Origin of the sequence: Anaerobacillus sp. CMMVII (assembly GCF_025377685.1) — a bacterium.
In the GTDB taxonomy this organism is placed as follows: domain Bacteria; phylum Bacillota; class Bacilli; order Bacillales; family Anaerobacillaceae; genus Anaerobacillus.
The window spans coordinates 230687-288357 of sequence record NZ_JACEHK010000002.1 but is presented as its reverse complement, the minus strand read 5'-3'; the positions used below and the strand labels follow the sequence as shown (position 1 = coordinate 288357).

53 protein-coding genes and 5 pseudogenes (2 of these 58 running past the window's edge) are annotated in these 57671 nt (G+C 36.2%); 14 read left to right on the top strand and 44 right to left on the bottom strand.

From position 1 onward, the window contains the following. The 3 genes from H1D32_RS05515 to fdhD form a co-directional block, all read right to left on the bottom strand. A protein-coding gene (locus H1D32_RS05515) for a 4Fe-4S dicluster domain-containing protein (protein WP_261177207.1) crosses the window boundary here: on the bottom strand, window positions 1–370 show its beginning. It extends 449 nt beyond the left edge of the window; only the first 370 of its 819 coding nucleotides appear in the window; the start codon lies at window positions 368–370; its stop codon lies beyond the left edge, outside the window. Continuing rightward, the gene (gene fdnG, locus H1D32_RS05510; RefSeq protein WP_261177205.1) at window positions 370–3375 is read right to left on the bottom strand and encodes a formate dehydrogenase-N subunit alpha; all 3006 of its coding nucleotides are present in this window, start codon (window positions 3373–3375) and stop codon (window positions 370–372) included. The genes H1D32_RS05515 and fdnG overlap by 1 nt, the downstream gene beginning before the upstream one ends. A 92-nt stretch (window positions 3376–3467) precedes the next feature. After that, a complete protein-coding gene (fdhD, locus tag H1D32_RS05505; RefSeq protein ID WP_314733351.1) occupies window positions 3468–4229 on the bottom strand; it encodes a formate dehydrogenase accessory sulfurtransferase FdhD in 762 nt (253 codons plus the stop codon). A 623-nt stretch (window positions 4230–4852) separates the two neighbouring features. Here fdhD and H1D32_RS05500 point away from each other — a divergent pair. Continuing rightward, the gene (locus H1D32_RS05500) at window positions 4853–5725 is read left to right on the top strand and encodes a polysaccharide deacetylase family protein (RefSeq protein ID WP_261177204.1); all 873 of its coding nucleotides are present in this window, start codon (window positions 4853–4855) and stop codon (window positions 5723–5725) included. Window positions 5726–6338: 613 nt separating this feature from the next. Here H1D32_RS05500 and H1D32_RS05495 read toward each other — a convergent pair. From H1D32_RS05495 to H1D32_RS05465, 7 genes are all read right to left on the bottom strand, one after another. Then, window positions 6339–6944 carry a DedA family protein gene (locus H1D32_RS05495; RefSeq protein ID WP_261177203.1) on the bottom strand — a complete coding sequence of 202 codons (606 nt, stop codon included), beginning with the start codon at window positions 6942–6944 and terminating at the stop codon, window positions 6339–6341. A gap of 238 nt (window positions 6945–7182) precedes the next feature. After that, the gene (locus H1D32_RS05490) at window positions 7183–7755 is read right to left on the bottom strand and encodes a YdcF family protein (protein WP_261177202.1); all 573 of its coding nucleotides are present in this window, start codon (window positions 7753–7755) and stop codon (window positions 7183–7185) included. Window positions 7756–7996: 241 nt separating this feature from the next. Beyond that, the gene (locus tag H1D32_RS05485; RefSeq protein WP_261177201.1) at window positions 7997–8704 is read right to left on the bottom strand and encodes a hypothetical protein; all 708 of its coding nucleotides are present in this window, start codon (window positions 8702–8704) and stop codon (window positions 7997–7999) included. Then, window positions 8701–9450, bottom strand: a complete 750-nt coding sequence (locus H1D32_RS05480) for a hypothetical protein (protein ID WP_261177200.1) — start codon at window positions 9448–9450, stop codon at window positions 8701–8703. The genes H1D32_RS05485 and H1D32_RS05480 overlap by 4 nt, the downstream gene beginning before the upstream one ends. Next, window positions 9428–10333: an ABC transporter ATP-binding protein gene (locus H1D32_RS05475; RefSeq protein WP_314733350.1), complete on the bottom strand. Its 906-nt coding sequence runs from the start codon at window positions 10331–10333 to the stop codon at window positions 9428–9430. The genes H1D32_RS05480 and H1D32_RS05475 overlap by 23 nt, the downstream gene beginning before the upstream one ends. Further along, window positions 10330–10710 carry a GntR family transcriptional regulator gene (locus tag H1D32_RS05470; RefSeq protein WP_261177199.1) on the bottom strand — a complete coding sequence of 127 codons (381 nt, stop codon included), beginning with the start codon at window positions 10708–10710 and terminating at the stop codon, window positions 10330–10332. Before H1D32_RS05470 ends, H1D32_RS05475 begins: the two co-directional genes overlap by 4 nt. A 383-nt stretch (window positions 10711–11093) precedes the next feature. After that, window positions 11094–11633, bottom strand: a complete 540-nt coding sequence (locus H1D32_RS05465; RefSeq protein ID WP_314733369.1) for a CBO0543 family protein — start codon at window positions 11631–11633, stop codon at window positions 11094–11096. A gap of 620 nt (window positions 11634–12253) precedes the next feature. Here H1D32_RS05465 and H1D32_RS05460 point away from each other — a divergent pair. Further along, on the top strand, window positions 12254–13357 hold the full coding sequence (locus tag H1D32_RS05460; RefSeq protein WP_261177197.1) for an alanine racemase: 1104 nt from the start codon (window positions 12254–12256) through the stop codon (window positions 13355–13357). A gap of 102 nt (window positions 13358–13459) precedes the next feature. On the opposite strand, the gene trhA is transcribed toward H1D32_RS05460, so the two are convergent. Beyond that, window positions 13460–14095, bottom strand: coding sequence for a PAQR family membrane homeostasis protein TrhA (gene trhA / locus H1D32_RS05455; protein WP_261177196.1), 636 nt, complete (start codon window positions 14093–14095; stop codon window positions 13460–13462). Window positions 14096–14299: 204 nt separating this feature from the next. Between trhA and H1D32_RS05450 the strand changes: the two genes are divergently transcribed. After that, the gene (locus H1D32_RS05450) at window positions 14300–14701 is read left to right on the top strand and encodes a hypothetical protein (protein ID WP_261177195.1); all 402 of its coding nucleotides are present in this window, start codon (window positions 14300–14302) and stop codon (window positions 14699–14701) included. A gap of 230 nt (window positions 14702–14931) precedes the next feature. Here H1D32_RS05450 and H1D32_RS05445 read toward each other — a convergent pair whose 3' ends face one another. From H1D32_RS05445 to H1D32_RS05420, 6 genes and pseudogenes are all read right to left on the bottom strand, one after another. Beyond that, window positions 14932–16140, bottom strand: coding sequence for an ATP-binding protein (locus H1D32_RS05445; RefSeq protein WP_261177194.1), 1209 nt, complete (start codon window positions 16138–16140; stop codon window positions 14932–14934). 125 nt (window positions 16141–16265) lie between these two features. Beyond that, window positions 16266–17237: a sensor histidine kinase gene (locus H1D32_RS05440; protein WP_261177193.1), complete on the bottom strand. Its 972-nt coding sequence runs from the start codon at window positions 17235–17237 to the stop codon at window positions 16266–16268. An 810-nt stretch (window positions 17238–18047) separates the two neighbouring features. After that, window positions 18048–18248 carry a cold-shock protein gene (locus tag H1D32_RS05435; protein WP_261177192.1) on the bottom strand — a complete coding sequence of 67 codons (201 nt, stop codon included), beginning with the start codon at window positions 18246–18248 and terminating at the stop codon, window positions 18048–18050. 330 nt (window positions 18249–18578) lie between these two features. Further along, window positions 18579–20403, bottom strand: a pseudogene (gene pepF, locus H1D32_RS05430) (oligoendopeptidase F). A gap of 267 nt (window positions 20404–20670) precedes the next feature. Beyond that, the gene (locus H1D32_RS05425; RefSeq protein ID WP_261177191.1) at window positions 20671–21129 is read right to left on the bottom strand and encodes a VOC family protein; all 459 of its coding nucleotides are present in this window, start codon (window positions 21127–21129) and stop codon (window positions 20671–20673) included. Between the two features lie 319 nt (window positions 21130–21448). Then, the gene (locus H1D32_RS05420; RefSeq protein WP_314733349.1) at window positions 21449–21961 is read right to left on the bottom strand and encodes an LOG family protein; all 513 of its coding nucleotides are present in this window, start codon (window positions 21959–21961) and stop codon (window positions 21449–21451) included. Window positions 21962–22212: 251 nt separating this feature from the next. Here H1D32_RS05420 and H1D32_RS05415 point away from each other — a divergent pair, with 251 nt between their 5' ends. Further along, a complete protein-coding gene (locus tag H1D32_RS05415; protein WP_261177190.1) occupies window positions 22213–22359 on the top strand; it encodes a hypothetical protein in 147 nt (48 codons plus the stop codon). A 59-nt stretch (window positions 22360–22418) separates the two neighbouring features. Here H1D32_RS05415 and H1D32_RS05410 read toward each other — a convergent pair. The 5 genes and pseudogenes from H1D32_RS05410 to H1D32_RS05390 form a co-directional block, all read right to left on the bottom strand. Further along, a pseudogene (locus H1D32_RS05410) lies at window positions 22419–22549 on the bottom strand (DUF4023 domain-containing protein). 84 nt (window positions 22550–22633) lie between these two features. Continuing rightward, window positions 22634–23580 (bottom strand): annotated as a pseudogene (locus H1D32_RS05405) (DMT family transporter). Window positions 23581–23865: 285 nt separating this feature from the next. Beyond that, the gene (locus H1D32_RS05400) at window positions 23866–25767 is read right to left on the bottom strand and encodes a multidrug ABC transporter permease (protein WP_261177189.1); all 1902 of its coding nucleotides are present in this window, start codon (window positions 25765–25767) and stop codon (window positions 23866–23868) included. Then, window positions 25742–26641: an ABC transporter ATP-binding protein gene (locus H1D32_RS05395; protein WP_261177188.1), complete on the bottom strand. Its 900-nt coding sequence runs from the start codon at window positions 26639–26641 to the stop codon at window positions 25742–25744. Before H1D32_RS05395 ends, H1D32_RS05400 begins: the two co-directional genes overlap by 26 nt. Then, complete coding sequence (locus tag H1D32_RS05390) at window positions 26625–27023, bottom strand: GntR family transcriptional regulator (RefSeq protein ID WP_261177187.1); 399 nt, start codon at window positions 27021–27023, stop codon at window positions 26625–26627. The genes H1D32_RS05395 and H1D32_RS05390 overlap by 17 nt, the downstream gene beginning before the upstream one ends. Window positions 27024–27331: 308 nt before the next feature. Between H1D32_RS05390 and H1D32_RS05385 the strand changes: the two genes are divergently transcribed. After that, the gene (locus tag H1D32_RS05385; RefSeq protein ID WP_261177186.1) at window positions 27332–27754 is read left to right on the top strand and encodes a ferritin-like domain-containing protein; all 423 of its coding nucleotides are present in this window, start codon (window positions 27332–27334) and stop codon (window positions 27752–27754) included. Window positions 27755–27954: 200 nt separating this feature from the next. Here H1D32_RS05385 and H1D32_RS05380 read toward each other — a convergent pair whose 3' ends face one another. The 3 genes from H1D32_RS05380 to H1D32_RS05370 all read right to left on the bottom strand — a co-directional run bounded on the left by H1D32_RS05380 (window position 27955) and on the right by H1D32_RS05370 (window position 30117). Further along, a complete protein-coding gene (locus tag H1D32_RS05380) occupies window positions 27955–28173 on the bottom strand; it encodes a P-loop NTPase family protein (protein ID WP_261177185.1) in 219 nt (72 codons plus the stop codon). A gap of 429 nt (window positions 28174–28602) precedes the next feature. Beyond that, window positions 28603–29064 carry a hypothetical protein gene (locus H1D32_RS05375; protein WP_261177184.1) on the bottom strand — a complete coding sequence of 154 codons (462 nt, stop codon included), beginning with the start codon at window positions 29062–29064 and terminating at the stop codon, window positions 28603–28605. Window positions 29065–29076: 12 nt separating this feature from the next. Next, window positions 29077–30117, bottom strand: coding sequence for a DUF3231 family protein (locus tag H1D32_RS05370; RefSeq protein WP_261177182.1), 1041 nt, complete (start codon window positions 30115–30117; stop codon window positions 29077–29079). 305 nt (window positions 30118–30422) lie between these two features. Between H1D32_RS05370 and H1D32_RS05365 the strand changes: the two genes are divergently transcribed. Both H1D32_RS05365 and H1D32_RS05360 read left to right on the top strand, forming a co-directional pair. Then, window positions 30423–31247, top strand: coding sequence for an alpha/beta hydrolase family protein (locus H1D32_RS05365; RefSeq protein ID WP_261177180.1), 825 nt, complete (start codon window positions 30423–30425; stop codon window positions 31245–31247). A gap of 73 nt (window positions 31248–31320) precedes the next feature. After that, entirely contained in the window at window positions 31321–32145 is an 825-nt protein-coding gene (locus H1D32_RS05360) for a hypothetical protein (protein WP_261177177.1), read from the top strand. Window positions 32146–32344: 199 nt separating this feature from the next. On the opposite strand, the gene H1D32_RS05355 is transcribed toward H1D32_RS05360, so the two are convergent. The 3 genes from H1D32_RS05355 to H1D32_RS05345 all read right to left on the bottom strand — a co-directional run bounded on the left by H1D32_RS05355 (window position 32345) and on the right by H1D32_RS05345 (window position 35882). Beyond that, entirely contained in the window at window positions 32345–33703 is a 1359-nt protein-coding gene (locus H1D32_RS05355) for an aldehyde dehydrogenase (RefSeq protein WP_261177176.1), read from the bottom strand. A gap of 12 nt (window positions 33704–33715) precedes the next feature. Next, entirely contained in the window at window positions 33716–34810 is a 1095-nt protein-coding gene (locus H1D32_RS05350) for an SDR family oxidoreductase (RefSeq protein ID WP_261177175.1), read from the bottom strand. A 208-nt stretch (window positions 34811–35018) separates the two neighbouring features. Beyond that, entirely contained in the window at window positions 35019–35882 is an 864-nt protein-coding gene (locus H1D32_RS05345; protein ID WP_261177174.1) for a site-2 protease family protein, read from the bottom strand. A 158-nt stretch (window positions 35883–36040) separates the two neighbouring features. Between H1D32_RS05345 and H1D32_RS05340 the strand changes: the two genes are divergently transcribed. Beyond that, complete coding sequence (locus tag H1D32_RS05340) at window positions 36041–36145, top strand: YjcZ family sporulation protein (protein WP_261177173.1); 105 nt, start codon at window positions 36041–36043, stop codon at window positions 36143–36145. 130 nt (window positions 36146–36275) lie between these two features. Here H1D32_RS05340 and H1D32_RS05335 read toward each other — a convergent pair whose 3' ends face one another. Next, entirely contained in the window at window positions 36276–36581 is a 306-nt protein-coding gene (locus tag H1D32_RS05335; RefSeq protein WP_261177172.1) for a hypothetical protein, read from the bottom strand. 227 nt (window positions 36582–36808) lie between these two features. On the opposite strand from H1D32_RS05335, the gene H1D32_RS05330 reads away from it, so the two are divergent. Further along, a complete protein-coding gene (locus H1D32_RS05330; RefSeq protein ID WP_314733367.1) occupies window positions 36809–37126 on the top strand; it encodes a YppG family protein in 318 nt (105 codons plus the stop codon). Between the two features lie 1022 nt (window positions 37127–38148). Here the strand turns inward: H1D32_RS05330 and H1D32_RS05325 are convergent. Beyond that, complete coding sequence (locus tag H1D32_RS05325) at window positions 38149–38865, bottom strand: polyphosphate kinase 2 family protein (RefSeq protein WP_261177171.1); 717 nt, start codon at window positions 38863–38865, stop codon at window positions 38149–38151. A 138-nt stretch (window positions 38866–39003) separates the two neighbouring features. On the opposite strand from H1D32_RS05325, the gene H1D32_RS05320 reads away from it, so the two are divergent. Beyond that, window positions 39004–39849, top strand: a complete 846-nt coding sequence (locus tag H1D32_RS05320; protein WP_261177170.1) for a vanadium-dependent haloperoxidase — start codon at window positions 39004–39006, stop codon at window positions 39847–39849. 233 nt (window positions 39850–40082) lie between these two features. On the opposite strand, the gene H1D32_RS05315 is transcribed toward H1D32_RS05320, so the two are convergent. The 5 genes from H1D32_RS05315 to H1D32_RS05295 all read right to left on the bottom strand — a co-directional run bounded on the left by H1D32_RS05315 (window position 40083) and on the right by H1D32_RS05295 (window position 42425). Then, window positions 40083–40649 carry a glycerophosphodiester phosphodiesterase gene (locus H1D32_RS05315; protein WP_261177169.1) on the bottom strand — a complete coding sequence of 189 codons (567 nt, stop codon included), beginning with the start codon at window positions 40647–40649 and terminating at the stop codon, window positions 40083–40085. A gap of 142 nt (window positions 40650–40791) precedes the next feature. Next, a complete protein-coding gene (locus H1D32_RS05310; protein ID WP_261177168.1) occupies window positions 40792–40893 on the bottom strand; it encodes a YjcZ family sporulation protein in 102 nt (33 codons plus the stop codon). 309 nt (window positions 40894–41202) lie between these two features. Then, window positions 41203–41415 (bottom strand): hypothetical protein, encoded by a 213-nt coding sequence (locus H1D32_RS05305; RefSeq protein ID WP_261177167.1) that lies wholly within the window; start codon window positions 41413–41415, stop codon window positions 41203–41205. A 105-nt stretch (window positions 41416–41520) separates the two neighbouring features. After that, window positions 41521–41733, bottom strand: coding sequence for a hypothetical protein (locus H1D32_RS05300; RefSeq protein WP_261177166.1), 213 nt, complete (start codon window positions 41731–41733; stop codon window positions 41521–41523). 122 nt (window positions 41734–41855) lie between these two features. Further along, complete coding sequence (locus tag H1D32_RS05295) at window positions 41856–42425, bottom strand: P-loop NTPase family protein (RefSeq protein ID WP_261177165.1); 570 nt, start codon at window positions 42423–42425, stop codon at window positions 41856–41858. Between the two features lie 252 nt (window positions 42426–42677). Here H1D32_RS05295 and H1D32_RS05290 point away from each other — a divergent pair, with 252 nt between their 5' ends. Then, entirely contained in the window at window positions 42678–43658 is a 981-nt protein-coding gene (locus H1D32_RS05290) for a Gfo/Idh/MocA family protein (RefSeq protein WP_261177164.1), read from the top strand. 688 nt (window positions 43659–44346) lie between these two features. Here the strand turns inward: H1D32_RS05290 and H1D32_RS05285 are convergent. After that, window positions 44347–45111: a Cof-type HAD-IIB family hydrolase gene (locus H1D32_RS05285; protein ID WP_261177163.1), complete on the bottom strand. Its 765-nt coding sequence runs from the start codon at window positions 45109–45111 to the stop codon at window positions 44347–44349. Between the two features lie 124 nt (window positions 45112–45235). On the opposite strand from H1D32_RS05285, the pseudogene H1D32_RS05280 reads away from it, so the two are divergent. Next, window positions 45236–46758: pseudogene (locus H1D32_RS05280) on the top strand (FAD-dependent oxidoreductase). A 450-nt stretch (window positions 46759–47208) separates the two neighbouring features. On the opposite strand, the gene H1D32_RS05275 reads toward H1D32_RS05280, so the two are convergent. Beyond that, the gene (locus H1D32_RS05275; protein WP_261177162.1) at window positions 47209–48417 is read right to left on the bottom strand and encodes a cell wall-binding repeat-containing protein; all 1209 of its coding nucleotides are present in this window, start codon (window positions 48415–48417) and stop codon (window positions 47209–47211) included. A 340-nt stretch (window positions 48418–48757) separates the two neighbouring features. Here H1D32_RS05275 and H1D32_RS05270 point away from each other — a divergent pair, with 340 nt between their 5' ends. Further along, the gene (locus H1D32_RS05270) at window positions 48758–50116 is read left to right on the top strand and encodes a sodium-dependent transporter (RefSeq protein ID WP_261177161.1); all 1359 of its coding nucleotides are present in this window, start codon (window positions 48758–48760) and stop codon (window positions 50114–50116) included. 121 nt (window positions 50117–50237) lie between these two features. Here the strand turns inward: H1D32_RS05270 and H1D32_RS05265 are convergent, their stop codons facing one another. From H1D32_RS05265 to gnd, 7 genes and pseudogenes are all read right to left on the bottom strand, one after another. After that, the gene (locus H1D32_RS05265) at window positions 50238–51233 is read right to left on the bottom strand and encodes a C-terminal binding protein (RefSeq protein ID WP_261177160.1); all 996 of its coding nucleotides are present in this window, start codon (window positions 51231–51233) and stop codon (window positions 50238–50240) included. 11 nt (window positions 51234–51244) lie between these two features. Beyond that, window positions 51245–52141 carry an AEC family transporter gene (locus H1D32_RS05260; RefSeq protein ID WP_261177159.1) on the bottom strand — a complete coding sequence of 299 codons (897 nt, stop codon included), beginning with the start codon at window positions 52139–52141 and terminating at the stop codon, window positions 51245–51247. A 158-nt stretch (window positions 52142–52299) separates the two neighbouring features. After that, complete coding sequence (locus H1D32_RS05255) at window positions 52300–52560, bottom strand: HPr family phosphocarrier protein (RefSeq protein ID WP_261177158.1); 261 nt, start codon at window positions 52558–52560, stop codon at window positions 52300–52302. A gap of 30 nt (window positions 52561–52590) precedes the next feature. Beyond that, window positions 52591–53858 (bottom strand): annotated as a pseudogene (locus H1D32_RS05250) (TRAP transporter large permease). Window positions 53859–53869: 11 nt separating this feature from the next. Further along, window positions 53870–54394, bottom strand: a complete 525-nt coding sequence (locus H1D32_RS05245; protein ID WP_261177157.1) for a TRAP transporter small permease — start codon at window positions 54392–54394, stop codon at window positions 53870–53872. A gap of 195 nt (window positions 54395–54589) precedes the next feature. Then, the gene (locus H1D32_RS05240) at window positions 54590–55645 is read right to left on the bottom strand and encodes a TRAP transporter substrate-binding protein (protein WP_261177156.1); all 1056 of its coding nucleotides are present in this window, start codon (window positions 55643–55645) and stop codon (window positions 54590–54592) included. Between the two features lie 99 nt (window positions 55646–55744). Then, complete coding sequence (gene gnd / locus H1D32_RS05235; RefSeq protein ID WP_261177155.1) at window positions 55745–56641, bottom strand: phosphogluconate dehydrogenase (NAD(+)-dependent, decarboxylating); 897 nt, start codon at window positions 56639–56641, stop codon at window positions 55745–55747. Window positions 56642–56890: 249 nt separating this feature from the next. On the opposite strand from gnd, the gene H1D32_RS05230 reads away from it, so the two are divergent. Beyond that, window positions 56891–57671: the 5' portion of a MurR/RpiR family transcriptional regulator gene (locus H1D32_RS05230; RefSeq protein ID WP_261177154.1), read on the top strand. Its footprint extends 68 nt past the window's final position; the window shows 781 of its 849 coding nt (coding positions 1–781); the start codon lies at window positions 56891–56893; its stop codon lies off the right edge, out of view.

Below are 57671 nucleotides of genomic sequence, written 5' to 3'. Positions count from 1 at the left end.
GAACAATTCCAAATGGACAGTTTTGAACACAATATCCACAACCCACACACTTGTCATAATTCGTATTAACTGTACCAAACTCAGTGTAGTGCATTGCGTCTTCAGGACAAACTTTCACACAAGCTGCATCTGTACAATGCATACAAGCTTGGTGCCGGAATAACCATTCAAATCTACCATCTTCAGCTTCATGCTCTGTAAACGTTAAAACGTTCCATGTGTTGGCTCCACACTTATCATGAGATTGATAGCTTCCTTTAAATTCTTCTGGCTCAACACCAAGGTCATTCCAGTTTTTACACATAACCATACAAGCACGACACCCGTCACAACGAGTAACATCTACTAATTTTGAATATTTAGTCGTCATTAGTTAGCCCTCCTAACATTACCAAGGAATGCTTTATATTCAGGGATCATTGTGTTTGCATCCCCAATATGTGGTGTTAATGTATTAGCAATTGCACCTTGAGCGATTCCCATATACCCAAAATGCCAAGGCATTCCGATATGATGAACTTTTTCTCCGCGGATCGTATATGGTTTGAAGCGTTTTGTTACCATTGCATATGCCTCAATTTCACCACGAGCAGAACTAATGATAACTTTATCTTTATTATTAATGCCTTTTTCTTGAGCTAAGTCTTCACTCATTTCTACGAACATGTGACCTGAAATTTCAGATAACCATTCAAGGTTACGTGTCATAGAACCTGATTGCCAATGCTCAGTTAAGCGATAAGTTGTAACAACAATTGGGAAATCGGCTCTGTCACCTTTTTCGTTATGCTCACCTGTCCAAATCTTAACCGCTGGGTTTAAATCAACACTTGAGAATGCATTTGGAACTGGGCTCTCAAATGGCTCATAATGTTCTGGGAATGGACCATCGTTCATTGGTGCAAAGAAACCACCAAGACCTGTTCCTTGCATAATGAAAGCATCTGTTCCTCTGTGTCCAGCTAATCCTGCCTCACCTGGTACAGCTTCTGCGTTAGGTGCCTTTGTTGGCGGGAAGTCAGGCACATCATAATGACCAGCCCACGTTTCACCATTCCAACGGATACCTTCGCGGAAGTCCCAAGGTTGACCTGCTGGGTTACAACCTGCACGGTTATAAAGAACACGGCGGTTTAAAGGCCAAGAGAAAGACCAGTTCAAGTAGTTTTCCATACCCGTATCATTGTTGTCACGGTCTTTGGCGCGATTGCGATCTGTATAGAAACCAGTGTAGATCCAGTTACCAGCAGAAGTTGTTCCATCTGCTTGTAATAAACCAAAGCTCGCCAACGTTTCACCAGTTGTTAGATCATAACCATTAATTTCTTTGTTTACTAGATCGTTATCTGGATAGTCACCCTCACCGAAGTTCCAAGAAAGTGCCGCTTGAATTTTACCCTTCGTAGAGTTATCACCTTTATAAAGTTCTTTCACTCTTTGTGCGATATTATGAACGATCCAAACATCTGATTTTGATTCTGCTTTTGGCTCAATAGCTTTCCAACGGAATTGCATCCAGCGACCTGAGTTAGATACAGATCCTTCTTTTTCATAAGGTCCACAAGCAGGTAACATGAATACCTCAGTGTTAATTTTAGCTGGGTCATTATTAGCTTCCTTCTTCCAGAATGCCCCAGTCTCAGTTTCCCAAAGATCAATTGCTACCATCCAATCAAGGTTGGCTAATGCTTTCTTTTCTTTCGTTGTATTCGGACCACCTACGACTGGGTTTTGTCCCCAGATAAATAACCCTTTAATGTCGCCATCATACATTGCCTCGAATAGAGAAATGTGAGAGCTATCTCTTCCACGCTTTGGAAGATAATCATATAAGAAATCATTGTCTTGAGTTGCTTTATCACCATACATTGCTTTTAAGAAACTTACTAAGAATTTTGGACGATTGTTCCAGAAACCACCATGCGGTGTTTCTGACACATTATAGCTTTCGAGATCTTTATTCTTCTCAAGTGCCATTGGTGTTGGTAAATACCCCGGTAAGATATGGAATAATAAGCCAAAGTCTGTAGATCCTTGAACGTTACACTCCCCACGTAGTGCGTTTACGCCACCACCAGAGCGTCCTAGGTTACCTAATAATAATTGAAGCATTCCGTATGAGCGAACATTTTGTGAACCTACTGTATGCTGAGTTGTCCCCATTGCATACATGATTGTTCCAACTTTATCTTCAGCGCCTGTAGAACAGAAAGTTTCTGCAACTTTTAAGTAATCATCTTTTGACGTTCCTGTAACTGAACATACTGTATCAACATCATATCTTGAGTAATGTTTTTTCATTAATTGGAATACTGAACGAGGGTGCTTTAGTGTGTTATCACGTTTGAAGTCACCGTTCTCTTCTTTTTCAAAGCTCCAAGTACTTCTGTCTGTATAGCTTCGTTTTTCTTCATCGTATCCTGAGAAAATTCCATCGTTAAATTCAAAGTCTTCGTTAACGATTAATGAAGCGTTTGTATAATTAAGAACATACTCCTTATGGAATAAGTTATTTTCTAATGTATAGTTAATTAATCCACCGATAAAAGCAATGTCTGTTCCCGAACGCATAGCTGCATACATGTCAGCCATTTGAGACGTACGAGTATAACGTGGATCAACAGAAATTAACTTTCCACCGCGTTCTTTTGACTTCTGAACATATTTCATACTTATCGGATGATTTTCTGCTGGGTTTGCTCCTATTACAAGAATGCTATCAGCGAACTGAATATCGATCCAGTGATTTGTCATTGCGCCACGACCAACTGTAGGTGCCAGACCGGCAACCGTAGAGCTGTGTCATATACGGGCCTGATGTTCAATAAAGGTTGAACCTAGACCTCTCATGAATTTCTGAATTAAATAACATTCTTCGTTTTCAAGAGCCGCTCCACCTAATGAAGCAATTCCCTCATTACGGTTTACTGTAATTCCATCTACTTTTTCAACAAAGTGCTCATCACGAGTTTTCTTAACGTTTTCAGCAATTCTTTCTAAAGTCCAATCCCATTCTTTAACTTCCCATTTGTCACTACCAGGAGCACGATATAAAGGTTTTTCTAATCGTCTATTAGAAGTGTATAATTGACGAATTGATGTTCCTTTACTACATAATGATCCACGGTTGATTGGATGATCAGGGTCCCCTTCAGTGAAAACTACATCATTTTTCTCTTCATTTACATGAACTAAAATACCACAACCTACTGAACAGTAAGGACAAATCGTTGGTGTAGTTGTTGTGCGTGCGATTTTTAGTTCTTTAGCTTGTGCAGAAGCTTCTTTTGGACTGAAGCCTAACTCAACGACTGCAAGTGTTGCCGCTGTTGCACCAGACATTTTCAAAAACTGTCTACGTGATAAATCAAACATCGTATCTTCCTCCCCCTAAGTAATTATGTTGAAAATTCAACATTCCCCTAAAAAAGTTCATCAAGTTAACTAAGATTTTTACTTTCTTTCTTTTAAGACTGCTCCCCAGCAACCTTCGTAACATCGTTTAGGACTTTGCCTTGAGATGTGTAGACGGTAGCCATTTTTCCCCTCATGTAGCCAACAATCTCAATTTGCAAAAAGTTTGCAAGTTGAACCGCTTGTTTAGTTGCAGCTGTTCGTGTGCCTATTAAGCCTACGCCAAAGCGCGCGGCTTTGGATAGCATTTCATAGGAGACCCTTCCAGTTGTCAATAATATTAAACTTTTCGGATCTAACCCTTCTCGTACAGCATACCCAAGCACCTTGTCGACTGCATTGTGACGACCAATGTCTTCGCGTACAGTGATATTTCCATCTTTATCAACGATACAAGCACCATGCATTCCACCTGTTTCTAAATAAAGTGGTGAATTTAATGCAAATTCATGCCGCTTCTTTAATAGGTAAGAAAGCGTTACGGTTCTATTTGTTGATATTTTTGGAAACTTTTTCACATCAGTCATCGAAAAGAAGGTTACACCTTTTCCACAACCTGCCGTGAAATGTTTTTGTTTTTGCGAAAACTCTTCAGCATTAAACTCATTATCCATATCAACAAGTACTCTGCCTTGGTCTTCATCTATAGTTATCCTTTTCAGGTCACCGGGCCCATTAATAATACCTTCTGAATAAAGATAACCGACTGCCCAATCTTCAAGATCAGCCTTTGTTAATTGGTATGTTGCTAATTCATAGCCATTTAAACAAAGTGTAATCGGAAACTCATCCGGACAATATTTTCGAGTCATCATTATCCCCCCTAGTTAAAAAGCTACAGGCTAAAACATTTCCCCTGCGTTCCATTCGCTCAGTGAATACGGTTTCATTTGTTACCGCTTTCTACCAAACTACTTAATTACATCCCCATTTTTAAAAGAATTCAAAAAATATTCACAAAGATGTCAATAAATTACTTTTTAGCAAAAACAATAGCTTGCTTAAATTCTGAGTCTACTAGACAGAAACTTTATTTAAAATCACATACTTTTAAAATAGCCCTTATCTTTGACTGATTGTAGAATACCACTTTAGTAGGATGCATTTCTGTGACTTAAATCACTCATGTGAATACTTTGTTACAAAAACACTACTAGAAACCTATCGTTTATTTTTTTAGTAAAGAAAATCTAAACGACTAAAAATAGTTTCATTTCAGTATTTTTAAGGGTTTACTATGCTCATACGTGAACTTTCACAAGCGATACCTCACATATAAAACTATTTTAAAATAGTTTTATATCTATTTCGTTCACAAATTTTCCTTATTCCGTTCACAGTTCCTTTATTGAATCTTTTCAAAAAAAATAATTGTATTTTTTTGCTCAATGCTCAAGAATAGTAATTATTAGAGATTTTCTACGGAAAGGAAAAACATATGCGCTACGTTACATTAATTTTGATGACGGCAATATTATTCATTCTTATTTTTACCTCACTCTCTTCACCATTGAAAATATACATGGAACATAGTATGAAGATAGAAACGGTCAATCGAAATGAGCTATCCGGTATATCTCGATTTACTAAGCAACACTCTGACCTAAAGAAGAAAGTAGATTCGCTTACAAAATCTAAATTCGCTGAACCAACCGAATGGGGAGAAGCTGTAACTGGGGTTATTCATAAAATGACAACTGAAGAAAAAGTGGTCGCACTAACGTTTGATGCTTGTGGTGGAGAATGGGGAAGTGGGTATGATGAGGCATTAATAGATTATTTAATCTCTGAGGATATTCATGCAACATTATTTATTAATAGTCGCTGGATAGATACTAACCTAGAGCAGTTTCTTTATTTAGCTTCTTTAGATCAATTTCAAATTGAAAACCATGGTACTGAACATCGGCCTTTATCGGTAAACGGAGGGATAGCCTGGGGGATTAAAGGGACTGCAAGTGTTGAAGAAGTCATTTCAGAAGTCATGACTAACTACGAAAAAATATTGAGTTTAACTGGACATGCCCCACGTTATTTTCGTTCAGGTACCGCTTATTATGATGAGGTGTCCGTCGCAATTGTTGAGGAGATGGGGATGAAAGTCATTAACTATGATATCTTAGGTGATGCTGGTGCCACCTTCTCAGCATCTCAAGTAAGAGACTCCTTGTTAAGATCCCAACCTGGTTCAATTGCCTTACTTCACATGAATCAGCCCTCAAAGGGAACAGCTGAAGGTGTAAAAATGGCCGTACCATTACTAAAGGAACAAGGATTTAGGTTTGTAACTCTTAATGAAGGCTTCCAGTAAGAAAAGCGCAAGCGCCCTGGGAAAAAGTGTATTGCTTTTTCCTTGGTTAGCCCAGACAAAAGCTACTGACCTCATTCACAACTTGTGTTACTTCTAGAGCTACTACATGTAGATTTGCCTCGAGGACCTACTGGACCACAGAGGCAGCGTTTAATGTACAGGTGTTATTTGACCTCGAGGGGCCTAACAGCTGCTCCTGCACCACTGCGTTTGCTCCTGTGATTACTCGTCGCACGAAAAACCTTTGCTGTTGCAAGGCAGCTAAGAAGCAATTCAAGCAGTAGCCTCGCTGGAGCTAGACATCTAGTACTAAAAAACTAAAAGGTATAATTCCATTTTAAATAACGGAATTATACCTTTTTATTAGGCTCTTTTCTAAAACATTCTTGCTTTTTAACCTGAATTAATTGGAAAGATTCATTAGATGAAGATATCACCCAATAAATTGAGAAAGAAAAGAGCACTACTTACTAAATAAGTTGTGAAGTCTTAGTATTTTTACGAAAGCAACAAACTTTGCGAAAACAGCCTTTTATAATTAGATGCTTTGGCTTTTGTAAGACCTTTTGTTTCCTATGCTATTCTTTTTTTGACCTCAGTTATTAAGCTTCTCCTAGCTATGCAAAGATTCCTCGACACGCTTTTTTTTCTTTTTCAGAGCATTTATGACTATTGAACCTATACTGACTGAAAAAACGATTACAATTGTAACATAAATTGCCTGGTCTTCATTCGTCCCAGTAACCATTCCTAATAGAAAAAAAAGACTAAACCAAATAAAGGCAGTAGAATAGGAAAGCAATGCAAAACGAAGATAAGAGAGGCGCATCATTCCATATAAAAATGGAACAAAAATTCGAACACCTGGTATAAAATAACTAACAATTAACGAATACACATGGTACTTCTTAATTAAATGGAGCGCTTTTCGAAGGGAGGTTTTTGTTCCCTTCTTTTTCGAAAGGTGGTTTACTAATGTTTTTCCGAACACCCTTCCTAACAAATAGCTCGTTGACAAGCTAGCGACAATGCCTAAATAACCTACAAGAAAAACTTTGTTTCCTTGAAGCATATTTGTAGTCGATAAATAGCCAATCGTCGTAACAATCGCTTCATTTGGAACCGGAATACCTAGCATCCCAAGCCAGAGCCAAAGGAAAATACCGAGATAGCCAAGTTCTTTTAACACGATTAACAGTACATCTAGTTCCATTTTCATCTCCTACTTCCTCTTAAAGAAAAAAGTTTTCATTTGATAATGACTTCTAGAGTGAAACTGTATTATTGGTTTTCGAAAAATTCAGTAAAAGAGTATCAATTTTATTTTATATGGTGGATGGGCTTTCAGTAAATGAAATTATCTAATTTTTTAAAAAAATTCTGGAATCCGTGTTGTACTATTTCCACCGTTTCTGCTTTCGTACCTTAATAAAGCAAAACTAAAACTTCGAATGAAACTAACGATCAAAAACCCAAGTTTTTAAAACTGCCGCGTATTCACGAACCCAGAGCTTCCCCCTAACAATGAGCGGTGTTTCAGCACCTAAAGGATATGGTATAAAGCCTTGACGCCTGGCAATTACCATTGAGCGATACAAGTGAAAATCATTAGTGACAACGATAATTTCTTTAATATCTTCACCGATAACTTCACGACTAAACTTAAAATTTTCAAAGGTTGTTGTTGATAAGTCCTCAAGAATAATTCGTTTCTCATCGATTCCATGATCGATAAAATATCTGGCCATTGCTTTAGCCTCTGTTATCCACTCACCTTCACCCTGACCACCTGAAACAATGACTTTTGCTTGCTCATTTCTTTCTAGATATTGGAGTGCTTCACGCACACGATAGTAGAGTGATAAACTCATAACATCGCCATTTAATTTCGCACCAAGGACAATTACATAGTCCACTCCCTCTGGTGGTTCTTGTTTTGCAGCATTTGCCATTAAACTATGGACGATGGCAACATAAATGACAGCTAAAACTATAATAATGACCATTGCTACAAAAATAATTTTTTTCATATTTAATCCTTTCTCACTTTTAATACCCTTATATTAACATTTATATAGTGGAATAAAATAGAAGCAATTACACGAAAAGTAATCGCTTCTAACATGTTTTTAATTTTTTCTCACTTTCCTTATTGAGATTAATATCCAAATTTGTAATACGAAGAAGATTGGTATACCAAAGTAAAGTAAATATAAAATCCAATTCAAGGCTTCGTGTTCGGATAGTAAATTCATGTTACACTATCCCCATTTACCGTCTTCTAAATTGTAGATTGACATCTTCATATGCTCTCACTTTAACACCTTCTGGAACCTGTAAAAATAGCATATTTGCACTCCAACCACTATCATGGTTAGGAATCATCTTTTCTTGAGTGAACTGTGTTATCGTAAATTCCTTGTGGAATTTAGCTATTCTAACCTGCGTTTCTAGAGGAAGTTTAATTGTTAAGGTGTTTTGTTGCAGTCCAATCGTCGGTGCTGGAATTCTATTTGTATAGTCCAATTTTTCAATGATATGCGGCGTAATATACCTGGTAATCTTGATTTCATTATTTAGAGAGCTATCTTCCTCAACTACGACCCACGGACTTGAGTAATAATAATCAGTTAAAAGAGCTTCAATATTTAATTCTTTATGTTCATAAGAAAAGCTCCATTCATCAATAGACTTTACACCTTCTATTTCTGCAAAATTACCATTATTGACAGCCTGATAAAATTTTTCCGTTATTTGTTGGGCTTCTTTTGATGTCATCTGACTTGTCTCAAAGGGAATTGTATATGTGAAAACAACCGAGATAAATAAGATTGATCCATACCCTGCCAATAGCCACATGATCACATTACCATTTAGAAAATTTGCTTTTTGAATGGTTGCTTTGATGACGCCAGAGGCCATCCCTGCCATTACTAAGATAATTAAGATTGGTAACAAGGACACTGCGATTGTACTCATCTTCGAACCTCCAGCTTATTTGACATTAAAATTGAGGTGTAAAACAGGGCGCCACTAGCAGCAACCACTTTTAATGCTAAAATGAATATTGATGTTTCAGTAGCAAAAAAATTAATTAATTCTCTGACAGGACCTTGACCATCCATTCTTGCTTCAAGAAATAGCGAACCAACAAATAATAATGGCAACAACACAAGATTAAATTTACTTAGTTGAACTAGTGTCGAAGCGAAATAGCCTAACGCTCCAAATAGAGTTACGTAAAGTAACGCTGCAATAATCCCCGTCAAAAGTTGGGCTAGTGGAACGGAATACGTATGGCCTAGAATCCCATCGCCCTTTACAAAGTAGATGATTGTCTTTAACAGTGATCCGCCCAGCATGGCTGTTATCCCACCTGTAACCGTTGCAGTAACCAAAAAGGCGATACTTGATAAATTACTTGTTAGACGGTTGGTTACAAATGAGAAATCTCCATCTCGTACCAGTTTTGAATTCATAGACACCCCACTAATAAATGCCCAAAGCATAGTAAAAGCAATAATGACATTCCCAGTATAATAGGTGACAATTACCATAACACCGTCTGCTCCTGAGCCCATTGAACCACTACCCATAAATGAAAATAACAGTGCGATCAATTGTGTTAGAAGTAATGATGTAAAAATGCCATAGTGAGCTCGTAATTTATAGAAATACTGTTTCTTAGTAATTTCTGTGACATTAGTTTCTGTCAAAAACATCATCAATCCCCCCTTTTGTCTTACTCGTTAGGTAAACGCAAACATCCTCTGCAGAAACACTACTTATCTCTATACCATTAAGTCTAGCTTTTTCAAGTTCTTCATGCTCAAAATTATTATTTAAAACAACATAAGCATTATCGGTTCCAACTGTAGTTTTATAAATAATATCTTTCCCTTTTGTCCATTGTTCAACTACCCCTGCTCGACCACTAAAACCAATGGCAAGACTTTTCAATTCATCAACAGAAATATGAAGATACTTTTCTCCATTTTTGATCAATAGAATGTCCTCAATTAAATCTTCAATCTCATTTAAATGATGACTAGATAACAAGATTGTCCTTGGATGTTCAAGATAGTCTTTTAACAATGCTCGGTAAAAATCCTTTCTGACTGATGCATCCATTCCTGTTGTTGGTTCATCAAAGATCGTTAGTGGGCAACGGGCAGCGATACCAATTATTGAATGAAACGTACTTTTCATTCCCTTGGAGAGATTTTGTTGAAACTGATTTGGGTCTAATGAAAAATAATCAAATAGACGTTTTGCTAAGTCCATATCCCAATGCTCATAAAAGTGGCTCGCAGAATACAAGATATCCATCAAGCATAAGGACTGAGGAACTGTCATATTGTCATCAATAAAAATTAAATTTTGAGAGACTTTTAAACTATTGAACGGAGATTCAGAAAAGACTCTAACTTCCCCTGCTGATGGTTGAGAAAAACCAGCGATAAGCTTTAGCAATGTCGTCTTCCCAGCTCCATTTCGGCCAATTAACCCTGTAATCTTATTCTCACCAATCGAAAAAGAAATGTTATTTAATGCATGAAAGTTTTTATACGACTTCGTTACATTTTTACACATAATGACACTCATCATCTTTCCTCCTTAGCTTTGTTAGCTGTTTTGATCATCTCGATTAATTCTGCTTCACTGACACCCAGGCGACCTGCTTCTACCACTATTTCGAATACTAATTTGCTTAGCGTTTGACTTTTTCGTTTTGTTAAGATTTTTTCATGTGCATCACTAGTTACGAACATCCCTAACCCTCGCTTCTTATAAACGATATTGTCGTCCGCTAATATATTCAACCCTTTAGCAGCAGTTGCTGGATTAATATTGAACATCTCAGCTAGCTGATACTGCGAATAAACCTTATCATCAGTCGTAATATTACCTGCCAGTATTTCAGTCTCTATCCACTCAGCAATCTGGACATAAATAGGCTTCGAACCATTCGTATTTAAAATCACGGTGCACCTCCTTTTTATCGGGGGTCTGACCCCCATTGTATTAACGCTTTACTGTGATGGGGGTCAGCCCCCCAACGAAGTTCTCACTAAACCAGTACATTACTGTTGTAATGTACTATACATCATTTTAAACAACTATTCAAGTGTTTTCCACAAAATTGGTAACTAATCCATAAAAAAAGAACATCATAACTGATGCTCTATTCTATAAAAGGATGCTTTTAAATTATTATACGAATAGTCTTTCCTAATTTTTTATACTTCAAGGCTTCGGACATCTTAGCAAATTCTTATCCAAAATAAACTAGACCCCAATTCTTTAGGTTGCCTGGCAACGTTTTTAAGCGACGAGTACTAGTAAGTAAATCCAATTCGAAAAAGACCTACAAAAAAGAAATTTTCTTCTTTTTCTTGTTTAGCATTAGTAATACCGGCCCTTTCAATAGTTCTCTTCTCAGTGGTACTTGGAAAATTTTTAACGCTACTACTGTTGTTAAAACTGAAAGAAAGAGAATTAGCCCTTTGCGTTCTTTAAAGAAATAACTATATATAAACATCTTAATGTACAATAAGAACGACCACCCAAAATTCCATCCTCGTCGAAAAAATAACACTTGCTTCTTGACTGCTATTACTTCAAACAACATTGCTAAACCAATCCACCATATGTTATATTGCAATTGATTTTTGAGATCTCTAGGATATTTCGATAGATATAAAAGAATAACTAAAGGTGACGCAAGAAAAATATGGATCATCCTTAAGGCTCTAACACTTAAGAATTTCGATTTAAAATCCCACAACAAATAATGCTTACACAAATAATAATAAAGGGCGTTAAATGTAGAGACATACAGCATAGATGGGAACCATTTCCTCAGTTCCGTATAGGTCTTATACTTAATATTTAAAATAAGTAACAATAAGACAACAAGGGAGTTCAATTACATACCTTCTTTCACTAAGCTACAATAACTATTTCTTCACAAACATTTCAGTGTCATATAAGCGAATTAACTATATGATTTGTAAAAAACTGTAAGTTATACAATGTTTATTTTTACGACCATTTTAGACACAAAAAACAGCTTGGATTTGTCGCCCAAGCTATTTATACACTATTTGTTTGATAAGATGTTTTTCGATAGTTTTTGTGTCATCAGGGTGGAATAGATGCACGGAATTTTGAACCAAAATTAACTGCATTCTTTTGTGTTCGTAGTTATTGTATAGTCTACTCCTCTGGAGGAAACACCTGGTAATGGCATAGAAGGACCACCATGTAAAATAGTAGTACCGAATTTTTGCGGTCTTCCCCCTGTATTAAAATGAACTGATCTATCCCACCAATCCTAAGTTTTTCAACTATACTAATGCCAAATTTAGGAATTTCAAAATCAGGTTTTCACGAAAAAACCCATCTCCCACGTCTCTTCTATTGTTAAAAAAGTTCTAGTTATCTCTGCAAGAAACATTGCTTATCTCTCGTCGCTTCACCTATGATAGATTTATAATTGTATCAAACAAAATCGAGGTGAATAACATGACTATTAATTCCATAAATACGCTAGATACTCCTTCTTTACTCCTAGACATGGCTGTTCTTGAAAAAAACTTAGATGAGATAAGCCAGATCGCAAAATACAATCAAATTAATTGGCGCCCTCATATAAAAACACATAAATCAATTAAAATTACGAAGATGCAGTTGGAAAGAGGTGCATGTGGAATTACTGTGGCAAAGCTTGAAGAAGCTGAGATGATGGCGAAAGCAGGGGTTAGAGATATCCTCATTGCGTATCCGTTATCTAGCCCACAAAAACTAGAACGTCTGATTTCTTTAGCAAAACAAGCCGAAATTACCATTGCCATCGATTCTATTGCCCAAGCAAAACTAGTAAATCAAGCATTTAGTAATACTAGCCCGCTAACTGTTTGGATCAAAGTCAACTCTGGACTTAACCGCTGTGGAGTTGAAGTTGAGGAAGTAAAGGAGCTTGCAACAGAAATGAAACAACTACCTAATCTTCATTTGAATGGTATCTTTACTCATGCAGGTCATTCTTATGCGGCTACATCGCTTGAGCAAATTAAAGATATTGCACATAGTGAAGCAAAGGTAGTATTAGAAAGTGCTAAAATTTGTGAACAAGCAGGTTTCACCATATTACATCGTAGTATCGGTTCAACTCCAACCTTTAAATATGGAGCAGAAATTAACGGAATTACTGAAATTCGCCCAGGTAATGCTGCTTTTTATGATATGTGCCAAGTCGGTTTAGGAGTCGCAACTCCATCCCAATGCGCTTTAACAATCCTCGCCTCTATTGTCAGTGTAAAAAAAGACCGTCTCATTCTTGATACAGGAAGTAAAGCACTTTCCCTTGATCAAGGTGCACATGGAAATAAAAATGTCATTGGTTTCGGCAAAGTTCTCAATCATCCTGAAATTACAATTGCAAGACTATCAGAAGAACATGCAATTGCTACGGTAAGCGAAGAAACAACCCTTTCACTTACAGACAAAGTACAAATCATCCCTAACCATGCTTGCGTAGTCGCCAATCTTTTTGATGAATACCATCTTCACCGGAATGGTACGATCATAGACACCTGGTCCGTAGATGCTCGTGGAAAAATGAAGTAATCTATCCTTCTCACATACAATTTTTTAAACAGAAAAAGCCAGTTCGTCAAAGTGACGATCTGGCTCATTCTTATTTTTCTCATTTAAGTTCTTTTCCCATTTCTAGACAAAGAGCAAAATTGCGAAAAAATGCACAACTGTTCCTGCTAATACAAACAAATGCCAGACCATATGATGAAATGGAAACCATCTAAACATGTAAAATAACGCACCTATTGTATATAGCAAGCCTCCGATTACTAAGAGGATGACTCCTAGGTCATCGAGATTGGTGACCAAAGGTTTCCAGGCGAAAACGATTAGCCAGCCCATCACAATGTAAAGGATCGTCGAGGTGTACATAAATCGTTTTACGAAAAACACCTTAAACAATATGCCAATCCCAGCAACTGACCATAAAACTGCAAGTAAATATAGGCCAAGCTTTCCACCAATAACATTTACTAAAATCGGGGTATACGAACCGGCAATGAACAAGTAGATCGATGAGTGATCAAAGATCTCAAATAGGTTTTTTACTTTTCCTTCAGGAAAGGCATGGAGTAGCGTTGAAGAAACATACAAAAGTAGCATTGTTACTCCATACACTGTGTAACTAATAATGGAGGCAGCTGAACCTTCTAACGAAGCAAAAACAATTAACAAGGTTAATGCCGATATACTAAAGACAATACCTATACCATGAGAAATGGCGTTGGCTATTTCTTCTCCTTTGCTATACGTATGTGTAGTTGCCATTTTTTTAACTCCTTTAAATAAATTCTATTACCTATCTTATTGTAACATTAGCCTAGCGGTGAAAAAAATGATAAATATCATTATTTTTTTCAATTATTACAATCAGTTTTAAAAATCTAATAAGGCAAATGCATATAATTTGATTCTCCTGACCTATACTGATACTGTAATACCATCTGTAAAAATCCTAGGAGGCAAACTTTTATGTCATTAATGATCCACCAACTTATATCGATATTATTTCTTGCAGTCGTACCCTTACCAATTATTGCATTTCTTAAAAGCCGTAACGGACAACCCTTAGAATCAGCTCCAATTTGGAAAGGGTTAGTCATGTTAGCAAATCTCGCCCTTTTTGTAACACTGATTACAGGATTTATCCTATTTCCAGAATTCACATCAATTCGAGTATGGGTGTCAGTTGCTCTCATTTTGGCACTAGGTGCATTTTTGGGTATTTTTTCTAAACGCTTAAAACTTTACCGACTTGAAAAAAATGATGAGGTTAAACGTAATCATTTAGATAAGATCGCTAAAATTGGATTTATCTATATTGCAACCTTAATTGGAACATTTATCTTAATGTTTAATTGGTATAATCTTTAGGATAAAATCCTATGAAAGTTCACTTTCACGAACACTTGTTGTAATTATTATTGAACAATTTGTTAGATGAAAGAAAGCATACTTTCGAATTAGATTCTTTAATAATCATGAAGAGGCTGTCCCAAAAAAAGTGTCAGACACCGCTAGGTACCGAATATAGACATATAATATATCCGCACGTCTATATTTAGTAGGATCCGCGTGGTGTCAGACACTTTTGGGACAACCTCTTATTTTACATTAGGGAAAACTAGCACAAATTCCGTTCCGGTGCCACGTCTACTTTTTACTTTTACCTTTCCACCCATCTCCCTAATAAGGTTATAGGCAACCATCGTCCCTAGACCTGTTCCGGTTTTTTTAGTCGTTAGAAAAGGAGTACCTATTTTTTGTATTTGCTCTTGTGACATCCCAATCCCAGTATCTTTTATTGAGATTACAATATCTTTATTGATGTTACTAGTTCCAATTTCTAATATACCACCATTAGGCATCGCTTCAATCCCATTTTTTACAATATTAATTAAACTTTGGCGGAACTTTTGTCTATCTCCTATAACAAATCCACCACTTATATTCGAAATGAGAATTTCCACCCCTTGCATTAAAGCGTACGGTGTCATTACTTGAACTAAGTAAGCTATTTCTGTTGCGATGGTTAGGTTTTCTGGCTTATTCTCATCACTTGGCTTTGCATACGTTAAGTAGTCAGTAATGATGGTTTGCGCCCGATCTAATTCTTGTAGAGATAAGTCTAAGTATTCCTTCCGTTTTTGATCATCGATTGAATCATCTTTTAGTAACTGTAAAAATCCTCTTGTTACAGTTAATGGATTACGTACTTCATGAGAAACACTTGCGGCTAATTGACTGACAACACGTAATTTCTCAGCACCACTAATCTCTTTTTTAAATCGTAACATCTGCAAAATGTATTCAATAATGTAAAGAACTAAGACAAAGGTTAAGACGGTTACAAGGATATGGTTAACTAAACTAGTTAACATCAGTTCTTTTTCCTGCAGATCATTAGTATGTATCATCCAATAAATAATAACGTTTAGTCCCCAGATTACGAAGATAAATCCAAGTGAAACAACAATCTTTTTTGAAAACTTACTTTGATGAAAGATTGAACTAAAATAATATACAAAAGCTAAAGTAATTAGTGCTTGTATAAAAGTTACATAAAAACCGAGATTATAACCAATAAAAAATCGTGTCAGTACTAATCCAATAAATAAGGTTAAGGCAACTTTTCTTCCCCCGTATAGACCGCCTAGTAAAAAGGGTATAATCCTTAAATCATAGATTGTCCCATTCGCATCGTAATATGGAAACACCATACAGAGGATCATTGCAACCAGCGATAATAAACTAATAAAAAGCTCTCGGTATTTTTTTTCCATTGAGGGATTTAGTAGAAAGATATAATACATAAAAATACAAACCAAAATAATAAGCACATTTAATAATAGATTTATCATGGATCACCTAAATGTTTGATTTTTCAAATAATTATATCATATTTTTACAGAATCTAGATATTTTTTTATTTGTTTCGTCACTTTTTATCTTTATGCTGCCTAGCTTGTGGAAAAAACAACTTAAAAATTGTTCCCTTTCCTTCAATACTTTCTATTTCAATGCTACCTCCCATAATTCTCACAATATTATTAACAACCATTAAGCCAAGACCTGTTCCGTGTTCTTTCGTTGTTTGAAAAGCGGTACCTAATGATTCGATTTGTTTTTTTGACATCCCTACCCCTGTGTCATGAATGGAGATCACTATTTCATCTGTCGTTAAGAATAGTTGAATGGTCAGAACCCCACCATTTACCATGGCTTCGATCCCGTTTTTTACAATATTAATCAGGCATTGTCTTAATTTCTGACAGTCACCACTAATGAAGCACTCATTCTTAGCTATTGTAACTATTTCGACCCCCTGCAATAAGGCAAGTGGTTTCATTACTTTAGCAATATACTCTATTTCTAAATTTAGATTATGAGTTTGTCCTTCAACTATAGACGATGGCTTAGCAAGATTAAGGTAATCTGTAATAATTTCCTGTGCCCGATCAAGCTCCTGTAATGACAATTGTAGGAATTCAGCTTTTTTATTAGCATCTAACTTAGGATCATGAAGTAGTTGAATAAACCCTCTTGTTACAGTCAACGGATTTTTCACTTCATGTGAAACGCTGGCTGCTAGTTCGCTTACAACACGTAGTTTATCAGACTCAAAATACTCTTCCTTTATTATTGTACTTTCTCTAATAAACTCAATAATGAAAACAATCAACCCAACTGATATTGCTTCTACTAGACCAAACATGAAAAACAACCCAAAGTTTTCCAAGATATCCGTCATTACACTAATATTAAAGATAATCGTTATTCCTGAGAAGAAAATTGGAGCAACCATTAATAATATAACTTTCTTTAGCTTTGATTGCTGATGATAATATGGCAGAAGCAGAAATAAAATTGTTAATAGCATGATTGAACTAATGATTAAGCTACTGACCATATGTTCGCTTCCAGAATAAATGTTTAAAATGGTTATCCAACTGAATAATGAAGCAGCAACTTTTCGTCCTCCATACATCGATCCAAGTAGAAATGGTATGTACTTCCATTCAAAAATCCAACCAAAGAAAATTGGTGTTTGAAACTGTTTACAGATTATTATTGCTAAAAATGCAAAAAGTCCAATGAATAATTTGCGATGTGCTCTTTCTATCTTTCGTTCATGAAGAAAAAGAATATAGATAAAAATCAAAAGTAATAAAATAGTAGATTTAATAAAAGAAGCTGCAAAAATTTCATCTCCTATTCTAATCTAAAAGTCCACTAACGGTAGGTTTGTCCACCTTGAAACTCTACCACCAATTTATTCCATATTTTATTTGAACGCTTTTTTTCTAAAAAAGTTACAATAAAATATGAAAAAAATAAATATTTTTCAGAGAGGTTAGAAACCTCATGATTTATTAAGGATATTTTCGTAAACTTGTCCTATTAGGTCGTCTTTTGAGAATAAATAAGCTTTTTGGGACAAATTTATTTGTCCCAATGGCTTATTTATTCTCAAAAGCTTCACGCAAATCGTGAAGAACCAAGCATTCGCTTGGTTACGACCTAAAAGCTAATAGCAACAATCTTTAAAATAGGGAATAATGACAACAAATAATAAGGTCGCTCGGGCATCTCTTCTATCAGTTGAAGTTTTTTAACGTAGAATTACGGGTAAAGCCACAATGGTTACGAAACGCTTAATCATTATACGCCTTAAAAAATAAAACAGACTCTAATGCTAGAGTCTGTTCTGGTTCATATTTTATGCTTTACGAACGTTAGTCGCTTGTGGACCACGTTGACCATTTTCGATGTCAAAAGTCACTTCTTGACCTTCATCTAATGATTTGTAACCTTCGCCTTGAATAGCTGAGAAGTGAACGAATACGTCATCTCCACCTTCTCGCTCAATGAACCCGAAGCCTTTCTCACTGTTGAACCATTTTACTTTACCATGTTCCATTCTTGTTTCCTCCTAGCATGTAACAAATACATGAAATTGCAAATTATCTTGCTCTGTTATTATATCCAGTTATCATTTTTTTTAAACTTAGCTTTAAATTTATTTTCGTTTTTTTAAAAGTTCTTTTCTAAAACATTGTTACTTTCTAACCTAAAATAATCGGAAAAATTCATTAGATGAAGATATCATTCAATAAATTGAGTTAGAAAAGATCACTACTTACTAAATAAGTAGTGAAATCTTAGTATTTACTCAAGTAACAAACTTTGGGAAAACAGCCTTTTTAAAAAAGAGACTAACTTATCCAGTTAGCCTCTTCGCTATGCTTAGTTATTCATAACTTTTTTCAAGTTGATCAATGAGTGAGCCTACGTAAGCTACGGCTTTTCGGATTGGATCTGGTGTAGACATATCCACACCTGCATGCTTCATTAAGTCTAAAGGTCTCATTGTTCCACCCGCTTTTAATACCTCAATCCAACGGTCCACGGCAGGCTGTCCTTCTTCTTTAATAAGTTCAGCTACAGCTGTAGAAGCTGTTAGACCTGCAGAATAGGTGTAAGGATAAAGACCCATATAATAATGTGGCTGACGCATCCAAGTCAAAGCTGCTCCTTCGTCGATTTCTACAGTGTCACCCCAGAAGTTCTCTAAAAGCTCCTTTTTTTGCTCACTAAGTGTAACTGCTGTAATTGGTTTTCCAGCTTCGGCTAAGGCATAAACTCTCCGTTGCAATTCTCCTTCAAGCAAATGTGTAACAAAGTTATGGTAATAGGTGCCTAATGATTGTAGTAAGACCCAACGTTTCATGCGTGTATCTTCTGTTGTTTTTAAAAGGTGCTGACTTAATAACAGTTCGTTAATCGTTGATGGTGCCTCAATAAAATACAGCGACGGACGGGTGTTTGTCAGACGTTGATTGCCTCCAGCATAATAAAAATGACCTGCATGACCTAGTTCATGTGTCAGTATAAATGCTCCTCGCATTGTATCTGTCCAAGTAATTAAAATGTATGGATGAACTCCATAAGGGCTAGAACAAAATGCCCCTGTTGCTTTGCCCACATTTTCAGCCAGATCTACCCATCTTTCAGTTAAAGCTTTTTTCATTACGCTGTGATATTCTGGACCCATTACCTCTAAGGACTTCAGAATTGTTGAAGAAGCCTCTTCATATGTTGTCGCAGGATTAAATTCAGGATCAAGGGGTGCTTTTAAATCACAGAACATCATTTTATCTAATCCTAGTACACGTTTCTTTAACTGTGCAAACCTACGCATATGTGGAGCCAATTCATTTGAATAATATCTAATTGGTTATTATACATTTCCAATGTAACTTGATGTGGTTGTAAAAGCATATGAGTAACACTCTCATATTTACGCTGACGCGCTAAAACGGTTTGCTTTTTAATTTCTGTTGAATATGTAGCCGCAAAGGTATTCTTATACTGATTTAACGTTTTCGTGAATGCTTCGTAAGAGTTCCTACGCACAGCGGTATTTGCTGATAATTCATAACGATCTTCAAACAGAGCAAACGTTAGTGGTAATTCATTTCCCTGTTCATCATTAAATGAAGCAAAATCCATATCAGACGATTTGCTTATCTCGTAAGTCATATAAGGTGAAGACAAGACTTGACCTAAAGCAGCTAGTGTTTCTTCTGTTTCTGGACTTAATTGGTGAGGCTTTTTTCGAGTAACTCTTCAAGGCTCTTCCGGAAATCAGCTAAACCTGCTTCTTCCTCTAAGTATCGTTCAATTGTTCCATTTGGCAAGGTTAAGATTTCTGAGTCAACAAATGTCAGAGCCGCATCAACAGTTGCTAACATTGCTCCTGTACGAGCCGCATTTCCCTGATGCTCTGAATTTGTTCCATCTTCCGTCTGCCGTAATCTTGCGTATGTAGCAACTCGAATCACTCTTTGATAAAGGCTTTCTTGAGCATGTAAGCAGTCAACTAAAACGCTTGCTCGGTCTTTAAGCTTTCCTTTAAACTGAGTAACTGTAGGTAAATCAGCTTGAACTGCTGCAAGCTCTTTTTCCCACGCCTCCTTTGACTCAAAGAGGTCTTCAAGGTTCCATGTTAATTCAACTGGAACTTCACTTCGTAATGTTTTTTCGCCATAGCTAAGTACTCCTCTACTATATATATTTCGCAACTCTAATTATTAATTATAGCTTAAAATGGATATAATGACAAAATATTAAAAAAATTAATAATTTCAACTCCTTAAAATACTCTATGATAAACGGATGCTTATAGCCTGTTTGAATCGTTTATAAGAAATAAACGAGCTATAGAGATAATGGAATTTGTCTCTATAGCTCGTTTTTATAAAGCATCCGAAAATTCTAGCAACAGCAGAGGCTACTCCACAGATAGAAAAAAGTGTTTTAAGTAATCCCTAACTTACTATTTACCTCTTTTTATTTGCCTCCTGCCAGGCACTCAAGTGAACAGCTCCTAACTCAGGGATCGGTTCACCTTCTAAAACTGTTATATATTCCAATGAGTTCCCATCTTTGTCCTCAAAATAATAACTTGCAGCTGGCATCCAAGCGTGAACGATTGGTTCACTAGTGTCTAAACCAAAACTTGGTACAAGATGTATCCCTTTGTCTGATAAAAAATTTGGTACATTCATAAATTGGGCATAAGGTAGATGCAAGGCGAAATGTGATTGTTTAAATTGATCTGAAGTAACCTGCCATACTCCTAGCATTTGTTCTTTTTTCTTGCTCTCACCTAACCAAAAAAAAGCTACGCGATCTGAAATTACATAAGCTAAAACAAGATCAATACTTTGGTAAAACTTTATCGCTTCCTCTAGATCTGTCGTTTGAACATGTGCTTCATATAAACATGCATTTTTCATGAATGGATCCCACCTTCACCTCGTTATTTTTGTTTTTCAAAGGATCGCAACGTAAAATGAAAATAGCTATATATTATTTTTACCACTTATATTTTAAATTTTCAAATAATTAATTTTAACAAATTACACTACTCACTTTTCTATTAATTCCTTGTTTGATCGTATTAAATGAGGCGGGGGGACAAATTCATTTGTCCCCCCGCCTCATTTAGTTTACAAACTTCAGGTTATACCGTGAAGAGCTAAGCTTTACTATAGTCATAATGCAATTGCACTAGAAAATAAAATAGTTTTTGTTGAGAAAGTAATACATTGCTTCCTAATCCCAGTTATGTATGTATGTTGGTTTAAAATTTTGTAGCTTCTGAACTATTTTATCTGGGTCGCTTTCCATGAGAATTAGTTGTCGGTATTCCTCTCGGACAAAGCCTTGCTCAATCATGTGATCAAATAAACTTAGAAGTGGCGTGTAATAGTTATTAACGTTCAATAGACTGCACGGTTTTTGGTGATAACCGATTTGGGCCCATGTTAGTACCTCAAACCACTCTTCTAATGTTCCTGACCCTCCAGGCATTGCAATAAAACCATCTGCAAGCTCTGCCATCATCGCTTTTCGTTCATGCATCGTTTCAACTATATGAAGTTCAGTTAAACTTCCGTGAGCAATTTCTACTCTCATTAGTTTTTTCGGAATAATTCCAATTGCTTTTCCGCCATTTTCAATAACAGCATCAGCAATAGCACCCATACAACCAACCTGAGCTCCACCGTATATTAGTTCAATCCCTTCACTAGCTAGTGTCTTACCTAATTTTCTGGATGCTTCCATATAAACCGGATCAAACCTGTACTAGAACCACAAAAAACAGCAATACGTTTCATAAAATTCCCCTTTTCTTCATTCGGTATTTCTAATACATTATAAGCCTTTTATAAATTGATTAAAATTAACGGCTTATCATTCTTTATTTTCACTATTAACGATAGTTGATTTAGCTAAGGTAATTTTGAAATACACTCCTATTTTAAATATTTTTAGTCGACTTGTAGCATAATAAAAGAAAAAAAGTGGTGATTATTATGTTCAACTATGGATTAAAACGATTGTTAATTAGTAGCACTATACTATCTGCTTCCTTGAGCTTTATTATTATTGCCATGACCATTGTCCACCATATGAAAATGCAAGAATCGCTTAACGACATTAAACATAATGGATTTATTTAACCCAATTAAGAGTAAACTTTCCATAATAAAAGATCGCCAAAGCGGCGATCTTTTCATTTTTAATGTTGTCCGTTATTAGGAAGTTTTTTACTTGGATACCCATTTCCTTGACGTTTCTTATTTTTTTCTGCTTTTCCTGTTTTTCGTGTAGCTTTTCCACAAATTCATGTGTGCTATCGATGTTCACCATTCGTTTGTGTCCTCCTTGGTTATTAAAGTTACTTCCTAATTACTTTAACCAGTAAGCTTTAAACCATGCATAGCAAAAGTATGACTAACTAACTTGCTTTGTCCGATAAGGCGTTTCCACCTTTTTTCGATTAACAATAATAATTCCTGTTGTTACAAACATTAAACCAATGATTACAAAGAAATGAATAACCTCATTTAACAAAAATGATGATAGGAATACCCCAAAGACAGGTATTAAGAATAAGTACATAGAAACTTGACCAACGTGGTTATATTTCATTATGTTATTCCAAATCACAAAGCCCAGTGATGATAAAAAAGCTAGATATAGCAATAAACCTAATGAGTATGGAGTAAATTGGAAAGGTAGCCACCCTGCGAATAGTACACCTACGAAAAGAAGCCCTAATGAGCCTAATAACATTTGATATGCGGTTAAATAAAGAACAGGCATTTTAGCCGAACCATTTCGGGCCAAGATATTTCCATAAGCACAAGAAATCATTGCAACTGTTAAACATAATTCTCCAAGTCCAAACTGGAATTCAAATGTTCCTCTTGTGATATTCACAAGGATGACACCAGTAAATCCAACGAAAAGACCTACGGTTTTACGGATCGAAATTTTATCGTTTTGATACATAAAATGCGCCAGGATAATTTGAAAAAATGAAATTGTACCGGCAATGATCGCTCCTTGAATACCTGTGCTATAACTTAGACCAATATAAAATAATACGTATTGAAAAAATGTTTGAAAAAAACCAATGTTTAACAAAGGTCTTATCGAACCTTTTTGATATCGTACCTTCTTTCTGTTGAAACTAATCATAACTAAAAACAGCAACAATGCTGCCAGAAAAAAGCGATACCCTGCAAAAAGTACCTGCTGAGCAATTTCCCCCTGTTGAATTGCAATGCTTCATAGCTAAGTTTAATGACCGGAAAGGCACTCCCCCATAATGCTGTACAAATAACTGCTGCTAGAATAATACCGTACTTGTTCGTAAAAAATCTTTCTATTGTCAACTTTAGTCAGTTCCTTTACTGAAAAATTATACTCAATGTACATTAATAAATTACATCATTCCATTATTGTCGTTACTAAGATTGATATAGCTCGGTTAATTCTATTATGAAATCTACTCACATACTACCATATTTTTTTAGTATTAATCGTCAAAAATACCTGGCCCCTCAAGGCAGCAGGTATTTTTTCTTACTGAAACTTTTCTTTGAGGAATTCTGGAGCATGAATGAGACGAATTGATTCAAAAAAAGGTTCATGATTATTTTTACCCGTATAATAAGCTACTACGAATTCACCACTGTCATCCCATGCCGAACCTTTAAGACAGCTTCAATTTCATTAGCACGATCAATACGAATTGCATCTGTTCTATTTGCAAACTCGTTAAAATCGACACTATAATTGTATTCATATAGATACTCTCTATCCTTCTTAATAACAACAGCAAATTCAACCTCTTCTGCTGTTAGGCGAGCTTGTTTCAATAAGTCCCGATCTATTAACCAAGCTTCAACTTCTTCATGGATTTTCTTCCAATCTGAGTAGAGCCACTGATTGCCCTTCATTAAATACTCAATTGTCCCCCAGGTACCATTGTTAAGTCGTAAATCCTCATTCGAAGTTTCTTTTAATTCTTTTTGAAATGTCTGATGGAAGCTTTCTATATCCTCACGCTTGAAGATTGTCAATTGTTTCATTCCCCGGTTAGGAGTGATGGTTATTTTATTAATCAAATTCGAGTCGGTAATTCGTAAGGCGACATTCGCATTCCATTTGTGCTCATGAGACTCTAGAACTTTACTATAGTACTCATTCGGTTCTGAATAGAACGTTTCTGGCACCCGGTACTGCCTTACAAGCTTTTTACCATTTTCAAGTTCATAAACAAAATAGGCACGACGATAAAATCCTGATGAATAATCAAACCGCCCTTGACTTTCTACAATCTGCTTATGAAGGTTCAAGATGTTTTCAATATTCTCTGCTTCCTTGTAATAATATTGTTCCTGGTATTGCTGATTAACCTCTTCAAAAGAATGTCGATCTTCAAGCATATAAATACTATCTGCCATATAGACACGCTCAATGTTATCAGCATTTGGAATACGATTTTCATAACCTGTTACATCTAGTTTAATTAGTAGCGCCAGAATGATCATAAACGCTGTAAAAATACTATAACCTCGCCATTTTGTTAGTACTCGCCATGACTTTTCTAAGATCATTAGAGCAACAAAATAGCCAATAATTGATGTTACGATATAACCGAAAATTCTCCATCCCATTGTTCCTTGTGTTTCTCCAAAATACATACCACCCAAAAGCATGGAACATACTGTCACACCATATAAAAACACAGGTTGCAATGGCCGAAATGCAATTGCATGTGTGGCTGACTCAACTTTTCTTCTACTATAAGCAAAAAGTGCAATCATGTAGAAGACAATTGTCACGAGTATGAACGCCACAACCTCAGACATCGTTAAAGATGTATTTCCTAGTTCAGCAGCTTTTATATATGGAACTATATTGGACATTTGATTACTTAGATAGTAATCTGTAGCAAATCCGTGCAAGAAGTACTTAACATTCATAAAAAATAGGACAGTCATCCCTGCTGGCATAATAAACAGAATATAGGTTAAGGAGCCTTGAAGCACCGAACTCCCTGTAAACATCCCCACAAAAACAGCAGCCATAAATACAAAAAGACTTAGCAGGATTGTTTGTCCAGCCCACTGTCCAATAACTGTTAAGTTTAGTAAAGTTGGAGCCTCTACAAAACTACTTAAAATAAGTAAGCTAAATCCAGTAATCAATACAGGAACAACTAGCATTATGATTCCAATTAGCAAATTTTGATGGAAAAGTGCACTCCGTTTTATCGGTAAACTATGAATATAGTCCGAAGATAATTTCACCTGCATGTAACGAAATAAGAAAATTGCAAGCAATACTGGAACAATAAAAATCATAAAAATTTGAAAAGGATCAGAAAATCTAAATAGGTTCTCCGAAACAAAGGCATAATGGAGCTTGTATTCTTTCTGATTGCTAGAAATCATCAAAATTTGTAAGGGTAATGCGAACCATAAACACAAAACGTAGGCGATGCCTATCCAACCAACATTGCGGACACTTTGCGTAAAAATTCCGCGATTAAACAAGTACGTTTTCAATTGCATAGCCAACATCCCTCATTTCATAAATAAAAATTTCCTCTAATGTAAGTGGGAGTATGTCGAATAATACAGGTTTATTTGCAAGTACATGGGACGAGACTTCCTCTTCCCTACCTCTTACTATATACATTCGCACGCTTCCCCGTTCTTCTTTATAAAGTACTTCCATACCTTTTAGAAATGCTACTGGCAGTTCGCCTTTAAAGGCAACTTGGATCTTATGAACATCTGATTTCAAATCATCTAAATCCTTTTCAATCAGCATTTCACCTTCATGTAAAATTCCAATATGGTCACAGAGATCTTCAACTTCTCGTAGGTTATGAGAGGAAATTAAAATCGTCATTTCCCGTTCAGCCACATCTTGTACAAGTAAGTTCTTCACCTTTTGTCTCATTACCGCATCAAGACCATCAAATGGTTCATCCAAAATAAGTATTTCTGGCATTGTTGATAATGATAACCAAAATGCTACTTGGCGCTGCATCCCTTTAGACATACGATGAATTTTTTTATTCATTTGGATTGGAAAAACTTTGCTAAGCTCTATGAAGCGCTCTTCATTCCACTGAGGGTAAATACTCTGGTAAAAAGAAGCCATTTGCCTTACTGTTGATTGTGGGAAAAAGTAGAGTGAGTCAGTTAGCACAATTGTTTTGCCTTTAATCTTTACATTTTCAAATACAGACTGCCCATCGACAAATAACTCACCAGAATCTTGCTTGTAAATTCCACCGATCATTTTTAATAGTGTCGTTTTCCCCGCCCCATTTGAACCAAGCAAACCATAGATCGAACCTTTCTCAATTGTAAGAGTCAAGCCTTTTATTGCTTCTATCCCCTCAAATTCTTTTCTAATCTTATGAACTTGAATCACTACTTTCGCCTCCTTTCACACTTTGTTCAGCCTCAGTAATTAATGTTAAAATCTCATCTTTTCCTATCCCTAAATATAAAGCTTCCGAAATCAGCTTAATTAAGTCTTTTTTCATCTTCTTCACCTTTTCATTATTGGTAGCATCCGCTTGTGGCGAGACAAATTTGCCCTTACCAGGGATCGAATAAATATAGCCTTGATGTTCTAATTCTCGGTACGCCTTTTGTATAGTATTTGGGTTAATTGTTAGGTCAGCAGCTAACGCTCTCACTGATGGGAGCTGCTCATCCTTTTGAAACACTTCATGAATAATAAGCTCCTTCATCTTTTCAACTAGCTGCTCATAAATTGGAACTCTGCTTCGTAGGTCTAATTGAAACATCGTTTTCCTCCTTTCCACTAGGTATGTTTATCTATAAATGATTTGTGTATTATCTGTATTATATTATGTAGTACAGTTTATATTATAACGTTTTTAGGAATTTTAGCAAGACTTTTCATGGATCAATTAGCACTGTTAAAGCTTTAAATTACGCACTTTTAAGATTGTTGCTATTAGCTTTTATGTCCAACCAAGAGAATGCTTGGTTGCGACATAAAAGCAACATAGTTTATATAACAGCCTTAAATAAATAATTTTGGATAGGACATTGGAGGATTACAAAAAATAATTGAAAAGGTGGTGATATAATGAGCGACAGTGTGGTTAAAGAATTGAATGAGTTTTTAAAGGGGCAGTATATGGGAATTCATTCGTATGAACATTACATCCAAAAACTAAAGGATCCCAAAATAAAAAAGGAATTCCAAAAGATTCAACAGGAACACAAACAGCATGCGCTTGTAGTAGCAGAGCGAATTCAAAACCTCGGCGGCACTCCAGTCGACGATGAAGGACCGATGGGATCAATTGTAGGTTATCTAAATCAATTAAATTTACCTGATACAACTGAAGGGTTAATTCATGGAGCTTTAAAAGGAGAAGCCATGGGTATAGAAAAATCAGAGGAAATTGTGAAAGGTGATTTAGATCCGATAAGCAAAGAGATGATTGAGGAAATACTTGATCATGACAGAAAACACACTTATTTGTTAAACAGTTATCTGCATTAGAAGAAGCCGCTTGAATCCAAGCGGCTCTCTTCTTAATTCATCCGTTTTTTTCTTTCTAATAGAGTTTGAAGCTGTTTCACGCCTTATATATTCTTCATCCCCTGGTTCAAAATTGCTCAATTCAGCTAGTACATAAGCGAGTTCGTTTTCTAATAGTAGTTTCTGTTCTATATCTATAATTTTGGGCGTCCGTTCCCTATTCATATATTCTCTGAACCATATTCTAGTCTTTTAATCGTTTCATCTTTAAAAACTAAGAGGCGATCACAACTACGCTCAAGTAAATAACGGTCATCGGTAATTAGGAGCAACGTTCGGTCATATTGCAATAAAGCATTTTCCAACTGTTCTCTGGCGTGTAAATCTAAATGATTTGTTGGCTCATCTAAAATTAATAAATCGTAATTATTTAATAACAACCTGGCAATTACGCAGCGGTGCGCGCTTTTTAAGACATGCGTTAAGATTGTGTTCTTAGCTTGTTGCAGGTTTAAAGGAGATAATTTGGTAGCCTAAAGCTAACTGCATAGTAAATAAGACACATTTCCTACGTTTTTTGAAATGCGTTACTTTAAACAATGTGCAATTTTATGAATAGCTAAGAACTAGTTATGCATTGGCTAACTCCTTACTCTTTTTGGATTTATTTTGTAAAAGTTATAGCAGATCAGGTTAATTTTTACAATTACTATTATTAGAAGTGATAATTAACAAAGTTTATGAATTGGATAACCTCCCTAAAACATAACCTATATGGAGGTGAAGGGGATGCTGAGAATACTACTAGTTTTATATCTGTTAAAAAAAGCAAAGATCGTAAAACAAAAGTTTGTATTTTTCATTAATATTTAACGGAGAATAATCCTTCTAATCACAAAGCCACTTATTAAACCCGGTATTAAAAATAGCATTGGCAAAAATACCGGACCTAATAAAACACCGAATATGGTAATTTTCGTAGAATATATTAGGCCAACAGTAACAAAATACGCACCGAATGCAAACGGAAGATAGAGATATGGCTTAAGATTTTCATTGGAATCACGAAATGCATCCCATAATGAATACATGTAAAAACAAGGGTAAAACATTAACCATTGATAGTTTGTTATTTCGATGGCATTGTGGATATTTCCATTGAAAGATTCTACAATTGCTAAATTAAAGTTACTCATTACATTAATAAGAACTTCAAAAAAAACTAAGACAATCCCTTTCACAATTTTCTTATTAATGAATTGTCCAAAACCTGGGAGAGCAATGCTCCATAGTAAAGTCTCATAGTTTAATTTCTTATTAACCTCTTCCATAAAATACGCTCCTTAATCAGTTTCTACTTTAGGAGCAGTTGAGTTAGACAGCCCTTTTCGGTTTGGACAAGTAGGCGGTTCCTCTAACCATCCATTTTTAATCATAAGTTCCAAACCACCATTTGCGTATTTGGAAATTTTAGCTGTTAATAGGGCAAACGTAGCTGCAAGATCGTGACGCAATATTTTCGATAGTGCAGTCCCGTAATTTTGTATCCCATACGCATTCGAAAAGCCAGTGTGAAATAAAAGAAGTTTATCAGAAAACGGTGGGCTAACTGAGTCAGTAATATCTGCATCTAGCAATTTAGGTGTAGGAATATTCTCAACCATTAAATATTCTCCTAATTTTCGAATTTGTTCATCGGCTACTTCTACTCCTTTTCGAAAATAAGCTTCAAGTTCCTGAGAAGTCGTGACTTGACTATATGCTAACATGAGTGCCTTACCTAAAATATTGTTATTAATATTCGCAAGTAAATATTTCACTTCCAGTGCAGTTAACGGGCGCTTATTTATTGTAAGCATCGCTACAAATGATTCTTTTGTCGCAAATTGAACCTCTTTCGGATAAGGAATTGTTGGAATTTCAACACTAACCCCCTTGTTTAAAAGGAGTTGTAACCCCCTTTCATATGTTTCGACACAGCTATGTAAGTTGCTCTTAAAATACTCAATGACATCTTGACGCGTAGCCATTGACAAAGCCTCACTATACATTGCTAGTCCAGCTTTTGCCATTTGCGTAATATATATAGCCATAAATACATCACTAAGAAGCTTTGGTGCATTACGATGCAGATCCTCTTCACCAAAACCAACAGGAATAGGGATGTTTTCTTTTCGATAAAGCTGTTCAATCGCTATTAGATGTTGCTCTGCAAGTGATTTTACATAAGAGATATATTCTTTGATCTCTTGGTCTTCAACTACTTCATAAAAATGCTCAAATACTACGCAATGCATCGAATCACCAAGATAATTCGCAAACAAATCCCCTTGTTCAGCTGCAGTTAGTCGTTTATGTTGTTGGTGTTCTTTGAGTGAAGCCATTCTTCAACCTCCCACACTTAATATCACAGATATATCATCTACTAACCGTCTGAATTTTATACAATATTTGGAAGTTAAAAGCATTAGCTTTTGACTTCCCTAATAAAAAAAATGTAGTATTTAAAGAAGTGAATTTCCAAATTAGCTTAATCAAGTTATATCAATCTACATGAACTTAAAAGGGAATCATGAATTATGAATGAATTTATAAAAATGCATTTAAAAATGTACCGATCGATTAGTTGTTTACCATTCATTTATAGTCTGTAACAAAATACAACCAATTATTTCTAAGGAGTTAATAAATGATTTACAAAGTATCATATATGGCCGATGGACTAAACGTAAAAGGGTATTTAGGCTTCCCCAATGAAATCCACGTGACAAAACAGGAAATTACAGAACTTTTCAACGATTTACCAGTAGAAGAAGTCGCTTCTTCCATCGTTTCAAACCGTGTATTACTTGGAGAAGGAAAGTGGCCAGCCTTTATTTATTGCCGTGGTGGAATCGGTCGGATTGGCAGGGTGAAACCTAGCTGGGTAGAAGCTTTCGCTAAACAAGGGTACATCGTATTTGCCCCCTGTTACCGTGGACATGAAGGGGGAGAAGGTCGTGACGAATTTGGTGGTGCTGACACGGAGGATGTTCACTCGGCCTTTCGCTTACTCGAATCATTTTCATTTGTCGATAAAAAGAAAATCTCTATCATGGGTTTTTCACGCGGAGCGATTAACGCAACATTAACCTCAATCGTGATGCCTTCTATTCATAGACTTGTCCTTTGGGGCGGAGTATCTTGTTTACGACAAACATACGAGGAACGAATTGATTTAAGAAGAATGCTAAAACGTGTCATCGGTGGTTCTCCCAACAAATTGCCACTTGCTTATCACTTGCGTTCCCCGATCGAATTTGCCAAAGATATCAACTGTCCAGTACTAATCATTCATGGAACTACTGATAGTCAAGTAGATGTTAGTCATGGGGTAAACATGTATGAACAACTAAACCTATACTCCAAAAAGACGACGATTCATCTTTATGAAGGTTACGGGCACCATTTACCTTTTGATGTACATCATGATGCAATAAGAAAAATGTTTTCATGGATTGAAGATAAATATTAATAAAACAGTTATAAGTTTTATGTATAAACAAATACTACCCATATTCTTCTTTTAGGATTGGATTGTGGTTATCATGTTTAAACGAAAAAAAAATCAATATCCGTTTATTGTGTTATCCTTCATTCATATTAGTATGCTAATCTATACTTTATCTAAAGGGAAGGATCGTAAACGACTTGTCAGCTTATTACTGTCAAATATCGGGATGGCTTACCTATTTGAGTACATTGTTTTTAACCTTTTTCAATCGTACATCTACAAACCTAAGTTGTTAAAAAATAAAAATTTCGATAATCTTTTAGGTGCAATATTTTCCCAAGCGATCTTTGTTCCAATAACAGCTCTTTTTATTACCAGTTTCAAACTTGGTTGGAAAGTAAAGCTCTTATTTGGACTTTATTTTACCCTTATAGAAAAGTTCTTTATCTTTTTAGGAATTTTTAATACAAATTGGTGGCGAACAACCTTCACTGCAACCCTTATCCCTTTATATTTTACTCTTAGTGATTTTTGGGACAAACATTTGCAAAAGAAAACCCCGATAGTGCTTTTTATTTCAGTATTTAAAGCACTGGTTGTTCTAAATAGCACTTTTTTATTTATCTTGGCCGTATTTAGAAAGCTAAGATTCGGCTTAGGATTTTTTCACTCTTGGCGTGAGCATTTCATTCTTGCACCGATCTATACAATCATCGTAGCTTTCTTTACCACTTGTATGATTGAAAAACATAACTTCATCAAAATTCTCTCTCTACGTATATTGTTAGATTTTTTCTTAAAAAGATCTCGCATCCTTAAGTCCAATCTGCCAATTATGCTTGAGCTAGTTTTACACATTACCATGCTCTTTGTAGCAAAAGGATTACGAAAGCTAATCTATGGTAATCGGAACGACTAATAAATTATATAATCCAGTTATTAGTGGCATACGTCCTATATGTAACGATAAAAAAACTTTTGGAAAACAACCTTTCGTAAAAGAGCCATAGAAGACAAATGAAATTGTCTCTATGGCTCTTTTACACCTATTGGTAAATGTACTTGAATGCCTGTGATTTCGATAAGGAAAAACAGAGATAAATGTAGCCATCCAGAAATCATTTCAAAAACATTTTAATTTTCTTTAACCCGTCTTTTACATTCGGATACCTAAATGGGATATCAAACTTCGTCGTTTGTTTTAAGACACTTTTTTCATGAGAAAAGGTGTCAAAGCTTCCTTTTCCGTGGTAGGCACCAATACCACTACTTCCGACACCACCAAATGGTAAATATGGTGAAGTGATGTGGTATACCGTATCATTAATACAACCACCACCAAATGAAATGTTGTTAATCACTCTTTGTTGCTTTTCTTGATTTTCAGAAAAAATATAAAGCGCTAATGGATTTGGTTTTTGTTGAATTTGTCGAATGACTTCCTCTATTTCTTCGAATTCAAGAACAGGTAAAATCGGACCAAAGATTTCGTCCTCCATCACGCGATCGTCCCAAGTAATATTTGTGAGAACCGTAGGCTTAATCATTAAAGACTGCTGATTCGTTTCTCCACCTGTATAAATGGTTCCATCAAGTAAAAATTCTTTTAAACGGAGAAAGTGTCTTTCACTCACGATCTTCGTAAATGTATTCTCCTGACCAAACATATCATCAATAGCTTCCTTTAAAAGTGTTAAAAACCGTTCTTTCACATTTATATGTACATATAAATAGTCCGGGGCAATACAAGTCTGTCCCGAATTCATAAATTTCCCCCAAGCAATTCGCTTTGCTGCTATCTTTAAGTTCGCATCCTCTGTTACAATGCATGGACTTTTCCCACCAAGTTCTAACGTAACGGGAGTTAATTTCTTGGCTGCAGCCTCCATAATCACCTTCCCAACCGGAACACTTCCTGTAAAAAAGATGTAATCGAACTGTTCTCGTAATAGAGCCTGACTAGTCTCTATCCCTCCTTCTACTACTGAAATATACTCTTCCGAGAATGTTTCTTTCACTAGCCTAGCAAGAAGTGCCGACGTTTTTGGGGTGAGCTCTGAGGGCTTTAATATAGCACAGTTTCCAGCGGCAATTGCACCGATTAGCGGCGCAACTGCAAGCTGAAACGGATAGTTCCAAGGAGCGACTATCAAAGCAACTCCGTACGGTTCAGGATAAATCATGCTTGTCGAGCCTAGATGTGTCATTGGAGTCTTTACCTTGTGCGGTTTCGTCCATGACCGAAGATGCTTTAGAACAAAACGAATTTCATGTAGGACAAAGCCAATCTCCGTAGCATAAGCATCAAATTCTGTTTTATTTAAATCATCATTTAAGGCTTTCATGAATTCCGCTTCATAGTTACGGATTGCCTGCCGAAGTTTTTCTAAAGCTTTAATGCGGTATGTTACTTCTTTCGTCTTACCAATCTGAAAATATGCTCTTTGCTTCTCAACTAGTGACTGATAGTTCTCCATTGACATGCCCCCTTAGACTATCTTTATCTGTTTATCTTCGTCAGATTTATGTTTTTTGTAGAATTCAACCATAGCCCCAACAGTCTCTCTCAAATCAGGGCAAACAATTCCAGAGTCTTTCAAATCTGCTTGTGCATGGGTACAGTCATACTTTGTCTGGCACTGAAAGTAGTCTAGAGATTCCTTTTCTACCCTTGTCCACTTTCGCAAATAAGGTATTGATAAAAATACTCTAGCTAAAGATAATGGGATAGTCCCAAAAGGATTTTTCCCTAGGTATTCACTCATTAACATTTGATACACTTGCCGCATGCTATACGGATTTGGATCAGTTAAATGATAAGTTTTGCCTATTCCTATATCTTTATGTCCTAAATACACCGTTGCATTAATGACATAGTCAACTGGTACGAAATTCCCTTCAACCTCACCTTCACCAAGATAAGGAATTCTCGGTAACCATTTTAATCGATCGAAAAAATTTAAGACAAAATACGGACCATCGAACTTAAGTGTTTCACCTGTTTTCGAATGCCCCTTCACAATTCCTGGTCTAATAATTGTTGTTGCAACTTGATCAATCACTTGATGAACTAGTTTTTCAGCTTCAAACTTAGTCGATTCATAATGATTTTTAAACTGCTGCTGCATGTCTAAATCCGTCTCTAATATTAAGCCTTCCCGCTTTCCTGATACATACGCTGTACTAAAATAAACATAGCGCTTCACATTTTTTAAAGTAAGGATCCAATCATTGATATTTTTCGTACCTAGAACATTTACGTCGTACGCCAGTTCTTTTGGAACAGCTAAGTCATAAATCGCCGCTAGATGAAAAATATGAGTCACTTCTTCTTGAAGCTTTTGAACCATAGAAAAGGGAAGCTTTAAATTTGGTTTCGTAATGTCACCCGGGATAATTGTAAAATGGTCGGCGCTAAGTTTTGCTTCTGCTACTATTCTATTTACTTCTATTTTTGCTCTGTTCTGAAACTCTGGTAGTACTAGTAAATAGAAATGAGAAATATCGTCTTTTTCGGCTATTATTTTTTTTACAAGCGACGTCGCAAGAAATCCAGGAAAACCAGTAAAAAAGTACGTATTCATACACAACTCACTCCTATTAAAATAGTTATTATGTTTATCATAGCTTATATAGTGGTAAAATCAAGAAATTCACTAAATTCGAGACTAAAAGAAAGTATTTAAACCTAGTCATGCTATATTGTTTAAGGATTTACTGTTAGCAATAGGTTGTCGGTAGTTCCTCTTGATAACGCTAAAAGAGGCTGTCAATTTACAGCCTCTTTTAGCGTTATGCTCGTCTTATTTTATCTAAGCGATTACTAATAAAGATATAAATATTAATGAAAAAGACGACACATAAACTGGTCCAAAGAAAAACTTCTAGATTGTTCATTCCGTAAGCAACACGCAAAGCCTTAACATCTTCAATAAATTGAAACGTATTTGCAGAGAGGATTTGCAACGCAATAATCCCCATTAACAAAATCCAAGAGAAATAATAGATCGGATTTGTCACTCGTTCAATTTTCTCCTTAGCAACTCCGATCTTTAGTAGAACATGTTCTATAGTAGTAACAACAATTCTCCCTCCATCCAATGATGGAATAGGTAAACTATTAAGAATGATTAGCGTAATATTGATGACCGCAACCATCATCCAAAAATCAACATTATTCCCAAGTTCCTGAACGATTTGCATTTGAGACTCTACACTTCCTTGACTACCGAACAAAAGATCGATCCTTAACGATCTGAAAACTTCACCTATATTGGCCACTATGTAAATGAGACCATCTGTAGCGAGTACTAAACCGTTGATAAAGCTCTTCCCATTACTCATACTAGCGAATCCGAAACTTACATTGTATAAGACAAAATTCATGAAAATTCCTGCTGAGAAAAAGATCAACTTCTGATAATAATTGTAACGATTAAAATCACTTTCATTCGGTTGGACGTACCCACCTAATGGGAAAAGCCGAATTGAAAACTTACTCTGACCGATCCCTTTTTTGAACAACGTAGGACCAAAACCGAGCGCTAACTCCTCAACTCTACCACCAAACAAACGAAATGCAGCAAAATGACCAAACTCATGAATGAAAACGGAAACTAAAAGAGCAATACCGAACAAAATTAGTGTATTTTCCATCTCTAACCTCCATTTATTATTGCAAAACTTCTCTAAATTTTATGCCATGCTTGGCCAATACATACCTAGATAACAGCCTATTTTAGAGGCTAGCATTAACCTTTTTATTCTAGATGCATAAGTTAAATTGTACCTAATAATTAAAGGAGGTTTTCTTAATGACTGGATGTGCTACTACAGGAACAGGTTACGCTGGAGGCTTCGCGCTAATCTTAGTATTATTTATCTTACTGGTGATTATCGGAGCTTCTTGGTTATACTAATTTGAAGATGGAGCACGTCAGCAATTGACGTGCTCTTTTTTTTGTAAAGTGAAAACCCTAGGCTTAGCCTAGGGTTTTCACTTTCACAAAAAAATGGAACTGCCTCGTAAATGAGACAGTTCCAAAAATTTTACCAGAAAAACGCAGCTCCTAATGCAAAACCACCGATTGCAGCTAATGCTACTGGAACAAAGTAAGGATTTCTCCCAATTCCATATCCTCCACCATAAGCTCCATAACCACCGTAGGCATACCCCGGTCCACCATAGCCTGGATATCCATAACCGAAGCCTCTTGGACTTCTAGTTACTGAGGGTTCAATCCACACATACTCTCTATCAACTTCTACAATTTTACCGTAGTGTACTTTTCCACTTTTCTCATAGATATGAACAACCTTGCCTTTATATTGGCAACAAAGCTGATAATTACTCATCCAAAAACCTCCCTTTCCTAAATATTCTATTTATGAGGTTGTTTTTTGATTGTACAAATTCTATCTTTTTTTGAAAAAGGCTGATAACTAGAAGAACTATGTTTTTGCTTTTATAGTTATTAACCGTGCCACTTCCTCTTTTTTTCATAGGCTAGAATAGTTGGAAGTAAGTAGTTATTAGTATTGTAGAAAGGGGGAGTGATGTTTTGTTCCCGCAGAGACGAGGTATGAACCAACCAATGTATCAGCAATATCAGATACCACAACAAGGTTACCCCGAAAGAAGAGGGTTTTTGGGAGGACCTAGACAAATGAATTTTCAAGGTCAACACCCTTCTATTCCTCCAAACTATTATAGACAGCAACAACAAGCCTTCTTTCCACAACAACATCCAATTCCAAACCCGCAACAGAAACTATCTATGTTTAGGAATGATCAAGGGCAACTAGACTTTCAAAAAATTGGTGGAGGCGTGCAGACCGTCATGGGATTAGTAAATCAGGTGAGTCCTATGGTGAAAATGGTAAGCGGATTTTTCAAGTAATTTGTTTTCATTATCGCCCTTCTTAAGAAAAATAACTGTGAGCTTTTAGAGACAAAATCATTTGTCTCTTAGCCCACAGTTATTTTCTAACTCTTCATGACAACCGCAGGAGAACTGGTAAGGTACTACTCTCAAATTAAGCGACTGATTAAGAAAAACAAAAGAACAGCTCCTACTTTATCTAGACGCTGTCCAGAAGAAATTATGCGATTTTTTTTGTGTCATCATGGTCGGAAAACTGTTGTTCCAAATAATAAACTTTCGGTAATTGAAGACATGTGAAATAATCTTGAAAAAGTTAAACACCAACAAAGGCGATCATTTGCCAATCCATACCCTTTAACATGCAAACACCTCGCTGAGTTATTCTATTATGCTCTCTTCGCAAATTGTTTTAACTTATAGAAATGGTATCTTGAAACGGAAATTCCTAGAGTAGGAAACTATACGAAAAAGCTTTTACTATAAAGTATGGAAGGGATGGATTGTCTTATGCAAATTTATTTTTTGTTCTATTTTCAGTTCTTTTCTCCTTAATAGTGTTACAATTTTACAAGATAACATCCATGCGTAAACCAACGCACAAACCTATAAGCAACAACTATTTAGAAAGAACTTCACTAAATTCATACAAGTAAGGTTTGAATTAATCCCTATTCTAAGGTAAAAAGTTATCAACTTTCCTTATTATTTTGTTTGTAGAGAATGTTTTGTCTCCCTTTTAAACTGTTGTCTCAAAATCAAAAATCTAAAATGAAATTCACTCAAACACCTATAAATAGGGATTTCCCCTAAACTAAATTACAAAATAAAGCATAAAATAAGTCTCATAGAATATGGTTAATATTTCGTATAAACGCATTTTCAAAACTAACTATATTACTATGAATTAAATTCCGAGTAATTTTATAGTTTTAGTACGTGTTTTTCAACACAATAAATTTGTCAAGGCTAATGAGGAAGAAAACGATTTTTTCTGTTAGTAGTATAAAAATAGAAATCTGATGGTAAGAGTATTAGATTTAAGGAGTAAATATCTCTCGTTCCATTGCTTGAATGACAAAATCAATGATTTGTACTCTTGCAGTCCATTTATCATTTCCTCCAACCAGTTGCCATGGTGCTTTTTTAGTATTTGTTTTCTCAACCATCTCGATCACTGCTTCCTCATACTGATCCCACTTTTCCCGATTTCTCCAATCCTCATCGGTTAACTTCCACTGTTTAAACGGATTTCTTTGCCTTTCTTCAAAACGTTTTAATTGCTCTTCTTTCGTAATATGAATCCAAAACTTTAACAAAAGTTGCCTATCATTGATTAACATTTTTTCAATTGCATTTATCTCATCAAACGCTCGCTGCCATTCATTTGTTTTAGCAAACCCTTCCACCCTCTCGACTAGGACTCGCCCATACCAAGACCGATCGAAGATACACATTTGCCCCCGCCTCGGAAGTACTTTCCAAAATCTATGGAAATAATGATACTGTATTTCCTGGCTATCAGGAGCTGCTATTGAATGTACTGTATACCCCCGTGGATCAAGTTGTTCTGTTAATCTACGAATGACTCCACCTTTTCCAGCAGCATCCCAACCTTCAAAAAGAATGATGGTTGATACTCCTTTTTTATGGAGTATCCTTTGTAATTCCAGTAGTCTAAGTTGTTTCCTTTTTAACGTTTTTTTATAGTGTTTTTTATTTTCAAACATCGGTTCAAAAGAAATTGAATGTAGCATAAACCCCTCCTTATTTAGTAATGTTTCAACAACCTCTTATGATTAATTATAGATAGCATTTTACTTTCTATGAAAAGTTTCATCACCTCTAGGCATAAACCTTCATAAATTATATAAAAAACAAGAGGAGATCTTTAAATGAAAAAGTCTAACAAACACTATAAAACACCGAAGTGGTCAAAACATAATGCTGGTAAAACACCACCTATTGAACCACAAGCAGGCTCTTGGCCACTACATTTCTTTAAACGCAACTGGTCTAATCAGTTCACTAACTTAGATGGAGAGCTCGTTTCCTTTAAAATTCGCAACCCAAAGCTGATTGATTTTGAGAAAGAACTGATAGCCGTACAAAACACTCAGCAAAATTTAACCGATGAACAAAGAGAAATTGCCAAATATTATGGTTTTGGCCCACCAACTAAACAATGGACCCCAGTAATTGATCGTCTAATTGACACATATAATGTAAGTCCCGTTAGAGCAGCAAGAATTCTTGCTGCCACACAAGCGGCAATCAACGATGCCTTACTAATTACTTGGCAATTAAAATATGTTTTTGATATCGCTAGACCTGACCAATTAGACCCTACTCTTGAAACTGTAGTACCAACACCAAACTTTCCTGCTTATCCTTCTGGTCATGCGACGATGAGTGGATGCGCTGAAGTTGTACTAAGCTATTTCTTCCCAGGTGAACGAGTGAGATTAAGAGAAATTGCCGAGCAGGGTGCGATGTCCCGTCTATATGGATGTATTCACTTTCCAATCGATAATAGTGAGGGCTTACGACTTGGACGCCAAATCGGGGACTATATTGTAAAGGAATTGAAAAAAGCCGTAGATGTAACCGAAACCCTTGTTGATACACCATATAAAGAAAATAAAGAGGCAGTTTTACCACCACCTCCTTGGGAACAAGCCATTCCCTATCCACCACCAAACAGCCAGCCAAACATGAGAAATTCGTTTTTCTTTTTTTAAGGTTTTTTTAATTTTTAAGGCTGTAGCCAAGCGTCTTCTTGGCTACAGCCCTAAAAAGTATTGTCAGCTAATTTGTTTGATTTGTGGATGCTATAAAACCCGTTCTGGATAATTGGTACATATCGCAATTTTATCGGACATTTGTTTTACAAAAGAAATTTCTTCTCTAGTGTTTGGAGTCCAGGCAACTAGTTGCCTCCCTTCTCTTAGATGGTGATCGACAAGGCTTTTGGTTAAAAAATAAAAGATAAAGAAATAACATTAGCTCCTGTATATTTTAGCTTTTGACTTAGGGAAGAAGGGACACCTTTGATAATAATTCCTGTTTCTATCGAAGTCTTATCCTTACTAATCTTTCTAATTCCTTCAAGATTAAAAGATGTAATCATCACTTCTCTTGCCATCTGGTTCTTTTCAACAAGTTGGACAACCATAGCCGCTAAGTTCTTGTACATGTCATCATTCGTTTTTAACTCTATGTTCAACTGTTTTTTTCCTTTGCAAAGCTGGAGTACTTCTTCTAAAGTAGGGATCTTCTGACCTAAATATCGGGAGCCAAACCATGACCCTGCGTCTAAAGTTCGCAATTGACTCAAAGTAAAATCTCGCACATAGCCCAATCCATTTGTAGTCCTGTCTACTCTAAAATCATGAATAACGACTGGTACCAGATCTTTCGTAAGTTGGACATCAATCTCTACTGAGTCAATCCAAGGTTCGTCAATAACTAATTGAATTGCAGCTAACGTATTCTCGGGTGCGCGACTTGACCACCCCCGATGGGCCATTATTGGATTCATCTAATTCCCACCCTTCATGCTACCTATGTCCTTCAGTATATTTTGGGTTTCATTTTTTTTTTTTACTTTTTCAAAGTGAAGAAAAACAACCATATCAAAAAAAACAAAAGGATGCCCTAAGCGGACACCCTTTTAAGGTCTTTTAGTAACCGTAGCCTACATAAGAAGCCCCGATAATTACTAAAAGGATAAACAACACAACGATTAACGCAAATCCTGAGCCGAATCCATGAGCATGAGACATGTTCACATACACTCCTTTGTCATTATTGTGGTTTGCACCACTTAGATTACTATATTCACAGCTAAATAAATGTGCTTAGACGTTTTATTCATTTTCTAAAAAGTTTTAGTATTTCTTCTAACTGTGTGAATATCATAATTACCTTAACCAAGCTATACCAATCTAAATGTAGTTACGAATGGGTTTTCCGCAACTACATTTAGAACTTAGTAGCGACAATTGCGAATTATGAAATTCATTAAAATAGCAACATTGAATATAAAAAAAAACTCATCTAGACATGATTGTCTGATGAGTTTTTTTATTTTATTATAGTTCTTCCATAACTTTAATGACAGTTTTGATGTTTTCACCGATTAAATAATCAATTTCACGAGTGATATTTGTCGTTTCAGGATTTACACCTAGATAGCCACGGTAAACCTTACTTTCTGTCACATCAATAAACCCAAACGTTTCACCAAATTCACCTTGATAATCTGTTAGGACCTCAAAATGATCAAGCTTAAATGTATCCTTCATAAGTTTGTGCTCTTCCGGTGTAGAAAGGCTGATTGCATATAATTTAACTCCAGGTAACTTATCAATATTATTATTCAGCTCAACTAGCTGATTAATACAAACTTGTCAGCCAACTCCTGTGAAATAAGCATAGATTGTTTTTTCATTTGGCATGACTGTTACCATGTTACCGTTTGTATCTGGAAGGGCCAGATCAAACTGTGCTTGAACAAATTGTAACTCTTCGTTACTACCATTTTCTTTGTTCTCTTCTTCTGTTCCACAGCCTACTAAGGCAATTACTAAAACAAGAAAAGCCATTGCTAAAGTTTTTCGCATTTCACTGTCTCCTTATTAAGTAGTTAGTAATGGTATATGTAGTTCTCAATCCCTTGAAAATACCCCTATAAGCACTATATCGCTTTTTGCTTTCTTTAACAACAATGTTACTTATTTTGTCATTAAGAATTCTTATTTACATTTTCCTCGCTAAAATTTGTATGTTCATATTTTTCTTTAATTGCCTTTAAAAAAGCTCTTATTTGCTTATTATTTCTTAAAATGAAAACCTGTTTCCCACTGTCTAAAGCCTGAAAAGTCTTAAGCCTATCTTCCATCGTTTTCTTTCTTTCATGATAAGTGGTCGCAATAAATTTAATAAACTTCCAATCTAATTTTTCTGGACATCCATCAGCCATGTCAGGTCTATTTTTACCTAAGTTTGTCAGCCAGCGTTTCACGACTCGATAAAAACATACATACAGAGGGAATTCGATGTAGACCATCGTATCTGCACGCTCTGATCGGACCATAAAGGTACTCCCATAATTCCCTTCGATAATCCACTTATCCTTTGCAATAATTTCTTGTTGCGCTGATCTAAATTCCTCTATTGGACTTTCAACCCAACCGGGGCGCCAATAGAGACAATCTAAGTGATAAACATCAATGCCCAAAGTTGAACTAATCTCTCTTGCTAATGTTGACTTTCCAGCACCAGCTGAAACACCAATGACCATTATTCGCTTCATATCTAGACCTCCTACAAGCTTTTCAGATAACTAGTTTACCTTGTTAAATGGAAAAAGTCTCCAACTTTTTTTAGAATTTTATCATTTATTTCAAAACAGTTAGTCTTATTGATCTCAACAGTTGAATTTTCTTATAATTGTCCAATTCTAGGTTGCCTTATTTTTTATTTGCGCGACGACTCGAAAAAAAGTACTTTACTAGTAAAACAAATCGTAAAAAGATAAAATAAGCTTTAAAAAGGGGTGAAATATATGTCAAACAACGTTATACAAATTGGCATTATTGGTTTAGGAGCGATTGGAGAACGATTGATGCAGCAATTTAACGGTCAGGACGAAATCGTTGTTGCTGGGTTTTGTGATACAAATGAGACTCGCTTAAAGGAGATGGCTGAAACCTATTCAGTCAATAAGATTTTTACAAACTATCAAGAACTCATCGCTGTAAAAGAAATTGATGCAGTTTATGTTGCGGTACCACCAAAATACCACGAGGAAATCGTCCTAGCTGCTGCAAAAGCAGGGAAACATATTTTATGCGAGAAACCTTTAGCTAACTCTGTGGAGGAAGCTGCACATATGCTAGCTGCTGTTGAGCAAACAGATCTTGTACACGCCATGCATTTCCCGTTAAACTATCAAGCAAGTTTGCAACAATTTGAAGCATTAATTAACGAAGGGTACATCGGAGAACTCCGTCGCATTAATTTAAAGATGCACTTTCCTCATTGGCCAAGACTTTGGCAACAAAGCGACTGGGTTGCTAGCCGTGAACAGGGTGGCTATGTTTTAGAGGTTGGCGTTCACTGGATCCAAGCAATACAGCGAATTTTTGGGTCTATTAAAGAGGTACGCTCTCAGTTACAGTTCCCTGATGATCCAACACTTTGCGAAAATGGGATTATTGCTGAAATGAAATTAGAAAGTGGAATTTCCATTCTCATTGATGGTTTAAGCAATATAGGTGGTGAAGAACATCTAGAATTTGCCGCTTACGGGACAGACGGGACCGTCATGCTCCGAAATTGGCGACAATTATTAGGCGCAAAAAGCGGAAATGATTTAGCTGAGCTTCCTATTCATTCTGGAAATGGCAAAAATTTAATGAATGAATTTGTAAAAGCAATTCGCGGTGAAGAAGCCGAAGTTTATAACTTTACTAGCGGTTATAGCGCTCAGTTAGTATTAGAAGCATTACGCCATCCTCAGCACAATGATTGGCAAAAACTTTAGATAGCAACCGTACGAAAAGCTTGGTAAATAACCTAATGGGTTCCGTATCCTATCACAAACATTAAAAATGCAAGTCAAAATGAGTGCAAATTTACACTCAATTTTTATTGGTGTAAAGCCATTTGGGTAGGGATAACATAAAAATTTGTATAGTGAAATGCATTCTAGAATGTAGGGGTACAATGGCTGTTGTACCCCCACAATTTTAGCCTCAAGTTGATATACAATTTACCTTACAAAAAATTTAAAATAACCGTAGATTTTCCGGTTAAGTTGCAGATAGAGTTTGGTTCAGGTGAAATAAGCGGAGATTTTCCGGTTAAGCGAAGCAAAATCAACCATTTTCGCGTTTTTTGAGTAAATAGTCGGAATTATTCCGTCTATTTAAGCTATTTTTAGTGCTATTTTTTAAATATGGGAAATTTCTCCGCTTATTTATGAACCCCTGCTGATTCCCTCATCTGGTTCCGTTCTTTTATGGTTGGGGAAGGAGCAAAAGATTTTTTGGGGATTCAACAGGCAACCAAAAAGGCTCAGAATAGTGAACTGAGCCTCTTTTTTGGTTGCAAAAACAGATACAAAAGACCCTACAAATTGGGCTACATTTTCGATTGCATTTTCGGGTTTTGCGACAGGAAACTGATCCCGTTATATATAACCAAGCTTTTTTTACAGTTAATGAACTCTACTACTTCAATAACCCAACTAACTGGAGTCCATGTAAAATTCCATCCTCATTTACATGTTTTGTCACATGCTTGGCAACTTTCTTCACTTCATCATGAGCATTACCCATTGCAACACTATTCTCAACAAAGGTTAGCATCTCAATATCATTTAGGCCATCACCAAATGCGTAAACAAGACTTTTATCAATGCCTAGATGAGTTATTATCTTTTCAATTCCATTTGCTTTAGACCCTCCGGCCGGTAGAATATCTGTTGAAACTGGATGCCAGCGTACAAATTGAAATTTATTAAAATTATCAATATATGTTTTTTCCATATCATCCCTACAAAATAACAGTGTCTGATAGATTTCTCGGTTCTCCATGTAGGTTTGGTCATGTTCAGGATGTATAAATTTTAAGGTCCCAAAGCTTTCTTCAATAAACGGATCATACTCAGTACTTGCTCGCATATTTTCATGATCCATAAACACTAGACTATGCTCATTTTCCCCTGCAAATTCAAGGAGCGATTTTAACGTTTCTCTGTGTAACGGATTTTTATAAATTACTTCCCCACCAACTACAACATACTGTCCATTAAACGACACATACGTATCAATCCCTAACTCCTCCCGCAAGTCTTCAAACATAAAAGGAGCTCTTCCGGTTGCAATGGCAATTTGATGGCCAGCTTTCTTTAACTCTACAATTGCCTCTTTCGTTGAACTAGGTATCTCCTTGTCTTCATTCAATAAAGTTCCATCTATATCAAAGAAAATCATTATTAATTACCTCACTTTTTAAAGTATTCTTCTATTGTAAAGGTTAGCTCTTCATAATTCCAATCATAATTATTTTCCTTTTTGGAAAAAATAGGTTTGTATCATATGTATTGGAGGAAAACAAATGACAACTATAAAATGGCCTCAATTTCCAGAACCATATTGGCGCAAGGATTTAAAATTACCGAGTTTTAAAAGCTTAGCTGAAGATATCATGACTGATGTCACAATTATCGGTGGAGGAATTACAGGGATTACAGCAGGTTATTTACTATCTTCACAAGGCGTAAAAGTCACTCTTATTGAAGCAGGTTCAATTCTAAATGGAACGACAGGGCATACAACTGCAAAGTTACCGCTCAACACGGAATTATTTATGATGAATTTATCAACCATTTCGGAGAAGAAAAGGCAAAGATGTACTATAGCGCTTCTGACAGCGCCCGTGCCTTCATTAAAAACACAATCGAACAACTGAATATTCAATGTGATTTTGAAGAACACGATGCTTATATCTATACAAATTCTGAAAAGGAATTTAGTAAGCTTGAAAAAGAAGCTAAGGCATATGAAAAACTCCAAATCCGGGGAAACTAGTCGAAAAAATGCCACTTACATCATTACCAATGAAGAAAGCACTTGTTATGGAAGCGCAAGCACAGTTTCACCCACTAAATATCTAGTACCTCTCGTAGAGTCTATTATTAACAATGGTGGACAAATTTTTGAGAATACTACCGCTGTGAATATCGAGGAAGGCGCTAACCCTCTAGTAACTACTCGAGACGGGAAAAAGTTAACAAGTAAACAAGTAATCTGTTGCTCACACTATCCTTTTTACGATGCAGCAGGATTTTATTTTTCAAAAATGTATCAAGAAAGATCTTATGTTGTTGCCGTGAAGAGTCATGAACCATACCCTGGTGGAATGTATCTTAGCGCTGAAACACCAACACGGTCTGTTCGTTCCACGCCTAGTGGAAATGAGACTTTACTACTTCTAGGAGGAGAAGGTCATAAAACAGGACATGGAATTAATACAATGAAACATTATGAAGCCCTTGCCAATTTCGGAAGGGAAGTCTTAGGTCTAACCGATATCCATTCCCGTTGGTCAGCTCAAGATATCTATACACTCGATAAACTGCCTTATATCGGACATTTTACATCTAGTTCCGAAAATATTTATATAGCAACAGGATATCGCAAGTGGGGAATGACTAATGGTACTGCAGCTGGAATGATCCTTTCTGATCTAATTACCCGAGGGACAAATCCTTATGCGGAGCTTTACTCTCCTTCTCGTTTCCATGCCGACCCTGACATTAAAAGGTTCATTGAGCATAATGCAGATGTAGCGTATCAGCTTATTAAAGGCAAAATTGGCATGAACTTTAAACAACTTGAAGAAATTGCTGTAGGAGAAGGTGCTCACGTCAAGTTAACGGTCAAAAATGTGGTGCTTACCGAGATGAAGACGGCCAACTTCACGTGGTTGATGCGACCTGCAAACACTTAGGCTGTGAAGTTGAATGGAATGATGGAGAAAAATCTTGGGATTGTCCATGTCACGGTTCACGCTACTCAATCGACGGTGATATCATTGAAGGACCTACAGAGTTAGCACTAAAAAAAGTCGATTATTAATCGAAAAGCGGAAGGCGCCTGCTTATCGGCGATAGGCAAATGTTCTGTCAGATTAAAAGTGCGCTCTTCACTTTTATATCTGGCAGGTTATTTGACCTCGAGCCGATGGCGCCTGGAGCTAGACATGAAAAGCGGAACCACCCGGTTAGCCCCGACTAGCAAATAACCTTAAAGGAAAAAGTGCGCTCTTTCACTTTTTTCCTTTAAGGTTATTGACCTCGAGGGGCTGGGTGGTGGAGCTAGACAGCGGAAGGCGGAAGGCGCCGGGCGTTACCCTAAATTACCTGAAAAATGTAAAATTAGGTCCTGTAGAAGATGATGACGAGGGCAAATGAATTTGTCATTGCGCACACACTACTCGTGAAAAGCCAAGCAAGCTTGGCTATGTCATAATGCAAACACAGTATAGAAAAACGTCTGTTGAGACTTCCTCAACAGCCGTTTTTCTAATTAATGACCATGACTACCATGTCCACCATGGCCTTCACCATCAGCAGGTACAATTTCTAGCATTTCATCGATAAATCCTTGAACTTTAAACGGAACTAGGTTTTCTCCACCTATTAAATAGGCGTGGTTATATGGACCTTCCGTTGGTTCATTTACAAACGTTGGTTTTAAGTCAGCTAAATAATTATGCATTTCTTCAGAGAATTCCCCATCAGGTAACCAAACCATTGGTGCATGTTTTCCTAGGTGTGCAAAAGGTGCCGCAGTAATCGCTAACTCTGGAAATTCTGTTGATAACATGACTAAACCGTGACCTGGACTAACCACATTCCACCCAAAATTTGTTTCATGATCTCGATATTTTGCAAATTCAATTGAAACTTGCTCCGGGGTTTCACCAGCAATTCGGATAACTTTGCCGTACGCCCCTAGTTGTTCAACTACCGTATTTGAGATAACACTCTCTGGGCCAACTACATAAATAGCAGCTTTCCCATTTCTTTTTTGTAAAGCCATACTTGTCGCTTCCGGAATTTCATCTTCAGTTACATAAAGGATTGGCTCATCCATATGAGTAATCCAGCTTCCTGCAGGAATTGAAAAAAGCTTCCCTTTCTCCTCCATTGAACCGATAATCACACTACTTGGAATATTGTTCGTAAGCTCTCCATATAGATGATCTATTTCAGCAGCAAAAGCCGCTGGCTCTACTTCTGTAATGGATTCAATTTGATACCCATTCAACTTATCAAGCTCACCATCGCTTAATTCACCCATCACCATAATTTGTGTACCATCGACATTTCCTTTTGGTTGCAGTCTTTGGATTTCGGCCATAACCTGAGCTGGAATTTCGCCATTATCGGTAAATAATACTGGACCATCATTTGGATGATGAACCAAATTCAAGCTTGCTAATGCAAGTTGCCAATTTTCAAAAGGAGCAAGAATGATTGTTCCCGGTTGATTAGCACTGTGTGTAGCTGGCCAAATCATTTGTGAAGTCATGACAGAAACTTCAAATGCATCATTACTATTCAATCTTGTGACATTTTTGGTATTAAGATGTAATAAACTTCCAGTCTCTACCTCAGTACCATTATGTACTTCATGTTTAGACGTGTCTTCTTTACTCGAGTCGGTTTCATCATGACCTGCTCCATGGTCAGAACAACCAACAATAACTCCAATTGAAAATATGGTAATCATTAAAATAGTATTTTTTTCATTTCAATTCCCCCTTTACCACTATAACTATAGTGTCAATTTATGAAGAAAGTTTGAAGAAACTGTGGAGAAATTTTGTTTTTCCGTTACCTAATTTATTATTTCCAAAAATACTTTATATACGGCTGTTTTCTCATAAGTTTTTATTGGTCAATTAGAAAGTTATACCTTAAGACTTAACTTCCATATACATGATTGAATTTAAGTCTACCTAACAAAAATTTTTATTATGAAACTAAAAAAAAGATAGAAATATCAGAAAATTATGATATAGTATTACTAATCACTAACACGATTTAACGTTTTAAAGGAGGAAACAAGCATGAATCAATTAGATTCTAATCGCGAACAATGGAATTCACGGATCGGATTTATTTTAGCAGCCATGGGCTCAGCAGTAGGTTTAGGAAACATATGGCGTTTCTCATATGTTACTGGAGAAAATGGTGGCGCAGCGTTTTTAGTTATTTATCTACTTTGTATTTTAGCCATTGGAATTCCTGTAGTCTTAGCCGAATTTACAATTGGAAAGAAAGCACAAAGTGATGTTGTCGGGTCTTTTGAGAAACTAGCTCCTGGGAAGCCATGGATTGTGGCCGGTATTATGGGAGTAGCCTCAGCATTTATCATTTTATCTTTTTATGGTGTCGTAGCAGGTTGGACAGTAAAATACTTCTTTAGTTACCTAACAGGTGGATTCACCGTTCAAGATAGCAGTGAATATGTAGGTATCTTTGTTGGATTTATTTCAAGTCCTTTTCAACCACTATTATGGCAATTTATTTTTATGTCGATGACGATAGGGATTGTTTACCTAGGTGTAAAAAAGGGTATCGAAGCTTCAAACAAAATTTTAATGCCATCATTAGCAATTTTAGTTATTATTCTTGCTGGATATAGTTTATCATTAGGCGGAGCTAGCGAAGCATTTTCGTTTTTATTTACACCAGACTGGAGTGCGCTAAAAGAACCTAAGGTTTATTTAGCGGCACTTGGGCAAGCTTTCTTCTCACTTAGTCTTGGGATGGGGGCATTAATCACGTACGGTGGTTACCTTTCAAAAAAAGAAAAGTTACCAGGGGCTGCGGTTAGTGTCGCAGGGTTAGACACCCTCTTTGCTTTAGTAGCTGGATTAATGATTTTCCCTGCAGTATTCGCGTTCGGTATTAGCCCCGATGAAGGAGCAGGACTTGCATTTATTACGTTGCCTAGCATTTTTGAACAAATGGCTTTCGGTACTTTATTTGGATTATTATTTTTCTTATTATTAGCTGCAGCTGCTCTTTCATCAGCAGTTTCATTACTAGAAGTAGCAGTAGCTTATTTTATTCGTAAGTTTACCTGGTCAAGAAAGAAAGCTTCAATTATTGTTGGATCAATCATCTTCCTGATGGGAGTTCCCTCGTCTTTAGGGCAAGGGATTTGGTCGAATATCAGATTTTTCGATAATGATATTCTCGACAGCATGGACTTTATCGCATCAAACATTCTATTACCACTTGGAGGTTTAATCATCGCCTTATTTATGGGATGGGGTTGGAAAAAATCCGATGCCTTGGAAGCTTCAGACTTTGGAGACTCTGCATTAGGCCATGCTTGGATCTTTACATTACGATTTATCGCTCCGATTGCGATTTTCATTATCTTCTTAGCTTCAACAGGCATTATTAAATTTGAATAGAATAAAAACGCCTAAAGCTTATGATTTCCATAAATTTTAGGCGTTTTTTTTAATTAGGCTGTTTTCTCAAATACCTAGATGTATCAAAGTACTAGTGGTATCTTTTCTAAGGCTAGATTGCTTAATTATTCGCTTGTTCTTTGAGGTCTAGCTGTTCTTTTAATGATTGGTTTACGATATATTTTGGAAAGTAACCACTTAATACATCAGCCACATTTTGTGCTGTCTTACGTTTTAACTCGTCTTGAGCCTCTTCTGAGTACCATGCAATATGTGGATTCAAAATCACATTTTCCATCTTCAGAAGCGGATTATCAGGTTTTATAGGTTCTTCTTCTACAACATCTAGGGCCGCCCCAGCAATCGTGCCTTCTTGTAACGCCTTAATTAACGCTTTTTCGTCAATGACAGGACCTCTTGCTGTATTGATAATAAATGTTTCCCTTTTCATTACTGAAAATTGTTCATCACTAATCATCGCCTTAGTATGTTCATTAAGTGGAGCATGAACAGAAATGAAATCAGCCTCTTTACAAAGCTCATTTAAAGTAACTAACTCTACATTTGCTTGTTTAGCTACTTGTTCAGAAACAAATGGATCAAATGCTATTACTTTTATGCCAAAGCTTTGTGCTTTTTTAGCCAATGATTGTGGGATTTGCCCAAAACCAATTAAACCTAATACTCTTCCCCGTAAACGAAAGATAGGGACTCCGACGTTAAAATCCCATATTCCTTTTTTTACAGCGCTGTTTAACGTTACGACTTTACGAGCTGCACTCATTAACAGTGCAAAGGCATGATCAGAAACCTCATCAATACAATAGTCTGTAACGTTACAAACAACGATCCCCTTTTCGGTTGCTGCATCAATGTCAATCGTGTTGACACCTACCCCATAGCGAGCAATCACTTTACAGTGCTCAAGGTTTTCGATCACCTTCCTTGTAATCGGAGCATATTGGTTTAACAATCCGTGGGCGTCTTTACAAGCTTCAATTACCTCTTCTTCTGTTCGACATTGAGCCATAGTTAATTCTAATCCATTTCTATTCAGCACTTCTTGTTCGGGAGCTAGGCTTTTATATTCATAATCAGTAACAACAACTTTAAACATTCTTTTCACTCCTATCCTAATATAGCCAGTAATATGGTAATGGTAAAAATACTTACGATGGTCGTCATCAAGGTAATAGCTGAGACTAGTTTAGGTTTTGCATCAAATTGAACTGCATACATAACGATCGTTGCAGCAGATGGCATTGCTGCTGAGACAATCAACACCTTTGCTAACAATGGATCAAAAGGGAATAAAAGAATAATGAAATAGGCAATAATTGGAGAAATAATTAATCTCACAATAATTCCAAACGAAATATGGCCCCATTCAAATTTTGTCCACTTAATATTGGCAAGTTGCATTCCTAAAATAATCATGACAGTTGGAATTGTCGCATCTGCAATAATATCAATGGTCTGAAATAAATTCCCTGGCACCTCTACCTGGAGCCCTTTGAGCACAAGAGCAATAATTACTGCATAAGTAGCTGGCATTTCAAACACTGATTTAAGGGCAACCTTAATGGTAGCTTTACCACGAGCGGCGTAATACACTCCAAAAAAATTCATGATAATTGCTTGTAAGACAAGGAATGAAACGGAATAAGCAAACCCTATTTCTCCGTAAGCAAATAAAATGATCGGTGCTCCATAATTTCCAGAATTCATAAAGGCAGTCGAAAGAATTAATCCACTCTCAAGTGATTGAGAATAGCCTCTTAATTTTGCATAAACCACATTTATTACAATAATAGCTACTAACAAAATAATTGAAAAAATGACCATATAAAAGTATTGCATGTCTAACTCTGCCGTGTAAAAAACCCTAAACACTAAACAAGGTGTCATGACATAAATAGCAACTGTTGAAATTGCCTTAATATCTAGACGTTTCCAAATTTGAACAAGATAGCCGATTAAAAACACTAGAATAACAGGCAATACTACCTGTAGAAATATTTGCAACGTGCCCCTTCCTTTCTTTTGCAACCTTTGTTGCTTCATAGTTTTTCATATGAGTGAATTTCATAATTACCTTAATGGGCTATGTGAATTTTAGTAGCGAATTTATTAAAATGTAAAAGAAAAGCGGTTGGAATTTCACCCCCCACCGCTTTTCGTGCTTACGTTAAGTATTTTTCAATTTCTGCTACCGCTTGGTCACAATCTTCACCAACTGCTCGAATAATAAGCTTATCATCGTTTTTCAATTGCAGAGTAATTAGTCCAAGAAAACTTTTTAAGTTAACCTCCACAATCATTCCACGCACCATTTTTTTCAAATATATTTCTGACTCAAGAGGTTGAATTGATTTACTTAAGTCAGTAATTGTTTGATCCTCGGAAATATTCACGGTAATTTCTTTGATACATTCCTTTTCCATCTCTGCTCAATCCTTCAATTTATATTTTTTCTACAAGAAGAACAACGAAATTTGAGGCAAGAAGATCACAATAAATAATGTAAATAACATAACAAAGAAGAACGGTACAATCGCTTTTGACAAGGCTTCTATTGATAAGCCTGAAATACCTGATCCTACAAATAAGTTTACTCCTAGTGGTGGTGTAATAAAACCAATCGCTAAGTTTAAAACCATAATAATACCAAAGTGAACTGGATCATAGCCAATGTTAATCGCTATTGGTAATAAAATTGGTGTTAAGATTATTATCGCTGCTAATGTATCCATGAAGCATCCAACGATTAGTAATAACAATGTAATTAATAAGATAATTACAATTGGACTATCTGATACTGACAGCATCGCTTGAGCTACTTGGTTTGGAATTTGCTGTATCGTTAACAATCTGCCAAACGCTGTCGCTGTTCCAACAATAATAAGAATTGTTGCAGTAGTAAGAGCTGAACTAGCTAACACATTAGGTAAGTCTTTAATTTTCAACTCACGGTATAAAAGTAAACCGGCAACTAAACCATAAACAACTGCAATAACTGCAGCTTCTGTTGGTGTAAAAACCCCACCATAAATTCCACCTAAAATAATAACTGGAATTAATAAGGCCCATTTCGCATCCCACACAGACTTAGCGATATTACTAAATGAAGTTTTTTCATCTAATCCTGTATAACCCATCTTTTTGAATGTAGGTATGCATAAACAATTAACGCAAGACCAACTAATAACCCTGGTAAAATACCAGCAATAAACATATTCGCAATTGAAACATTTCCAACTACTCCGTAGATAACCATTGGAATACTTGGCGGTATAATAACACCTAAAGAACCTGCCGCACAAACAACTGCAGTAGCAAATCGCTTGTCATACCCTTGACGAACCATCGCTGGGATCATAATTCCCCCAATCGCAGCTACTGTAGCAGGACCTGAACCCGAGATTGCAGCGAAAAACATACATGTAATAATGGTAGCAATCGCAAATCCACCAGTTTTATTACCTACCATTGAGTTTGCAACACGGAAGAGGCGTTCAGAGATACCACCTTTTCCCATAATTTCACCCGCTAAGATAAAGAAAGGGACGGCCATTAACGGAAATGAATCTACTGACGTAATTAATTCTTTTGCTAAGAATTCCAAAGGTAGTGAACCTGAATAAACAATTGTCACAAGTGTAGATAGCCCGAGAGCTATCCCGATAGGTACACTTAGTAGTAGAAATAATGCAAATGAAATAAATAATACTGCAGCAACCATATTCTCGCCCCCTACTCTTCCTGAAGTTTTTCTTGTGTTGTTTTTATTTCCAATTCACTAAAACCAAATAAAGCTTTAAATTGCTTGATTAAGTTTTGAATTAAGCGAATTGCAGCAAGTCCCATACCAATCGGTCCTGCAAGATAGACAAAGCCCATTGGAATTTGGTTCGCTGGAGATTTTTGACCTAACTCTAAAATTGTTGTTGCTATTCCTGTTCCATAACGAATAACAAATAGGCAGAAGAATAAAAACAGGATATTTGAAATGATCGTAAGGATTAATCTTCCTCTTTCTTTAAATAACAATAACAACACATCTACTTTAATATGGCGCTGTTTTTTCACACCATAACTAATCCCGATATAAACGAGCCAAATGAAGCAATAACGTGCTAATTCTTCAGACCATGATAAGGAAGCATCAAACACATATCGCATAATTACTTGTAAAAAGATAACTGAAACCATGATTGCTGAAAAAACAACGAGAATTACTTCTTCAGTATGATCATCAAACCACTTTAGTACTTTCAACTATTCCCTCTCCTTTTTAGAAAAATTTCAGATCCCCTATTTGTCATAAGGAAAGCAAAACTGTTTACCTAGGTTTATTTCGCAAATCATTACTAGCTGTGTACACATTTAAATACCTTTATAGATAAACACTTGTGCTTTCCTTTTTTAGAAGGAAGAGAAGGTGCATGCACCCTCTCTTTTTGTTTCTGTTAATTATTGTTGAGCTTCAGCAACAGCTTGGAATACTGCGTCTACAACTTCTCTACCGATTTCATCAGCAAATCTGTCAATAACTGGTTTCACTGCGTCAACCATTTCTTGACGAGCTTCTGGTGTAATTTCAGTAAAAGTCATACCTTCAGCTTGTAAGTTTGCTAAATATTCAGCTGCAGTTTCACGGTTCATATTACGTTGGTATGCTCCTGCCTCATAAGCTGCGTCTCTTACGATTTCTTGTTGCTCTGGAGTTAATCCATCGAAAAATGCTTTACTTACTAAGAATACCCAAGGACTGTAAATATGATGAGTATCTGATACATGGTCTTGAACTTCAAAGAACTTTTGTAAGTAAATTGTTGCGTATGGGTTTTCTTGTCCATCAACTGTACCTTGTTGCATGGCTGCGAATAACTCAGTAAATGCCATTGGAGTTGGGTTTGCCCCTAATGCACGGAATGCTTCTAAGTGTAATTGGTTTTCCATAGTACGGATCTTTAAACCTTTGAAATCATCAATTGTTGCTACTGCTCGTTTACTGTTAGTTAAGTCACGGAAACCATTTTCCCAATATCCTAAACCAACTAATCTTTGATCAGCTAATCTTGTTAATAGTTCTTCTCCAACTTCGCCACCTAATACTGCGTCTGCTACTTCTTCATTAGGGAATAAGAAAGGAATATCGAACACGCTAAATTCCGGTAAAAAGTTTGCAATTACTGCAGTAGAAGGGATTGTAATTTCTTGAGAACCTAATTGTAATGCTTCAGTCATTGTACGGTCATCACCAAGCTGACCACTATGGTATGTTTCAACAATGATTGACCCATTTGTTTGCTCTTCTACTAGTTCTTTAAACTTAAGAAGTCCTTTGTACTGTGGATGTTGATCATTAAGACCAATCCCCGCACGCATTGTTTTTACTTCAGTTGGTGCTTCTGCTGTATCTCCACCAGTTTGAGGTGTTTCTGGGGTAGTAGTACCACCACCACAGCCTACGATTCCTAGTGCTAAAATAGCTGTACTAAAAAGTAAACCTAGTTTCTTTTTCATCTTAAAATTGCCCCCTTGAATGTTGTTATTTATTAAACTGAAATAATTAAATTCAGTCATAACCATGTTAACGTTTACATTTACTACCAAGAAGTAGTTTTACTTCTTGACTACTTCATGTCCACCGAATTCATTTCTTAATGCAGCTACAACTTTACCAGTAAAAGTGTCATCCTCTAAAGAACGATAGCGCATTAATAAAGATAAAGTAATGACTGGTGCTGCAACTTGTAAATCCAGAGCTTCTTCAACTGTCCACTTACCTTCTCCTGAGGAATTCATGATTCCGCGAATCCCTTCTAGCTTCGGATCTTTCGAAAATGCATTTTGAGTTAGTTCCATTAACCATGACCTAACAACAGATCCATGGTTCCACATCTTCGCAACTGCTTCAAAGTCGTAATCAAATTCACTTTTGTGGAGAATGTCAAAGCCTTCAGCGATTGCTTGCATCATTCCATACTCGATCCCGTTATGTATCATTTTTAGGTAATGACCACTGCCGATTGGTCCAGCATATAAATAGCCATTTTCAATTGATATTTGCTTAAATAACGGTTCAATCGTTTTGAATACAGTCGGGTCGCCACCAATCATTGTACATGCGTCTTTTCTAGCCCCTGATGTACCACCACTAGTGCCAACGTCAAAGAAATAAATTCCCTTTTCAGCTAATAATTTTCCTCGTTCAATCGACGTTTTATAATGGGAATTTCCCCCATCAATAACGATGTCCCCAGCGGATAAAAGCACTGATAATTTCCCAATGACATTTTCCGTGATCTCGCCTGGTGGGACCATGACCCAGACTATTTTTGGAGACTCCAGTTTCTCTACTAACTCTTCAATTGAGAAGGCACCTTCTGCTCCATCTTGGACAATGTTCTTCACTTGTTCAGCATTTACATCCGTGCCCACAACTGAATGACCATTGTCGATTATGTTTAATACTAAGTTGTAACCCATTTTTCCTAGGCCGATCATTCCAAGTTTCATTATTACCTCCTTCAATTTCTTCCATTTTTAGAAACTTTGCTCGGCAGTATTTTCTGCCAAAGTATCGTTTTTTATTACAACCAAAGATGAAAGTTTTTTTCATTTTCAGGTGCATGAAAGAAATTTCCTTACAAAAACTATTATATGATAAATTATTTCTTTTTCAAGAGTTTTTATGAAAAAATATTTTTTTATTAACCGTTTTCATATACTATAGATATAAAGAACACTTTAGGGAGTGAAAGAAATATGATCCAAACGCATTGTATAGCGAGAATAAAGTCTTCATATGAGGATTTCAGTGATAAAGAGAAGTTAATAGCAGATTATGTAATTAGTAATCCTCAGAACATTATCCATTCCACTATCAGCCAGGTAGCCGATGATTTAGGAGTAGCTGAGGCGACAGTTTTCCGTTTTTGCAAAAGAATTGGATTTAAAGGGTATCAAGCAATGAAAATCGCATTAGCCTCTGAGATTGTTAATTCAATGGATGATATCCATGAGAAGATTTTAGTCGGTGACAATGAAAAAGAGGTAGCAGAAAAGGTTTTTAAAGCAAACATTCGAACATTAGAGGAAACGTTACGAATTATTGAACAAGACCATTTTAAAGCGGCTGTTCAAGCAATTCTTAACGCAACAAAAATTGAGTTCTACGGTAATGGGGGCTCAGGATCTGTTGCTGAAGATGCTCACCATAAATTCCTCAGAACAGGTTTTCATTCTGTTGCCTACACTGATTCTCATTTACAAATCATGTCGGCATCGTTACTAGGAAAGAATGATGTTGCAGTATTAATTTCCCACTCTGGATCAAACAAGGATATGCTTGAAGTCTTAGAGGTAGCCAAAAATGCAGGTGCAACTACCATTGCTATTACTACTTTAGCTAAGTCACCTCTGAGCCAAGGCGCTGATATTACACTTTATACTGTTAGCGATGAGACAGAATATCGGTCAGAAGCGCTTTCCTCAAGACTTGCCCAATTAAGTATTATTGATGCATTGTATGTAAACATTAGTATTG

Bases quoted from the DNA above. Each gene is read 5' to 3' on its own strand.
- fdhD (WP_314733351.1), bottom strand. From the start codon at position 4,229: ATGATGACTCGAAAATATTGTCCGGATGAGTTTCCGATTACACTTTGT.
- H1D32_RS05500 (WP_261177204.1), top strand. From the start codon at position 4,853: ATGCGCTACGTTACATTAATTTTGATGACGGCAATATTATTCATTCTT.
- H1D32_RS05495 (WP_261177203.1), bottom strand. From the start codon at position 6,944: ATGAAAATGGAACTAGATGTACTGTTAATCGTGTTAAAAGAACTTGGC.
- H1D32_RS05490 (WP_261177202.1), bottom strand. From the start codon at position 7,755: ATGAAAAAAATTATTTTTGTAGCAATGGTCATTATTATAGTTTTAGCT.
- H1D32_RS05485 (WP_261177201.1), bottom strand. From the start codon at position 8,704: ATGAGTACAATCGCAGTGTCCTTGTTACCAATCTTAATTATCTTAGTA.
- H1D32_RS05480 (WP_261177200.1), bottom strand. From the start codon at position 9,450: ATGATGTTTTTGACAGAAACTAATGTCACAGAAATTACTAAGAAACAG.
- H1D32_RS05475 (WP_314733350.1), bottom strand. From the start codon at position 10,333: ATGATGAGTGTCATTATGTGTAAAAATGTAACGAAGTCGTATAAAAAC.
- H1D32_RS05460 (WP_261177197.1), top strand. From the start codon at position 12,254: ATGACTATTAATTCCATAAATACGCTAGATACTCCTTCTTTACTCCTA.
- trhA (WP_261177196.1), bottom strand. From the start codon at position 14,095: ATGGCAACTACACATACGTATAGCAAAGGAGAAGAAATAGCCAACGCC.
- H1D32_RS05450 (WP_261177195.1), top strand. From the start codon at position 14,300: ATGTCATTAATGATCCACCAACTTATATCGATATTATTTCTTGCAGTC.
- H1D32_RS05445 (WP_261177194.1), bottom strand. From the start codon at position 16,140: ATGTATTATATCTTTCTACTAAATCCCTCAATGGAAAAAAAATACCGA.
- H1D32_RS05440 (WP_261177193.1), bottom strand. From the start codon at position 17,237: ATGGTCAGTAGCTTAATCATTAGTTCAATCATGCTATTAACAATTTTA.
- H1D32_RS05435 (WP_261177192.1), bottom strand. From the start codon at position 18,248: ATGGAACATGGTAAAGTAAAATGGTTCAACAGTGAGAAAGGCTTCGGG.
- H1D32_RS05425 (WP_261177191.1), bottom strand. From the start codon at position 21,129: ATGAAAAATGCATGTTTATATGAAGCACATGTTCAAACGACAGATCTA.
- H1D32_RS05420 (WP_314733349.1), bottom strand. From the start codon at position 21,961: ATGGAAGCATCCAGAAAATTAGGTAAGACACTAGCTAGTGAAGGGATT.
- H1D32_RS05415 (WP_261177190.1), top strand. From the start codon at position 22,213: ATGTTCAACTATGGATTAAAACGATTGTTAATTAGTAGCACTATACTA.
- H1D32_RS05400 (WP_261177189.1), bottom strand. From the start codon at position 25,767: ATGCAATTGAAAACGTACTTGTTTAATCGCGGAATTTTTACGCAAAGT.
- H1D32_RS05390 (WP_261177187.1), bottom strand. From the start codon at position 27,023: ATGTTTCAATTAGACCTACGAAGCAGAGTTCCAATTTATGAGCAGCTA.
- H1D32_RS05385 (WP_261177186.1), top strand. From the start codon at position 27,332: ATGAGCGACAGTGTGGTTAAAGAATTGAATGAGTTTTTAAAGGGGCAG.
- H1D32_RS05375 (WP_261177184.1), bottom strand. From the start codon at position 29,064: ATGGAAGAGGTTAATAAGAAATTAAACTATGAGACTTTACTATGGAGC.
- H1D32_RS05370 (WP_261177182.1), bottom strand. From the start codon at position 30,117: ATGGCTTCACTCAAAGAACACCAACAACATAAACGACTAACTGCAGCT.
- H1D32_RS05365 (WP_261177180.1), top strand. From the start codon at position 30,423: ATGATTTACAAAGTATCATATATGGCCGATGGACTAAACGTAAAAGGG.
- H1D32_RS05360 (WP_261177177.1), top strand. From the start codon at position 31,321: ATGTTTAAACGAAAAAAAAATCAATATCCGTTTATTGTGTTATCCTTC.
- H1D32_RS05355 (WP_261177176.1), bottom strand. From the start codon at position 33,703: ATGGAGAACTATCAGTCACTAGTTGAGAAGCAAAGAGCATATTTTCAG.
- H1D32_RS05350 (WP_261177175.1), bottom strand. From the start codon at position 34,810: ATGAATACGTACTTTTTTACTGGTTTTCCTGGATTTCTTGCGACGTCG.
- H1D32_RS05345 (WP_261177174.1), bottom strand. From the start codon at position 35,882: ATGGAAAATACACTAATTTTGTTCGGTATTGCTCTTTTAGTTTCCGTT.
- H1D32_RS05340 (WP_261177173.1), top strand. From the start codon at position 36,041: ATGACTGGATGTGCTACTACAGGAACAGGTTACGCTGGAGGCTTCGCG.
- H1D32_RS05335 (WP_261177172.1), bottom strand. From the start codon at position 36,581: ATGAGTAATTATCAGCTTTGTTGCCAATATAAAGGCAAGGTTGTTCAT.
- H1D32_RS05330 (WP_314733367.1), top strand. From the start codon at position 36,809: ATGAACCAACCAATGTATCAGCAATATCAGATACCACAACAAGGTTAC.
- H1D32_RS05325 (WP_261177171.1), bottom strand. From the start codon at position 38,865: ATGCTACATTCAATTTCTTTTGAACCGATGTTTGAAAATAAAAAACAC.
- H1D32_RS05320 (WP_261177170.1), top strand. From the start codon at position 39,004: ATGAAAAAGTCTAACAAACACTATAAAACACCGAAGTGGTCAAAACAT.
- H1D32_RS05315 (WP_261177169.1), bottom strand. From the start codon at position 40,649: ATGAATCCAATAATGGCCCATCGGGGGTGGTCAAGTCGCGCACCCGAG.
- H1D32_RS05310 (WP_261177168.1), bottom strand. From the start codon at position 40,893: ATGTCTCATGCTCATGGATTCGGCTCAGGATTTGCGTTAATCGTTGTG.
- H1D32_RS05305 (WP_261177167.1), bottom strand. From the start codon at position 41,415: ATGAAGGATACATTTAAGCTTGATCATTTTGAGGTCCTAACAGATTAT.
- H1D32_RS05300 (WP_261177166.1), bottom strand. From the start codon at position 41,733: ATGCGAAAAACTTTAGCAATGGCTTTTCTTGTTTTAGTAATTGCCTTA.
- H1D32_RS05295 (WP_261177165.1), bottom strand. From the start codon at position 42,425: ATGAAGCGAATAATGGTCATTGGTGTTTCAGCTGGTGCTGGAAAGTCA.
- H1D32_RS05290 (WP_261177164.1), top strand. From the start codon at position 42,678: ATGTCAAACAACGTTATACAAATTGGCATTATTGGTTTAGGAGCGATT.
- H1D32_RS05285 (WP_261177163.1), bottom strand. From the start codon at position 45,111: ATGATTTTCTTTGATATAGATGGAACTTTATTGAATGAAGACAAGGAG.
- H1D32_RS05275 (WP_261177162.1), bottom strand. From the start codon at position 48,417: ATGATTACCATATTTTCAATTGGAGTTATTGTTGGTTGTTCTGACCAT.
- H1D32_RS05270 (WP_261177161.1), top strand. From the start codon at position 48,758: ATGAATCAATTAGATTCTAATCGCGAACAATGGAATTCACGGATCGGA.
- H1D32_RS05265 (WP_261177160.1), bottom strand. From the start codon at position 51,233: ATGTTTAAAGTTGTTGTTACTGATTATGAATATAAAAGCCTAGCTCCC.
- H1D32_RS05255 (WP_261177158.1), bottom strand. From the start codon at position 52,560: ATGGAAAAGGAATGTATCAAAGAAATTACCGTGAATATTTCCGAGGAT.
- H1D32_RS05240 (WP_261177156.1), bottom strand. From the start codon at position 55,645: ATGAAAAAGAAACTAGGTTTACTTTTTAGTACAGCTATTTTAGCACTA.
- gnd (WP_261177155.1), bottom strand. From the start codon at position 56,641: ATGAAACTTGGAATGATCGGCCTAGGAAAAATGGGTTACAACTTAGTA.